This window comes from Vibrio sp. VB16 (assembly GCF_015594925.2).
Lineage (GTDB): Bacteria > Pseudomonadota > Gammaproteobacteria > Enterobacterales > Vibrionaceae > Vibrio.
Genome location: NZ_CP087590.1, coordinates 2,475,979 through 2,533,649, shown reverse-complemented (window position 1 = coordinate 2,533,649; position 57,671 = coordinate 2,475,979). Strand labels below are relative to the sequence as shown.

Annotated in this window: 53 protein-coding genes, 5 tRNA genes and 1 riboswitch (2 of these 59 only partly in view); of the genes, 29 read left to right on the top strand and 29 right to left on the bottom strand. The window is 42.5% G+C overall.

Annotated features, from left to right (window positions below; translation table 11 throughout):
* Together IUZ65_RS11440 and IUZ65_RS11435 are read left to right on the top strand one after the other, a co-directional pair.
* Window positions 1-954: the 3' portion of a TRAP transporter substrate-binding protein gene (locus tag IUZ65_RS11440; protein WP_195703848.1), read on the top strand. The gene continues 96 nt to the left of window position 1, outside the view; 954 of the gene's 1,050 nt are visible here — the last part of the coding sequence; its start codon lies off the left edge, out of view; it ends in the stop codon at window positions 952-954.
* A gap of 388 nt (window positions 955-1,342) precedes the next feature.
* Entirely contained in the window at window positions 1,343-1,741 is a 399-nt protein-coding gene (locus IUZ65_RS11435) for a DUF3568 domain-containing protein (RefSeq protein WP_195703847.1), read from the top strand.
* A gap of 67 nt (window positions 1,742-1,808) precedes the next feature.
* On the opposite strand, the gene IUZ65_RS11430 is transcribed toward IUZ65_RS11435, so the two are convergent.
* Entirely contained in the window at window positions 1,809-2,702 is an 894-nt protein-coding gene (locus IUZ65_RS11430; RefSeq protein WP_195703846.1) for a LysR family transcriptional regulator, read from the bottom strand.
* A gap of 91 nt (window positions 2,703-2,793) precedes the next feature.
* On the opposite strand from IUZ65_RS11430, the gene IUZ65_RS11425 reads away from it, so the two are divergent.
* Window positions 2,794-3,714 (top strand): NAD(P)H-binding protein, encoded by a 921-nt coding sequence (locus tag IUZ65_RS11425; RefSeq protein WP_195703845.1) that lies wholly within the window; start codon window positions 2,794-2,796, stop codon window positions 3,712-3,714.
* Between the two features lie 55 nt (window positions 3,715-3,769).
* On the opposite strand, the gene IUZ65_RS11420 is transcribed toward IUZ65_RS11425, so the two are convergent.
* The 3 genes from IUZ65_RS11420 to IUZ65_RS11410 form a co-directional block, all read right to left on the bottom strand.
* A tRNA-Ser gene (locus IUZ65_RS11420) sits at window positions 3,770-3,860 on the bottom strand.
* A 143-nt stretch (window positions 3,861-4,003) separates the two neighbouring features.
* On the bottom strand, window positions 4,004-5,803 hold the full coding sequence (locus tag IUZ65_RS11415) for a DUF3413 domain-containing protein (RefSeq protein ID WP_195703844.1): 1,800 nt from the start codon (window positions 5,801-5,803) through the stop codon (window positions 4,004-4,006).
* A gap of 19 nt (window positions 5,804-5,822) precedes the next feature.
* Window positions 5,823-6,050 (bottom strand): YejL family protein, encoded by a 228-nt coding sequence (locus IUZ65_RS11410; protein WP_195703843.1) that lies wholly within the window; start codon window positions 6,048-6,050, stop codon window positions 5,823-5,825.
* An 84-nt stretch (window positions 6,051-6,134) separates the two neighbouring features.
* Between IUZ65_RS11410 and yejK the strand changes: the two genes are divergently transcribed.
* Together yejK and asd are read left to right on the top strand one after the other, a co-directional pair.
* Window positions 6,135-7,142, top strand: coding sequence for a nucleoid-associated protein YejK (gene yejK / locus IUZ65_RS11405; protein ID WP_195703842.1), 1,008 nt, complete (start codon window positions 6,135-6,137; stop codon window positions 7,140-7,142).
* Between the two features lie 326 nt (window positions 7,143-7,468).
* Window positions 7,469-8,581, top strand: a complete 1,113-nt coding sequence (gene asd, locus IUZ65_RS11400; protein WP_195705094.1) for an aspartate-semialdehyde dehydrogenase — start codon at window positions 7,469-7,471, stop codon at window positions 8,579-8,581.
* A 100-nt stretch (window positions 8,582-8,681) separates the two neighbouring features.
* Here asd and IUZ65_RS11395 read toward each other — a convergent pair whose 3' ends face one another.
* The gene (locus IUZ65_RS11395; RefSeq protein WP_195703841.1) at window positions 8,682-9,533 is read right to left on the bottom strand and encodes an ion transporter; all 852 of its coding nucleotides are present in this window, start codon (window positions 9,531-9,533) and stop codon (window positions 8,682-8,684) included.
* Window positions 9,534-10,112: 579 nt separating this feature from the next.
* On the opposite strand from IUZ65_RS11395, the gene adhE reads away from it, so the two are divergent.
* Window positions 10,113-12,797, top strand: a complete 2,685-nt coding sequence (gene adhE, locus IUZ65_RS11390) for a bifunctional acetaldehyde-CoA/alcohol dehydrogenase (RefSeq protein WP_195703840.1) — start codon at window positions 10,113-10,115, stop codon at window positions 12,795-12,797.
* A 245-nt stretch (window positions 12,798-13,042) separates the two neighbouring features.
* Here adhE and IUZ65_RS11385 read toward each other — a convergent pair whose 3' ends face one another.
* The 4 genes from IUZ65_RS11385 to znuC all read right to left on the bottom strand — a co-directional run bounded on the left by IUZ65_RS11385 (window position 13,043) and on the right by znuC (window position 16,097).
* Window positions 13,043-13,726 (bottom strand): SDR family oxidoreductase, encoded by a 684-nt coding sequence (locus tag IUZ65_RS11385; protein WP_195703839.1) that lies wholly within the window; start codon window positions 13,724-13,726, stop codon window positions 13,043-13,045.
* Window positions 13,727-13,932: 206 nt separating this feature from the next.
* Entirely contained in the window at window positions 13,933-14,448 is a 516-nt protein-coding gene (locus tag IUZ65_RS11380; protein WP_195703838.1) for a VC2046/SO_2500 family protein, read from the bottom strand.
* An 88-nt stretch (window positions 14,449-14,536) separates the two neighbouring features.
* Window positions 14,537-15,322, bottom strand: coding sequence for a zinc ABC transporter permease subunit ZnuB (gene znuB / locus IUZ65_RS11375; RefSeq protein WP_195703837.1), 786 nt, complete (start codon window positions 15,320-15,322; stop codon window positions 14,537-14,539).
* Complete coding sequence (gene znuC / locus IUZ65_RS11370) at window positions 15,315-16,097, bottom strand: zinc ABC transporter ATP-binding protein ZnuC (RefSeq protein WP_195703836.1); 783 nt, start codon at window positions 16,095-16,097, stop codon at window positions 15,315-15,317. The genes znuB and znuC overlap by 8 nt, the downstream gene beginning before the upstream one ends.
* 91 nt (window positions 16,098-16,188) lie before the next feature.
* Here znuC and IUZ65_RS11365 point away from each other — a divergent pair, with 91 nt between their 5' ends.
* The 4 genes from IUZ65_RS11365 (at window position 16,189) to IUZ65_RS11350 (ending at window position 19,989) form a co-directional block, all read left to right on the top strand.
* On the top strand, window positions 16,189-17,058 hold the full coding sequence (locus IUZ65_RS11365) for a zinc ABC transporter substrate-binding protein (RefSeq protein ID WP_443083739.1): 870 nt from the start codon (window positions 16,189-16,191) through the stop codon (window positions 17,056-17,058).
* Between the two features lie 197 nt (window positions 17,059-17,255).
* Window positions 17,256-17,483 carry a FeoA family protein gene (locus IUZ65_RS11360; protein ID WP_195703834.1) on the top strand — a complete coding sequence of 76 codons (228 nt, stop codon included), beginning with the start codon at window positions 17,256-17,258 and terminating at the stop codon, window positions 17,481-17,483.
* Entirely contained in the window at window positions 17,483-19,762 is a 2,280-nt protein-coding gene (gene feoB, locus IUZ65_RS11355; RefSeq protein WP_195703833.1) for a Fe(2+) transporter permease subunit FeoB, read from the top strand. Before IUZ65_RS11360 ends, feoB begins: the two co-directional genes overlap by 1 nt.
* Window positions 19,759-19,989 carry a FeoC-like transcriptional regulator gene (locus IUZ65_RS11350; protein ID WP_195703832.1) on the top strand — a complete coding sequence of 77 codons (231 nt, stop codon included), beginning with the start codon at window positions 19,759-19,761 and terminating at the stop codon, window positions 19,987-19,989. Before feoB ends, IUZ65_RS11350 begins: the two co-directional genes overlap by 4 nt.
* Window positions 19,990-20,028: 39 nt before the next feature.
* Here IUZ65_RS11350 and IUZ65_RS11345 read toward each other — a convergent pair whose 3' ends face one another.
* Window positions 20,029-20,457: an HIT domain-containing protein gene (locus IUZ65_RS11345; protein ID WP_195703831.1), complete on the bottom strand. Its 429-nt coding sequence runs from the start codon at window positions 20,455-20,457 to the stop codon at window positions 20,029-20,031.
* Window positions 20,458-20,593: 136 nt separating this feature from the next.
* Window positions 20,594-22,327, bottom strand: coding sequence for an arginine--tRNA ligase (gene argS / locus IUZ65_RS11340; RefSeq protein ID WP_195703830.1), 1,734 nt, complete (start codon window positions 22,325-22,327; stop codon window positions 20,594-20,596).
* Window positions 22,328-22,544: 217 nt separating this feature from the next.
* On the opposite strand from argS, the gene IUZ65_RS11335 reads away from it, so the two are divergent.
* A complete protein-coding gene (locus IUZ65_RS11335) occupies window positions 22,545-23,138 on the top strand; it encodes a VOC family protein (RefSeq protein WP_195703829.1) in 594 nt (197 codons plus the stop codon).
* A gap of 135 nt (window positions 23,139-23,273) precedes the next feature.
* Here IUZ65_RS11335 and gloA read toward each other — a convergent pair whose 3' ends face one another.
* From gloA to IUZ65_RS11290, 9 genes are all read right to left on the bottom strand, one after another.
* Window positions 23,274-23,690 carry a lactoylglutathione lyase gene (gene gloA / locus IUZ65_RS11330; protein ID WP_195703828.1) on the bottom strand — a complete coding sequence of 139 codons (417 nt, stop codon included), beginning with the start codon at window positions 23,688-23,690 and terminating at the stop codon, window positions 23,274-23,276.
* A gap of 75 nt (window positions 23,691-23,765) precedes the next feature.
* The gene (gene nth / locus IUZ65_RS11325) at window positions 23,766-24,401 is read right to left on the bottom strand and encodes an endonuclease III (RefSeq protein WP_195703827.1); all 636 of its coding nucleotides are present in this window, start codon (window positions 24,399-24,401) and stop codon (window positions 23,766-23,768) included.
* Window positions 24,402-24,420: 19 nt separating this feature from the next.
* On the bottom strand, window positions 24,421-25,110 hold the full coding sequence (locus IUZ65_RS11320; RefSeq protein ID WP_195703826.1) for an electron transport complex subunit E: 690 nt from the start codon (window positions 25,108-25,110) through the stop codon (window positions 24,421-24,423).
* A complete protein-coding gene (gene rsxG / locus IUZ65_RS11315; RefSeq protein ID WP_195703825.1) occupies window positions 25,103-25,738 on the bottom strand; it encodes an electron transport complex subunit RsxG in 636 nt (211 codons plus the stop codon). Before rsxG ends, IUZ65_RS11320 begins: the two co-directional genes overlap by 8 nt.
* An 8-nt stretch (window positions 25,739-25,746) precedes the next feature.
* On the bottom strand, window positions 25,747-26,793 hold the full coding sequence (gene rsxD / locus IUZ65_RS11310) for an electron transport complex subunit RsxD (RefSeq protein WP_195703824.1): 1,047 nt from the start codon (window positions 26,791-26,793) through the stop codon (window positions 25,747-25,749).
* Window positions 26,793-28,910 (bottom strand): electron transport complex subunit RsxC, encoded by a 2,118-nt coding sequence (gene rsxC, locus IUZ65_RS11305; protein ID WP_195705093.1) that lies wholly within the window; start codon window positions 28,908-28,910, stop codon window positions 26,793-26,795. The genes rsxD and rsxC overlap by 1 nt, the downstream gene beginning before the upstream one ends.
* Before the next feature lie 5 nt (window positions 28,911-28,915).
* Entirely contained in the window at window positions 28,916-29,494 is a 579-nt protein-coding gene (gene rsxB / locus IUZ65_RS11300; protein WP_195703823.1) for an electron transport complex subunit RsxB, read from the bottom strand.
* A complete protein-coding gene (rsxA, locus tag IUZ65_RS11295) occupies window positions 29,494-30,075 on the bottom strand; it encodes an electron transport complex subunit RsxA (RefSeq protein WP_195703822.1) in 582 nt (193 codons plus the stop codon). The genes rsxB and rsxA overlap by 1 nt, the downstream gene beginning before the upstream one ends.
* 236 nt (window positions 30,076-30,311) lie before the next feature.
* Window positions 30,312-30,387, bottom strand: a tRNA-Asn gene (locus tag IUZ65_RS11290).
* A 659-nt stretch (window positions 30,388-31,046) separates the two neighbouring features.
* On the opposite strand from IUZ65_RS11290, the gene uvrB reads away from it, so the two are divergent.
* The 3 genes from uvrB (at window position 31,047) to IUZ65_RS11275 (ending at window position 35,273) form a co-directional block, all read left to right on the top strand.
* Window positions 31,047-33,077: an excinuclease ABC subunit UvrB gene (uvrB, locus tag IUZ65_RS11285; RefSeq protein ID WP_195703821.1), complete on the top strand. Its 2,031-nt coding sequence runs from the start codon at window positions 31,047-31,049 to the stop codon at window positions 33,075-33,077.
* 298 nt (window positions 33,078-33,375) lie between these two features.
* Window positions 33,376-34,824 (top strand): quorum-sensing sigma-54 dependent transcriptional regulator LuxO, encoded by a 1,449-nt coding sequence (luxO, locus tag IUZ65_RS11280; protein WP_195703820.1) that lies wholly within the window; start codon window positions 33,376-33,378, stop codon window positions 34,822-34,824.
* A gap of 104 nt (window positions 34,825-34,928) precedes the next feature.
* The gene (locus tag IUZ65_RS11275) at window positions 34,929-35,273 is read left to right on the top strand and encodes an Hpt domain-containing protein (RefSeq protein WP_195703819.1); all 345 of its coding nucleotides are present in this window, start codon (window positions 34,929-34,931) and stop codon (window positions 35,271-35,273) included.
* Between the two features lie 128 nt (window positions 35,274-35,401).
* Here IUZ65_RS11275 and yvcK read toward each other — a convergent pair whose 3' ends face one another.
* A complete protein-coding gene (gene yvcK / locus IUZ65_RS11270; protein ID WP_195703818.1) occupies window positions 35,402-36,289 on the bottom strand; it encodes a uridine diphosphate-N-acetylglucosamine-binding protein YvcK in 888 nt (295 codons plus the stop codon).
* Between the two features lie 170 nt (window positions 36,290-36,459).
* A riboswitch (molybdenum cofactor riboswitch) is annotated at window positions 36,460-36,614 on the top strand.
* Between yvcK and moaA the strand changes: the two genes are divergently transcribed.
* The 10 genes from moaA (at window position 36,603) to oppF (ending at window position 45,437) form a co-directional block, all read left to right on the top strand.
* A complete protein-coding gene (gene moaA / locus IUZ65_RS11265; RefSeq protein ID WP_195703817.1) occupies window positions 36,603-37,592 on the top strand; it encodes a GTP 3',8-cyclase MoaA in 990 nt (329 codons plus the stop codon). Its footprint overlaps the riboswitch before it by 12 nt.
* Before the next feature lie 22 nt (window positions 37,593-37,614).
* Complete coding sequence (gene moaB, locus IUZ65_RS11260) at window positions 37,615-38,127, top strand: molybdenum cofactor biosynthesis protein B (protein ID WP_195703816.1); 513 nt, start codon at window positions 37,615-37,617, stop codon at window positions 38,125-38,127.
* 6 nt (window positions 38,128-38,133) lie between these two features.
* Window positions 38,134-38,613 carry a cyclic pyranopterin monophosphate synthase MoaC gene (moaC, locus tag IUZ65_RS11255; protein WP_195703815.1) on the top strand — a complete coding sequence of 160 codons (480 nt, stop codon included), beginning with the start codon at window positions 38,134-38,136 and terminating at the stop codon, window positions 38,611-38,613.
* Complete coding sequence (moaD, locus tag IUZ65_RS11250) at window positions 38,610-38,855, top strand: molybdopterin synthase sulfur carrier subunit (RefSeq protein ID WP_195703814.1); 246 nt, start codon at window positions 38,610-38,612, stop codon at window positions 38,853-38,855. The genes moaC and moaD overlap by 4 nt, the downstream gene beginning before the upstream one ends.
* A gap of 1 nt (window position 38,856) precedes the next feature.
* Complete coding sequence (gene moaE / locus IUZ65_RS11245) at window positions 38,857-39,315, top strand: molybdopterin synthase catalytic subunit MoaE (protein WP_195703813.1); 459 nt, start codon at window positions 38,857-38,859, stop codon at window positions 39,313-39,315.
* 546 nt (window positions 39,316-39,861) lie between these two features.
* Complete coding sequence (locus IUZ65_RS11240; RefSeq protein WP_195703812.1) at window positions 39,862-41,490, top strand: ABC transporter substrate-binding protein; 1,629 nt, start codon at window positions 39,862-39,864, stop codon at window positions 41,488-41,490.
* Between the two features lie 108 nt (window positions 41,491-41,598).
* Window positions 41,599-42,519 (top strand): oligopeptide ABC transporter permease OppB, encoded by a 921-nt coding sequence (gene oppB, locus IUZ65_RS11235; RefSeq protein ID WP_195703811.1) that lies wholly within the window; start codon window positions 41,599-41,601, stop codon window positions 42,517-42,519.
* A 15-nt stretch (window positions 42,520-42,534) separates the two neighbouring features.
* Window positions 42,535-43,437, top strand: coding sequence for an oligopeptide ABC transporter permease OppC (oppC, locus tag IUZ65_RS11230; RefSeq protein ID WP_195703810.1), 903 nt, complete (start codon window positions 42,535-42,537; stop codon window positions 43,435-43,437).
* A 30-nt stretch (window positions 43,438-43,467) separates the two neighbouring features.
* Window positions 43,468-44,439 carry an ABC transporter ATP-binding protein gene (locus IUZ65_RS11225; RefSeq protein ID WP_195703809.1) on the top strand — a complete coding sequence of 324 codons (972 nt, stop codon included), beginning with the start codon at window positions 43,468-43,470 and terminating at the stop codon, window positions 44,437-44,439.
* An 8-nt stretch (window positions 44,440-44,447) separates the two neighbouring features.
* Window positions 44,448-45,437, top strand: a complete 990-nt coding sequence (oppF, locus tag IUZ65_RS11220; protein ID WP_195705092.1) for a murein tripeptide/oligopeptide ABC transporter ATP binding protein OppF — start codon at window positions 44,448-44,450, stop codon at window positions 45,435-45,437.
* A gap of 316 nt (window positions 45,438-45,753) precedes the next feature.
* Here oppF and IUZ65_RS11215 read toward each other — a convergent pair whose 3' ends face one another.
* The 4 genes from IUZ65_RS11215 to IUZ65_RS11200 form a co-directional block, all read right to left on the bottom strand.
* Entirely contained in the window at window positions 45,754-47,232 is a 1,479-nt protein-coding gene (locus IUZ65_RS11215; RefSeq protein WP_195703808.1) for a peptide MFS transporter, read from the bottom strand.
* Between the two features lie 333 nt (window positions 47,233-47,565).
* Window positions 47,566-47,650, bottom strand: a tRNA-Tyr gene (locus IUZ65_RS11210).
* A 110-nt stretch (window positions 47,651-47,760) separates the two neighbouring features.
* Window positions 47,761-47,845 (bottom strand) — tRNA-Tyr (locus tag IUZ65_RS11205).
* A gap of 142 nt (window positions 47,846-47,987) precedes the next feature.
* A tRNA-Tyr gene (locus tag IUZ65_RS11200) sits at window positions 47,988-48,072 on the bottom strand.
* 353 nt (window positions 48,073-48,425) lie between these two features.
* Between IUZ65_RS11200 and IUZ65_RS11195 the strand changes: the two genes are divergently transcribed.
* Together IUZ65_RS11195 and vexH are read left to right on the top strand one after the other, a co-directional pair.
* Window positions 48,426-49,517 carry an efflux RND transporter periplasmic adaptor subunit gene (locus tag IUZ65_RS11195; protein ID WP_195703807.1) on the top strand — a complete coding sequence of 364 codons (1,092 nt, stop codon included), beginning with the start codon at window positions 48,426-48,428 and terminating at the stop codon, window positions 49,515-49,517.
* Window positions 49,517-52,630, top strand: coding sequence for a vibriobactin export RND transporter permease subunit VexH (gene vexH, locus IUZ65_RS11190; RefSeq protein WP_195703806.1), 3,114 nt, complete (start codon window positions 49,517-49,519; stop codon window positions 52,628-52,630). The genes IUZ65_RS11195 and vexH overlap by 1 nt, the downstream gene beginning before the upstream one ends.
* A gap of 72 nt (window positions 52,631-52,702) precedes the next feature.
* Here vexH and IUZ65_RS11185 read toward each other — a convergent pair whose 3' ends face one another.
* Entirely contained in the window at window positions 52,703-53,272 is a 570-nt protein-coding gene (locus tag IUZ65_RS11185) for an outer membrane beta-barrel protein (protein ID WP_195703805.1), read from the bottom strand.
* 166 nt (window positions 53,273-53,438) lie between these two features.
* Between IUZ65_RS11185 and IUZ65_RS11180 the strand changes: the two genes are divergently transcribed.
* On the top strand, window positions 53,439-53,897 hold the full coding sequence (locus IUZ65_RS11180; protein ID WP_195703804.1) for an Lrp/AsnC family transcriptional regulator: 459 nt from the start codon (window positions 53,439-53,441) through the stop codon (window positions 53,895-53,897).
* An 85-nt stretch (window positions 53,898-53,982) separates the two neighbouring features.
* Here IUZ65_RS11180 and IUZ65_RS11175 read toward each other — a convergent pair whose 3' ends face one another.
* Window positions 53,983-55,275 carry an L-cysteine desulfidase family protein gene (locus IUZ65_RS11175; RefSeq protein ID WP_195703803.1) on the bottom strand — a complete coding sequence of 431 codons (1,293 nt, stop codon included), beginning with the start codon at window positions 55,273-55,275 and terminating at the stop codon, window positions 53,983-53,985.
* A 232-nt stretch (window positions 55,276-55,507) separates the two neighbouring features.
* Window positions 55,508-56,368 (bottom strand): acyl-CoA thioesterase II, encoded by an 861-nt coding sequence (gene tesB, locus IUZ65_RS11170; RefSeq protein ID WP_195703802.1) that lies wholly within the window; start codon window positions 56,366-56,368, stop codon window positions 55,508-55,510.
* Between the two features lie 101 nt (window positions 56,369-56,469).
* Between tesB and IUZ65_RS11165 the strand changes: the two genes are divergently transcribed.
* Window positions 56,470-56,901: a YbaY family lipoprotein gene (locus IUZ65_RS11165; RefSeq protein ID WP_195703801.1), complete on the top strand. Its 432-nt coding sequence runs from the start codon at window positions 56,470-56,472 to the stop codon at window positions 56,899-56,901.
* Between the two features lie 141 nt (window positions 56,902-57,042).
* Here the strand turns inward: IUZ65_RS11165 and IUZ65_RS11160 are convergent, their stop codons facing one another.
* Complete coding sequence (locus tag IUZ65_RS11160; RefSeq protein ID WP_195703800.1) at window positions 57,043-57,345, bottom strand: MGMT family protein; 303 nt, start codon at window positions 57,343-57,345, stop codon at window positions 57,043-57,045.
* Between the two features lie 39 nt (window positions 57,346-57,384).
* Here IUZ65_RS11160 and IUZ65_RS11155 point away from each other — a divergent pair, with 39 nt between their 5' ends.
* On the top strand, window positions 57,385-57,671 hold the 5' portion of the coding sequence (locus IUZ65_RS11155) for an HAD family hydrolase (protein WP_195703799.1). Its footprint extends 307 nt past the window's final position; only the first 287 of its 594 coding nucleotides appear in the window; its start codon is at window positions 57,385-57,387; its stop codon lies beyond the right edge, outside the window.

The following is a 57,671-nucleotide window of genomic DNA, read 5'->3' as shown; positions in this document are numbered from 1 at the left end:
GATAATAAAGCTGACATGATGGAAAACCCTGCTCACGCGTTTACTGGTGTCTTTAAAAACATCGTAGAAACCGCATCTAATGGTGAGATAACGGTTCAGGTATATCCTAGCAACCAATTAGGCTCTTCTAAAGAACATATACAGATGGTGCGAGATGGTCAATTGCAAGCCACGTTATCATCGGTAGGCGCTGTAGCAGGATATTATCCACGCATTGGTGTGTTAGATATTCCATTTGCGTTTGACAATAATGCATCAACCTATGATGTTTTAGACGGCAAATTTGGCCAAGTATTAGCGGATGATATTAGCGCAGAACTCGGGGACGTAAAAGTACTCGGTTTTCCAGATACAGGCGGTTTCTTTTCAATAACTAACTCTAAACGTCCTATCGAAACACTTGAAGATTTTAACGGCTTGCGTATCCGTACAATGACACTGCCAACGCACCAGACGATTGTAAAATCGCTTGGTGCAGAAGCTTACCCGTTAGCGTGGGGTGAAGTGTATTCTGCATTACAAACTGGCGTAATTGATGGCCAAATGAACCCTGTACCAACCGTATCATTTGCGAAGTTTAATGAAGTTCAAAGTAACCTGACGTTAACTAACCACCTATTTGCCCCATATACGTTTATGATGAACAAAAGCTTTTATGACAGCTTGAACGCGGAAGAGAAGAAAATCATCCGTGATGCAACACAAATAGCCATGAGTGCTAACCGCGGTCTGTCTCGCTTAATTGAAGCGTCTTCAGATAGAGGTTTGACTGGTCTTAAGAAAGTGATGAAAGTTAATGCTCTATCACCAGCTGAGCGCAATAAAATGCGTGAAGCGACCCAACCTAAAGTTAAAGCGTTAATAAAGGAGTCTTTGGGTAACGAAGGTGTTGAATTGATGGACCTATTCCTTACAGAAGTCGATAAGGCTAACAAGTCTAGTTACTTGAAGTAAGACGTCCCTATAGAAGAGGCCTGTTGTTTAGGCCTCTTCTTCTATTCATCTATTTGTCTGTTTATCTCCTTCCTTTTTTATTGCACTTGCCGTCATGCTGTCGGCCTAATCCGTGGTTAAGCCATTTATTCTCTACCACCTTACTTCCTTGAGTTAATTCACATGACGCTGTTTAGATGGTGAATAGTCATGCTTTTCTGCCGCAATATGGCATATTTTATCTTGGTGTAGAATGAATTGGTTGAGGAAACGTCATTGACTTATTCATCGTAGACCTTGTAAAAATGGATGTTAGTTTGCCGAAATACCAAATTACAACTAAGTTATACAGAGACAGAACGATGCGGTGGATGGTTTCGTTCAAACTGTAAATATTTAAGGAGAGCATGTGAAAAAAGTTATATTTATGTTGTTAGCTTCACTTTCGATATCTGGTTGTGCAGGTCTTGGAGTGGCAACTGTTGGGGCGGTTATGTATTACAAAAGTCAGAACCATGAAGTCGCCTCCGTGGATATCGATGCACCAGCTAAAAATGTCTACCAAACCGCGCTTGAGATTGCGGCAAATAACAAGAATGTGGAGATTACTAGTCAAGATGACGCTTTATATTTGATGGACCTGAACCAAAATGGCAAGAGCGCAAGTATCAAGGTTTCGACCATTAATTCTACATTTTCAAAGCTCACAATCACCTCTGATATTACAATGGAAAACGAAATAACACCTTTGTCTGCCATATTAAAAATATGTGAAGACTTGAACGTAAAGTGTGCATTAAGTAAGTAGATTTATATATGCGTAATCAGATGATTGGATCCATTTAAGACCGAAGTAAAGGTACAGATCAGCAATGCTATTTCAATGCGTTCGTAAGTGTCTTTGCTAAATAGTCCATCATGACTCTTATTTTCTGATTGTGCTGTACGTCTCTATGACATACCAAATAAACGGGTAACTTTGGCAACTCAATGCCTATCTCAATTTTTTGTAATGAAAGCTTGGTTGCAAGCTCGCAATGTGTCACGACGATACCCCCATCATTTCGCGCCAATTCAATCTGAATAGGCATGAAATCGCAGCGAAGTTTAAAGTCCTCGTTCTTTAAGTTCCATCCCAACAATTGGCTACCTTGTTCTATTTGAGTGTCTCTGTCGTAACCAAGTATTCGATGTTCTAAGAGTGCCTCTGGGGAATGTGGTGTCCCAACATTTTCTAAGTAGCCGCGACTTGCATAAAACCCAAGTGGTATATCAAAGAGGTGTCTAGCGACAAGATCTATCTGAGTCGGTCGAAACATTCGTATCGCAACATCTGCATCTCTTTTATCTATGTTTGAAGCTTGGTTAGTCACCTCTATCTCAACGCTTATATCGGGATATTGGTTTAGAAACGTCGGGAGAATATTAGGAAGGTAATAATTCGCCAGCAGTTCGTTAGCGGAGAGCCTGAGCCTACCTGACAATGCAGTGGTGTGCCCACCAACAAGTCGCTGAAGCCGAAATGCCGAGCTCTGCATTAGCTTTGCTTCTTCTAGCAGTATCAGCCCGAACTCAGTTAACGTAATTCCTTGTGTACTTCGATTAAATAAAGCTTGTCCAAGCTGTTTTTCTAGATCCACTAACTGCCTGCTAAGTGTGGGTTGAGAAATAGCAAGCGTTGAAGCGGCTTTGCTAACCGTTCCAGATTCAGCTGCAGTAACAAAATAGTGCCAGCTTTGCCAGTTAACCATTACTGTCTGATTATTCATTTTTGCATATCCATTCGTCATTTTTGGTGATTCTTAAGTCTTAATATGAATAGTAAAGTATCAACACGGTGTAAATCAATGAGTAACGAATATGAAAACAGCTTTGATATTAGGAATTACAGGAAAATTTGGTAGAGAGATGGCCATGGCGCTGACAAATAAAGGTTGGAATGTTAAAGCGATAGTAAGAGGTAGAAAGCACTTGACGGAGCAACACTTAAACTACCAAATTGTCGAAGGAAGTTATCAAGATAAGGCTCTGTTAGAGTCCGAATCTGAAGGTGTTGACCTAATTGTTTATGCGATTAATTTACCGTATCCAGATTGGCATCGGTTAGCGCTTAGCATGTTGGAGCCCGTTGTTCAGTTAGCAGAACGTAAAAAGTACCATGTATTATTTCCAGGTAATGTGTATAGCTATGAACCGAGTTTAACGCCTATAACTGAAGATGCACCGATGGTCGGTGTGACACCGAAAGGTGAAATTAGGAAAGAGATGGAATTGAGGTTGTTGGCAGCAGCAAATAATGGTGCAAAGGTGACAATTATTAGGGCAGGGGATTTCATTAGTGAAGGCGAGGGTGGGGAGTGGCTAAAAATGATGCTTAAAAAAAGAGGCAATGAACGCTTTGTAATGCGTCAACCTCATTCTTCGACGCACCGTCATTTTTGGAGTTATTTACCTGATTTATGTACCAATGCGGTGAGTGCGGTGGAACAACAGAGTCTCCAATATGAGTTATGGCACGACTCTGGGTTGGTGTTGACAGGTAAAGACTGGCAGCATGCGTTCAAGGTTATTGGATACAAACTCGACCTCTCTGATTTCCCTTGGTGGAGTTTGTCTATTCTGGCCTTTTTCGTCCCTCTAATAAGAGAGGTCAAAGAAATGAAATATTTATGGGAGAAAGAGCTAATACTGGATGGAGGTAAGTTAAGGAGACAACTGGGAACCGAATTCAAGCATTCGACGCTTGAAATGATAGTGGCACAATTGGTTAGAAAGTCATAATTATAAGTACTGTTTAAAACGAAAAAACCCACTGCAAGCAGTGGGTTTTAAAATGTGGCGGAGAGATAGAGATTTGAACTCTAGAAGGGCTACAAACCCTTGCCGGTTTTCAAGACCGGTGCTTTCGACCACTCAGCCATCTCTCCGTGTGGAACGCATAATATAGGGGTTAGAATTACTTGTAAACCCCTGATATGACTGTTTGATGTTTTTTTGTGCAATCAGTGCGACATCTGTCTCTGGACGAGTAATAGATGGCTTGATTACCTCTTTAATTACATCGTGATAATTATTGTTCGGACTCGTAAAAACGTTTTAGTTCTGATAGGCCGAGCATCAATATTGATAGCTTAGTCTTCGAGTCTTTTTCTCGTTTATAGTTGTCATCGTACACTTTGTAGTTTCCATATTTGTCTACTACGGTTGTGTAATCGTCCGTAATCAATGCGATATCAATACCATCACCAGCCAATATCCATTTCCGTGACGACTTATTTAGTAGGCTTTTACCACTGCTATAGTCTTGCGGGTTTGAAGAAACACCAAACAGATCCTGTAAGAGCGTGGTTGAAATGTCAAAATGACTCGTTTTATGAGCGTGCAGTTGAGCGGGTTTGTTTGGCCAGTGTATCACGAGCGGTACATTCAACTGGTAGCGGCTGTAATTTGAGTCGGCTCCCCAACTATTGGATTTTGTTTCATTAAACTCAATTCCGTGGTTGGAGGTGATAATTACAATTGTGTTATCCGCCAAATCCTGTTCGGTAAGGGTGGTAAACACTTTTTCTAATTGCGAATCTAAGTCTGTACTGGCTTGAGAGTAGGAGGCCTTGAGTTTATCGGTTGGAGAACCCGTTGCCGTTTTGTTCTCATAAGACTCGTAATCGCTTATCGTAGAAAGTTCAATATAGCTAAACCATGGCGATTTTGCGTTGGCTTCAAGCCAAGTTGACCAATTTGAAATGGTTGTCTCGTCTTTACCATCTTCCGATAGATCAAATGCAGATTTGGTCGCGTTCAGTATTGTGGATTTAGACTCATTGTTGTCTAACTGCTCACTACCGAAAAATCCAAATTGATAGTTTCGCTTCGCCATTTCTTCTATAACTAGTGGCGGTAGATCTTGCGAAACAAGGCTCTTCTTATAGTTACCCGGAATCCCATAAAAGAGCCCAAAGAGACTGCCAGAGTCGTTATTCGAGCTGTAATGATCGGTAAAACGAATATTTTCGTTAGCATAGCGTTCAAGGTTTGGCATGGCTTCATCGGTAACGAAATCAGCCCTTAGGCTTTCAACCATGACAATGGCAACGTTGTAGTTTTTTGCCTTACTATTGTATTTCAATGGCTCAAGAGGATATCTAACCAATGGCGTTAGTTTTTCATCTTCCTCTAGGCGCTTATTATATTCTGCGGTGTCTATCAGCCCGTGTTTCTGCATAAAAGTTCTCGCTGTCATTGGATAAGAGAGCGGGAAGTTGGCTTTTTGGGCAGTAATGGGCTTATAGAACGAAATGTCAGCCCAGATATACATTAAGTGGCTGGAGATAAAGCAGACAAAAAATAGAACGGTAATTGAGCGTCCTACCCGTTTATTGGTCAGTTTTCTCTGTTTACGCCAGATCCATTCTGACTGGGCCAGCTGCAATAAAAAGATGACCGGTAACACGATAAACAACTGCTGAAGTTCGGTCGCAATGTTACTTTGATCTTTTTCAAGTAGTAATTCCCAAACAACAGGATTTAGATGCAAATGAATTTGCTGGTATGCCTGCGTATCTAATAGGAGAAGTGTTAACCCGACCGTTGCAAAACACACCGCTACAAAACGGTACAGTTTCCTAGAAGGAATGACAAAAGAAAGTGGAAAGAGTATGAGTAGATAGAGGGCGAAAATTAGAAAGCTAAAATGCCCAATCCATGACCCCACCAAATATAATTGGCCAAGGATGGTTTCGGGCCAAGGTGATTGGCTAATGTAACGCGTGCCTATCAACATAGCGGCAACTATGTTGAAAAAGGCAAACCAATGCCCCCAACTTACTAGTCGAGAGACTCGGTCACCGTATGTATTTCCGCTATCTACCATTTAATTTCTTTCTTATATATTAGTGAGTTTTGCTTTCTTCCATAGAGGAAAGAAGTGCTTGTGCAAATTTTTCTGCTATTGCTTTGCGTTGCGTTGCAGGCACATTGGTGTTCAAGACGTTGGTAGCAATATTGCCAGCAATCATAAGTGAAAGCTCTGAACTCGCACCGTGCTTGTCTAATACGGCTGCTATTTCAGTGAGAATGACTTCAATCTGGTCATCGCTATATTTTGATGTAATCGGCATAGTAACTCTAATAATGATAGTGAAAGCGGCTTATGATAACCTACTCTTCATCACAACTGAAATCGAAACCATAATTTATTCGCTATGAGCCTAAATATATCTAATGTCATCTTACATCAATTAACTAAAAATGATCAGGATGAACTAACCGTCAACTACCGGACGGAATCCCTTGAAAATAATCGTTTTTCCGAAGATCTCGTGTCAGAGCTTCACCGTGTTTTTAATGCAAAAGCAGGCAAAGGTTTTGCCGCCTTTCAATCTGACAGCAACTTTAAGAACTGGTTGCAAGAACTTCGCCAAGGAGAGAGAAGTTTTTACGATTTTTCTCAAAATTGTGCGCTGAGATTAAAAGAAGAACTGTCAAAGTATCCATTTGCAGACGAAGGTATTTTGGTCCTGGCCGAATATCAGTCACTTGCAACTGACTATATGTTCATCGCATTATTGCCATCGCATCAGAGCTTAAAGGTAACAGAAGGGCTTGATATCAGTGCTACGGACTACCTTGATATTAGCAAGATGGATATCGTGGCACGAATAGACTTATCTACGTATGAGACAGATTCTGAGTCAAACCGATATCTTTCTTATATAAAAGGAAGGGTCGGCAGAAAAATCGCCGATTTCTTTTTGGATTTCCTTCAAGCTGAAGTGGGTTTAGATACGAAACATCAGAACTTGGTATTGATGCAGGCGGTTGACGATTATTGTACCGATGCGCAGCTTGATAAAGAAGAAACCACAAGCTACAAGAAACAAGTATTTGATTATTGTAACGAACAGGTCAAGGCTAATGAAGAGTTAGAAGTTAAAGAACTATCTGGCGAGTTACCGACAAGTACCGATGGGACAAGCTTTTTGGATTACACCGAGGAGCGTGGCTATGAATTGGAAGAAAAATTCCCTGTAGATAGAAGCACCGTGAGAAAACTGACCAAGTATGTTGGTGCCGGCGGTGGTTTGAGTATTAATTTCGACAGTATGTTGTTAGGTGAACGGGTTTTTTATGATCCTGAAACGGATACGTTAACCATCAAAGGCACGCCTCCAAATCTAAAAGACCAATTGACGCGAAAGAACAATAGCTGATCAGTTATTGGAAGTAAGTTATTGGAAGTAAAAAGAGGGCGTAAGCCCTTTTTTTATACGTACGATTTGCTAATTGACGGTTAAATTGGCGCTAAAAACACATTTTATAGCGAATCCCCCACGCTCGTATTATATAAGACATGGCATTTTGGCCGCGTAGCGACAAGCCTAACGAGAGTAATTATCAAATGCCTTTCTAGTAAACGATTGAAAATAGCCGATTGATTAGATTTTTTTGAGTTTCACATAAAAAAACTTGTTTTTTTATCAATAAATCATTAATTATGGAAGGAGATATATTGAATTCACACGGAGTGTAGAAAATGATGAGAGTAGGTCTAGTTGGCTGGCGTGGTATGGTCGGCTCTGTTTTAATGCAGCGTATGGTAGAAGAAAAAGATTTCGACCATATCGAACCCGTTTTTTATAGTACGTCTCAGATTGGTATTCCAGCACCTCAGCTTGGAAAAGAGACAGGGATGTTACAAGATGCTTTTGATATTGAGAGTTTAAAACAGCTCGATGCCATTATTACCTGTCAAGGTGGTGGTTATACAGAAAAAGTGTATCCAGCATTACGCCAAGCTGGTTGGAAAGGGTATTGGATAGATGCGGCGTCGACGCTTCGCATGAAAGACGATGCAATTATTACGCTTGACCCAGTAAATCTAGCACAGATTCAACAAGGCATCGTGAGTGGAACCAATACCTTTGTGGGTGGCAACTGTACCGTTAGCTTGATGCTGATGGGACTGGGCGGCCTATATGAAAAAGGCATGATAGAGTGGATGAGTGCAATGACGTATCAAGCGGCTTCTGGCGCTGGTGCGAAAAACATGCGTGAACTTATTTCTCAAATGGGCACCATTAGTGAATCTGTTAGTACAGAGCTCGCTGATCCATCTAGCTCGATCTTAGATATCGACAGAAAAGTGGCAGAAACAATCCGTTCATCCTCTTTCCCGACAGATCAGTTTGGTGTTCCTCTAGCAGGTTCACTTATCCCTTGGATTGATGTAAAACGCGATAATGGTCAGAGTAAAGAAGAATGGAAAGCGACAGTCGAGACGAATAAGATTCTTGGACTTGATCAGAGCCCTGTTCCTATAGATGGAACCTGTGTCAGAATCGGTTCAATGCGTTGTCACTCTCAAGCCTTGACCATCAAACTCAAGCAAGACGTACCAATGGACGAGATAGAAGACATTATCGCGTCTCATAATGAATGGGTTAAAGTCATTCCTAATGATCGCGACATTACCTCACAAGAGCTGAGCCCTGCGAAAGTAACCGGCACACTTTCTGTCCCTGTGGGTCGCTTACGTAAAATGACGATGGGTAATGATTTCCTGAATGCATTTACAGTTGGTGACCAACTGTTGTGGGGGGCGGCTGAACCGCTTCGTAGAACATTGAGAATAATTCTTGAATCAAAATAGGAGATGATTCGTCATTGAATTGTTTTTAATCAAGCTTTTTCATTGAAGTAAATATAGAACATATAAAAGGCGCATTACTTTTTAAGTTGCGCCTTTTTTTTTACTCATCATCTGCAGGCACTACTCGATTGTCCGGATCCGCAAGCTCACTGCCACAATGTTTACAAAACATAGAGTCAGGATCGTGTCCGCTTTTCATACAGTTAGGACATTTGACCAAACTTTTGTGCGAATTCATTTCTTGACTCAATTCGGCGGTAATAATACCCGTAGGAACGGCCAAAATAGAGTAACCCAATAACATCGTTATGGCCGCAACCGCTTTGCCCAACCCAGTTTGAGGTACCAAATCACCGTAACCAACGGTGGTAATGGTCACAATGGCCCAATAGATACTTTGAGGGATGCTGGTGAATCCGTGTTCCGGTCCTTCAATCACATAGAGCAAAGCACCAAAAATGGTGACTAATATGGCGACGGCGCTAAAGAATATAAATATCTTCCGGCGCGACATGAGTAGAGACCTAAGTAATATGTTGGAGTCTTGTAGGTATCTTACAAGTTTTAATATTCGGAAAATCCTTAAAACTCTTATCAATCGAATCACGGTCATGAAAGACGCAGAAGGGAAGATGATCGTCAAATAGGTAGGGAGGATAGCGAGTACGTCGATGATGCCATAAAAGCTTTTGGCATAAGCGGTAGGTTTTGGTGAACACCAGAGTCGAATTAAGTACTCAATAGTGAAGAGGCCAGTGAACCCATACTCTAAGAAATGAAACGTGTCTGACCACTCTCTGCTGATAGAAGAGACAGAATCGAGTAGTAGCACCAATAAAGAGAGCAAAATAGCGACAATGACGCATATGTCGAAAACCTTTCCTGCGGTGGTATGGGTACCAAATATAATGACATACGTTTTATGCTTAAGCGTTTTATTCCCTTGGTCCATTTTGCACTTTTATCCTAGTTTTGGGTTGTGTTCAATTTGAGCGATAACACCGTCTAGTATAGGGAGGTTCTTCTGTAGAAAGAAGCGAGGGACGTAATCACCTATAACAATTGGTGAATATTTTGTTAAAAAGCGCACATTTTTGAGAAATATGGCCATGTTAAGTGGTGTTGTCAAAAACAAGCTATATACTGCTTAGTAGCACGTCGTTCTTGTGGTTAAGTTGGTTATTTGTAAGTAAAGTGAAAGTTTTTTACGAAATCTGTTATTTAAGAAACACTTACATGCCTTAGGTTATATTTTTTTTGAACATTAAATTTTTTTATTTTTATTTTTAAAAACAAAGTGATAGACTCGATTGTAGAAGTTAGTTACCCCTAATGAGGTAATTAGTTTTTCAGAACTGATCTGAGTCAATTAATTTCAAGCTGTGAAATATTATACTCAGTACTGAAAGCAATTTACTAAGTTTGTAGTGTTCTTTCACTTTACCTCAAATGGTGAATGAACGATTCAAAGCAAGAGCTCAACAGCCTTAATAAAGAGTTTTTAATATTTTTTAATTTATGGAGATTAATTATGCCTGTAACAAATTTGGCTGAACTAGATGCTTTAGTAGCACGAGTTAAAATCGCACAAGAAGAATTTTCTACCTTCTCTCAAGAGCAAGTAGATAAAATTTTCCGCGCGGCTTCTCTTGCTGCTAACCAAGCTCGTATACCTCTTGCACAACAAGCGGTTGCCGAGTCTGGCATGGGTATCATTGAAGACAAGGTTATCAAAAACCACTTTGCTTCTGAGTTTATCTATAACAAGTATAAAGATGAGAAAACGTGTGGTGTATTAGACGAAGACGTCAGCATGGGAACCATGACTATTGCAGAACCAGTCGGTATTATCTGTGGTATCGTTCCAACAACTAACCCAACGTCAACAGCGATTTTTAAATCTTTAATCTCGTTAAAAACACGTAATGGTATCATCTTCTCGCCACACCCACGCGCAAAAAACTCGACTAACGATGCAGCAAAAATTGTATTAGATGCAGCAGTAGCAGCGGGTGCGCCAAAAGATATCATTGGTTGGATTGACCAACCATCTGTAGAGCTTTCAAACGCGCTTATGAAGCATGACGGTATCGCTCTTATCCTTGCAACTGGTGGTCCAGGCATGGTTAAAGCCGCTTACTCTTCTGGTAAGCCAGCTATCGGTGTTGGTGCAGGTAACGTTCCAGTTGTTATCGATGACACTGCAGATGTTAAACGTGCAGTCGCTTCTATTCTTATGTCTAAAACGTTCGATAACGGTGTTGTTTGTGCTTCTGAGCAAGCCGTCATCGTTATGGATGAAGTATATGACGAAGTTAAAGCGCGTTTCGCTTCTCACAAAGGTCACGTATTAAGCAAACCTGACGCAGATAAAGTACGTAAAGTACTGCTTATCGACGGCGGACTTAATGCTAAAATTGTAGGACAACCTGCGACAGCAATCGCTGAAATGGCGGGTATCAAAGTTCCTGCGGATACTAAGATTCTTGTTGGTGAAGGCCTTGGTGAAGTCTCTTATGACGACGAGTTCGCTCATGAAAAACTCTCTCCAACGTTAGGTATGTTCCGCGCGTCTTCATTTGAAAACGCGGTAGCTCAAGCGGTTACAATGGTAGAGATTGGTGGCATCGGCCACACTTCTGGTCTTTACACTGACCAAGATGTAAACGCGGATCGTATTCGTTACTTCGGTGACAAACTTAAAACAGCTCGTATTCTTATAAACATCCCAACTACTCATGGTGGTATCGGTGATCTTTATAACTTTAATGTTGCACCTTCTCTTACGCTTGGTTGTGGTTCATGGGGTGGTAACTCTATCTCTGAAAACGTGGGTCCTAAACACCTAATCAACAAAAAAACTGTTGCTAAGAGAGCTGAAAACATGTTGTGGCATAAACTTCCAAGATCAATCTACTTCCGTCGTGGTAGCCTTCCAATCGCACTTGGCGACCTAGAAGGTAAGAAACGTGCGTTCCTTGTAACGGACCGTTTCCTATTCAACAACGGCTACGCTGATGAAATCGTAAACCTACTTAAAGCACAAGGTATGGAAGTTCAAACTTTCTTCGACGTAGAAGCAGATCCAACGCTATCTGTTGTTGAAAAAGGTGCCGCTCAAATGCAAAGCTACCAGCCTGACGTTATTCTCGCTCTTGGTGGTGGTTCACCGATGGATGCTGCGAAGATCATGTGGGTTATGTATGAGCACCCAGATACAGCATTTGAAGAACTAGCAATGCGCTTTATGGATATCCGTAAACGTATCTATAAGTTCCCTAAAATGGGCAAAAAAGCAGAACTTGTTTGTATTACCACTACTTCAGGTACTGGTTCAGAAGTGACTCCGTTTGCCGTTGTTACTGACGACAAAACAGGTGCTAAGTATCCTCTAGCGGATTATGAGCTAACACCTCAGATGGCTATCGTTGATGCAAACCTTGTAATGAACATGCCTAAGTCTCTAACTGCATTTGGTGGTTACGATGCCGTAACTCACGCACTAGAAGCTTACGTTTCAGTACTTGCGAACGAATACTCAGATGGTCAAGCTCTTCAAGCGCTTAAGATGCTTAAAGAATACCTACCTTCAAGCTATGCGAACGGTGCAAATGACCCAATCGCTCGTGAGAAAGTACACAATGCAGCAACAATCGCGGGTATCGCGTTTGCTAACGCATTCCTAGGTGTTTGTCACTCAATGGCGCACAAGATTGGTAATGCGTTCCATTTGCCACACGGTCTTGCTAACGCACTACTTATCTCGAACACCGTTCGTTATAACGCAAATGACAACCCAACTAAGCAAACTGCATTCTCACAATACGACCGCCCACAAGCGCGTCGTCGTTATGCAGAGGTTGCTGACCACTTGGGTCTATCTCAAGCTGGCGACCGTACCGCTCAAAAAATCGAGCGTCTACTTACTTGGTTAGAAGAACTTAAGGTTGATTTAGATATTCCTTTATCAATCAAAGCGGCGGGCGTTTCTGAGGCTGATTTTGTAGCACAAGTTGATGCGATTTCTATCGACGCGTTCGATGACCAGTGTACTGGTGCGAATCCTCGTTACCCGCTAATTTCTGAGCTTAAAGAAGTACTATTGACTTCTTTCCATGGTCAGCCGTACGTTGAAGGTGAAACCTTCGAAGGTACAACGGTTATCAAGAAGAAAGATGATCAAAAGCCAGCCGCTATAATAGCGAAGAAAAAGTAAGTCTTGTTGAGTTAGAGAGTTTTCGCTAGCACGTAATTCTCTCAATATAGAGACAAAAACCCATTGATTATCTCAATGGGTTTCCTAAGTTCTGAACATAAAAAAACCCATTGATTATCTCAATGGGTTTTTTTATGTTCAGAACTTAGGAAACCCGATGTTTCGCTCCGAAAGTAAGACTAATTCCACTAAATAACGTATCAGATGAAATGTAGTCGATGGAGCCGACAGCAAGGCCATTGCTATCACGCCTCGGCTGCCATTACCCGGCCATTAAAATACTCGTTGGAGACAATATATTCTGCACTCCGAATGAGCTCGTCTTGAATGACGGCCCAGTGTTCTATCTCGTCGCTGTTTGAGGTATGAGAACATCCGGGTATGACACAGCCTACGCGAATATTAAAAGGGGCTAACTCCTTTGCCCAACTTTTTGTAAAGCCAGAAACCATACACGTCGCACTGTCTTGTCCAATGTTAGATTGTCTAAGTGGAAAGGTAATCATGTTGATGATTAAGTTCTTTTTCTTGTTGAGTTGCATATGTTCTGCACCCGCTTGACCAAAACAGAAGATAGGGGAGGCGAGTGACGTTAATTGCTCTGAAAATTTTTTTGTACTAATTCCGTTAGTCAATGTGGGTAAAGGTAAGCTTGGCCAGTAGTTAATCAATACATCAATTGAGAGTTGAAGTTCCTGCTTTATGGTCTCGAAGAGCGCTTGAATACTGCTTTCAGAATAGTCTTCAACAGGGTAGGTAAGGACGGTGGTCGACTTCTCTTTACAGCGAAAATGTATCTCATCCAGTTTCTGGGCGTCGGTATCGATCGCAATTACTTTTGCACCAGATGCTGAAAAATGAACCGCTAGTGTGCTACCAAGCGGTGTGCCTGCAGACGTGATAAGAATAACTGAACCATTAATATCCATTGTTTCCCTCTAATACTGCGCGGCAAATTCAAGGTGTTATGGATTTAATAGTGGTTAATAATTAACAAACAAGTTGTGAATAGCATCATGAAATGCAAATTCTCGTGCGACTAAATGTTCAGGGTTAGGCTTATCTCACACTGAACGACCCTATTTGTGAAACGTAATTTGATGATAGGTGGTGTTGCACTTACTAATAAATGTTATTACACAGAGTGGTTTATCTGGCTTCTCATCTGGTTAATAACAAGTTTTTGATAGAGGTGATCGTTGAGGGTCGGTGCTGGGGTGCTATTAAGCGCTCTTTTCGTGTGGAAAGACAGGTTTCGATAAACATCTTCACCTAAGTCGTGTGTGTGCTCAGTCAAATAAGCTAACGAATCGGGGTTCAACCCGCTTTGCAATCTGGCGCTTTGTAATCCACCTTGGTGAAATTGCTCAGATATTCTGGCCCCTTTGAGATAGCTTTCTTGATTCGAACGCAGCTCAGCACTGATAGGAACCTGCAGTTTGTCTCTTAACTCTGATTCTGAATTGGACGTTAGGTCGACAGGAGTAATAGATACCGTTTCGCGAATATCTTCGGAAAACATCGCGACTAACAGAGCGAAGTCGGCTCGGCGATGCTGTTTAACGGCGGCACAGATATTGTCACCCACTTGCAGTTCATTGATAACTGCTAGGGTGACCGGTTCTGATGTGTCCGTTGTGGTTAACTGCATGCTAGCTCCTCGCTCGATGCCAATGTATCGGCATATGAGTGAGAAGCTTTAGTCTAAATCTTGATGATTTTATGGAATGTTTTTGGAATTATTCAGCTGACTTCTTAAATTGAGACAGCATAAACAGCACTGCAGCAGAAACCACGACAGAAGGGCCGGCCGGCGTATCGTAATGCCACGAAAGCGCGATACCTAGCAACACAGAAACGCAACCAATTAAGGATGACAAGAAAACCATTTGCTCTGGTGTACTAGAGAACTTCCTTGCGGTAGCAGAAGGAATGATAAGCAGGGACGTAATAATCAATGCGCCAACAAACTTCATCCCTACGGCGATGACAGTGCCGATAAGTAGCATCAATATAAGTCGCATAAGATCGACATTGGTACCCTCAACAGCGGCAAGCTCTTCACTTACTGTTGTCGACAACAATGGCTGCCAAAAATAGTAAAGAATAACTGAGATGACGATGACGCCAAGGTAGATAAAATAGATGTCCGACGGGGAAACCGAAAGCAGGTCGCCAAACAGGTAACTCATTAGGTCTATTCGTACATCATCTAGAAAACTAATAGAGACCAAACCTAAAGATAAAGCACTGTGCGCAAGGATACCAAGTAAGGTATCTGTCCCAACGAGTTGGCGCTTTTGTAAGGTGACTAAAATGAGAGCTATGGCTAGGCAGCAAACAAGAAGTGCAAGGTAGATATTGATATCTAAAAGTACACCAAGCGCTAAGCCAAGCAGTGATGCATGGGCTAACGTATCCCCAAAATACGCCATACGACGCCACACAACAAAAGACCCTAATGGTCCGGCTATGATGGCGATACCCAATCCAGCGAAAATAGCGGGAAGCAAAAACTCAATCATGACGGTGAGCTACCTCATGGTTTTCAGAACAACAATCACCTTTCTCTTTTGGATAGCCGGACAAATCGTGGTGTCCGCTATGAGAGTGATGATAAAAAGCGAGGGACTCATCGTTTGGCCTGCCAAATAAGGCGACATAAGATGGGTGGGTACTGATTGTTTCGGGTTCACCAGAGCAACAAACATGGTGGTTGATACAGATAACTTTATCTGTTTTGGCCATAACCAAATGTAGGTCATGCGAGATCATCAGTACTGCACATTGAAAACGGTGTCGTATGGTTTCTATCAGGTTGTATAACTCAATTTGTCCTTGAACATCGACACCTTGTGCGGGTTCATCTAAAACCAGAAGTTCAGGCCTCAATAACAGCGCTCTCGCAAGAAGAACCCGTTGGTTTTCGCCTCCAGATAACCGATGCATGTCGTTTCTAGCTAAATGTTCTGCGCCGACTAGTTTGAGTGCGGTAATCCTTTCTTGCTTGCTATATTTTCCGGCTAACTTAAGAAACCGGTCAACGTGTAGCGGTAAAGTGTCATTCAATTTGAGTTTTTGAGGGACGTAACCAATAGTGAGTTTTTTCTTCTTTTCTATCTGACCTTTGTAAGGCTTTACCAATCCAAGAAGCGCTTTAATTAACGTCGATTTTCCGGCGCCATTCGGCCCGATAATGGTGGTTATTTCGTTGGTGTTTATCTCTAAACTAATGTTGTCTAACACATCACGGTCATCAAACTGAACACTAATATTTTTCATCCTGACAAGCGAGGTCATGAATAAATCTCATTTACAAAGCGACTTGTTATAATATAACATTCGGGCTGAAATTTAAACTAGATTACGTAGCGTATAAATGAATAAAATCATCAAGTCCTCTCTATTTTTGCTAACAATGTTATCTCCGTTGAGTTATGCGACAACGGTTATTACAAGCATTAAGCCGTTTCAACTAATCGCAATAGAGATCACTCAAGGTATTACAGAACCAAAATCGTTAATCAGTTCGACAGCATCTCCGCACGATTATGCGATGAAACCCTCTGATCTAAAGACGGTAAAACGCGCTGATCTCGTTATCTGGTTTGGGCCCGAGTTAGAACCGTTTTTAGAGAAAGTGTTGTTAGGGTCAGAGAACTCGCTTCAGTTATCTGAAAGTGATATCGCGATTGATGAGCATGACGATTCTGACGAAGCATCACATGAAGGACATGACCATGGACGTGTTGATCCACATATCTGGCTTGGTCCAACACTCGTCAAGCAAATAGCGAGTGTAATTACGTTGAAGCTGTCGGAAATAGATCAGGAAAACGCCGTTCAGTATCAAGCTAATTTCGCTCAATTCGTTTCCAATTTGGATAAGAGTATCACCAAGATAACCGCCGATCTTGCTCCGTATAAAAACAAAGGTTACTACGTATTTCATGACGCCTATGGATACTTCGAATCCTATTTTCAACTGAATAAAATTGGGTACTTTACGCTTTCTCCAGACAGAAAACCCGGAGCAAAAACCTTGATCCAGATCCGTAGTGCACTGAAAAACGGTGCCGCATCTTGCGTGTTCTCCGAACCCCAATTTAAGCCAGCCACTGTGGAGTCTGTCATACGTGGAAGCGATGTATTTGTTGGCGTGCTCGACCCATTAGCCACCGATTTTGAACCAACGAGTGGTGCCTATTTTAGATTTATTGAAGGGTTAGCAAGCGCTTACAAAGAGTGCTTGTCATATTAATATTTGCTCTTTTCTCAAAAATAATCGACGGTACTAAGTGGGACAACGTGTTCGCGGATGGTTGGCATTCAGAGGCTTATCTGAATGATAATTATTTTTAATAAGGAAGTTGATATAGAACAATTTAAATGATGCGCTTACTTGATACTATACCTTAATAGAAATTATTATCATTTGAGCATATTTAAGGGCCAACCATGAAACTATCAGAATTGAAAGATGGTGAAAGCGCAAAAATTAGGGCGTTTTCAAATCTGACATTAGAGTTACGAAAAAAACTGATGGTGATGGGCGTGCTTCCGAACACTGAGGTGAAAGTGATTCGCCGCGCACCAATGGGTGACCCTATTCAGGTTCGAGTTAGAGGAATGTCTCTAGCAGTACGTAAAAATATTGCTTCAGAAATTGATGTCGAGGCAATCTAATGCAAACTGAATATAAAATTCTCACTGTAGGGAATCCAAACAGCGGTAAAACAACGCTATTTAATGCTTTAACCGGTGCGAAGCAACAGGTAGGAAACTGGCCTGGTGTCACCGTCGAGAAGAAAACGGGATTTCTATATCATTCGGGCAACAAATTTAGCCTAACGGACCTACCCGGTATCTACGCTCTAGATAGTGGAAATGACGCGAATAGCATTGATGAGTCCATCGCTTCACGATCTGTATTAACGCATCCAGCCGATCTTATAATTAACGTTGTAGATGCGAGTTGCTTAGAAAGAAGTTTGTATACAACGCTGCAGTTAAGAGAGCTCGGCCGACCAATGATAGTCGTGCTGAATAAGATGGATACGCTTTCCAGAGAGCGACAGGTTCTTGATGTTAAAGCACTTGAAAAGACCCTTGGTTGTCCAGTATTAACTCTTTCTGCCAACGACCAACAGCAAGTTAATAAATTTAAAGTAAAACTCCATAAAATTCTACTTCAAGGTGTGGCGCTTTCTGTCCATAACCTCGACTACGGTAATGACCTAGAACAGGCTATCGGGACTTTAGCGTTAATTTGGAATGAAGAGACCGTGTCCAGTCGTGCGCTTGCAATACGAGCGCTAGAGAACGACGCATTGATACTAAATAGTCTCACTGAAGAAGATAGAGCCAAGGTTCGTCAAACGATATTGAGTGTCGAGATTGATATCGACCTTCAAGTCGCTGATACCAAATACTCTTTTATACACAATGAACTGAAACATATCCGCAAGTCCGAAGGGAAATTGAGCCGTAGCTTTACAGAAAAAGCGGATCTGTTTATTTTAAACAAGTGGGTTGGGGTACCCTTTTTCTTTGTTGTTATGTATTTGATGTTTATGTTCTCTATCAACATTGGTAGTGCATTTATCGACTTTTTTGATATCAGCGTCGGTGCACTTCTGGTCGATGGTGGACACTACCTATTAGACGCCCATCTTCCTATTTGGCTTGTTACTTTGATTGCTGACGGTGTGGGAGGTGGTATTCAAACGGTGGCGACATTTATCCCTGTGATAGCCGCCTTGTACCTGTTCTTAGCGGTTCTTGAAAGCTCGGGTTATATGGCACGAGCGGCGTTTGTTTTAGATAAAGTCATGCAAAAAATCGGCTTGCCAGGTAAAGCGTTTGTACCGCTAGTACTCGGATTTGGCTGTAACGTACCGTCGATTATGGCCACTCGAACATTGGATCAAGAACGTGAGCGTAAACTGGCCGCATCAATGGCGCCATTTATGTCCTGTGGTGCACGCTTGCCTGTATACGCTCTTTTTGCTGCGGCTTTCTTTCCAGGCAGTGGTCAAAACGTCGTATTCGCTCTCTATATTTTGGGGATACTTGCTGCGGTTGCGACTGGGATGCTATTAAAGAAAACGCTCTACCCTGGCTCAAGTGATGCGTTGATCATGGAAATGCCCGATTATGAAATTCCAACCGTGCAAAATGTACTCATAAAAACCTGGCAGAAATTGAAGCGTTTTGTGTTGGGTGCCGGTAAGACGATTGTTGTCGTGGTGACGATATTGAGCTTCTTCAATTCGTTGGGCACAGATGGTTCATTTGGCAATGAAGACAGTGATAAATCAGTATTATCTAAAGCCGCTCAAGTCATCACTCCAGTTTTTGGACCTATTGGTGTAAGCGACGATAACTGGCCTGCAACGGTAGGTATTATTACCGGGATATTCGCTAAGGAAGCCGTCGTTGGCACCTTGAATAGTCTGTATTCTTCTCCGGATAATGGCGAGGGTGCAGAGTTTGATCTGGCCGCTAGTATTGAAGAAGCGGTAATGACAATTCCAGAAAACTTGATGGGATTGAGTTTCAGTGATCCGATGGGTATAGAGGTTGGTGACCTTACCGATATAGCGACGGTTGCGGAAGAGCAAGAAGTAGATACGAGCATTTTTGGTAATCTTAAATCCAATTTTGTTACAGGACACGCTGCATTTTCTTACCTAATTTTCATACTGCTTTATACACCTTGTGTTGCCGCAATGGGCGCGTACATGAAAGAGTTTGGTCGCAAGTATGCTGCATTTATTGCAAGCTGGACCATGTTGCTTGCCTATACTGGAGCTGCACTTTATTACAACGTTATGCACTTCAACGCGCAACCAGTAACGAGTGCCTCATGGATTGTCGGTGTTCTTGTTGTTTGGATTGGAACCTACTTCTTACTTAAGAAAGAAGGGCAGAAACAGATGACCTTAACCGAGGCATTGGTTTGATTCTTTCTGACCTCAAAGCATACATTTTTGAACAGGGTAGTGTTACGCGCACTGAATTAGCTAAGAAATTCGCCCTGAGTGAAGACGGTGTCGATGCGATGCTGGAGGTATGGGTGACAAAAGGTTCACTATCGCGGATAGTGGATCTGGATAAGAGAGATAACGTCAGGCAAATACGGTATAGGGCAGTTCATAGCAACGATATTCAAATGACCGTTATCTCGTAGTCATAATTTTTTATATTTTCACTTATAAACACAAAGAGCCTACTGTTTCTGAAACACACGGCTCTTTAGTAACTCACCCGTTACTTTCTTAATTAATGCGCTCTGTTCATCATTCGTTCGATACCTACCTGCAGTATTTCCCCAGATTGGCCGCGGCCATGCGATATCAGATATAAAACGAGCAACATGGTGAATATGCAGTTGAGGGACCATATTGCCTAATGCGCCCAGATTTAGCTTATCGGGTAAAAAAAGCGCTTCTAACATCCTCGAGATAATTTGGCTTTCAATCAAAAACTGATGCTGCTGATCCATTGATAACTGATGTAATTCTTTTACGCCATCGACCTTCGGTACCAGAATTATCCACGGTACACTGTCGTCTTTATTAAGAAGAATGGTACATAAAGGGAACTCACCAATCTTAGATGTGTCTTGTTCTAATTGAGGATGTAATGCAAAAGCCATCACGAAGATCTCTGTTGTGTCATGATGTCTATTTATAACATGTAATGAGAATGGTAATAAGCAATAAGCGGTTAATTTGCAGCAAGATATATAAAAGAAAGCCCCGTATTATACGGGGCTTTTCCTAGTGTAAAGATTACATACGTTCTAGCGTATCTATACCAAGTAGTGATAAGCCTTGCTTGATTGTTTTCGCGGTTAATGCCGCTAACTTCAGACGACTGTGTTTAATGGATTCGTTTTCTGCAACCAGAATAGGACAGGCTTCATAGAAGCTAGAGAATAGACCCGCCAATTCAAACAAATAACTACACATGATATGGGGTTGACCCTCACGTGCAACAGATTGAACTGCTTCTTCAAATTGAAGTAGTTTCGCGATAATGGCCTTCTCTTTCTCTTCAGTAATCACTATGTCACCAGTGATGCCATCCATTGAGATGCCCGCTTTTGCAAAGATAGATGCGACACGAGTATACGCATACTGCATGTATGGCGCGGTATTGCCTTCGAAAGCCAACATGTTATCCCAGTCAAAGATATAGTCGGTTGTGCGATGCTTTGATAGGTCAGCGTATTTTACTGCAGCCATTGAAACGGTAGCAGCAATGGCTTCTTTTTCAGCTTCGCCTAATTCAGGGTTTTTACTCTCAATAAGCTTTTGCGCTCTAACTTGTGCTTCGTCTAGTAAGTCAGCTAGGCGAACCGTACCGCCAGCACGCGTTTTAAATGGGCGACCATCTTTACCAAGCATCATGCCAAAAGCGTGATGCTCTAGCGTGACTTCTTCAGGTACATAACCCGCTTTACGAACGATTGTCCAAGCTTGCATTAGATGTTGATGCTGACGGGAATCGATGAAGTATAATACGCGGTCTGCTTTTAGCGTTTCGTAACGGTATTTCGCACAGGCAATGTCAGTAGTCGTGTAAAGGAAACCACCATCACGCTTCTGGATGATAACACCCATCGGTTCGCCATCTTTATTCTTGTATTCGTCCAGAATAACAACCTGAGCGCCGTCGTTTTCTACGGCGAGACCTTTTTCTTGTAGATCAGCAACAATACCCGGCAGCATGTCGTTGTACATGCTTTCACCCATCACATCATCACGGGTAAGGGAAACACTCAAACGGTCATAATTATGTTGGTTCTGAATCATCGTGACATCGACAAGTTTTTTCCACATCTCAGCGCAGTATTGATCCCCGCCTTGAAGTTTTACGACATAGCTACGAGCGATCTTGGCAAATTCCTCGTCTTCATCGTACAGCTTTTTTGACTCACGGTAAAAAGTTTCAAGGTCAGATAGCTCCATTGATACTTCACCAGATTCTTTTTGAATACGCTCTAGGTTAGCGATAAGCATACCGAACTGAGTACCCCAATCACCAATATGGTTAGCACGCACGACGTTATGGCCAAGAAATTCAAGGGTACGAACAACTGCATCACCAATGATAGTTGAACGTAGGTGCCCTACGTGCATTTCTTTTGCTACGTTTGGCGCGGAATAGTCCGCGACGATAGTCTTTTGTTCTTCTACTGCAACGCCTAAACGGTCATCAGCGAGTGCTAACTCAGCTTGGCTTGCAAGGAATGCTTCACTTAGAAAAATATTGATGAAACCAGGACCAGCAATTTCTGTTTTGCTAGCGATGCCATCAAGATCGAGTACGTCCAATACTTTTTGAGCAAATTCTCTTGGGTTAATGCCTAATTTTTTTGCAACGCCCATTACGCCATTTGCTTGGTAGTCACCAAATTGTGCTTTTGCAGATTGGCGTACAGCAGCAGGGCTGCCTTCAGGTGCGCCAGCGGCTACAAGAGCCAGAGATACTTTGTCATTAATAAGTGCTTGGATATTCACACGAGATTCCTTCAATTCTTAGAATTGTATTGCTATGCGTTTTCGGCGTTCTTGCGTGAGCCAACATAGGACGCATACGGCATATTTGTTTATAAAAATGAGGGTAATAATAGCAAGTTAACCCCTTGGCTAACAGATAAAGAAAAACAAATTGTTATACTTTTTTTCGTTGTTATTGATAATATCGGGAACAAATTGACAAATAGAGTAACCCACTATGACTAACCGGTTGTTTGAATGCGAGTTAACACCTGTGCAAATGCTAAAAAACGTGTCACAGTTTTCAGATAAAATCACCAAATTGATGCAAGACATTGGGCTTGATTTGACAATGTATCAAGCCGATCACATTGCTCTCCGTATCAATGATTACCAGTTAACAGAGCAAGCTCATGAAGCGTGGTTAGAATTTGGTCGGGTGATTTCTTCTGTGCATATCAATGGTCGACCGATTATTGTGTTGGAACTCGAACACCCTATTTCAGTACAAGACTGGAAGGTAGAATGCTTAGAATTACCTTATCCAGCAAAAGGTAAGCTCTATCCAGAGCAAGGATGGGAGCACATAGAGTTTGTTATTCCATCTGAAGCAATGACGGCAGACGAGTACTTAGAAGAGCTAAAGTTGCGCATTCCTAAATTGAACGATACGTGGGGTAAAATGGCGCAGCTAGGAATAACGACTAAGATTTCTAGCCCTAAAGGAGAGGGTGAGCGCTTAGCTAATCCGACCGTTGCGTTTAAAAGGGATGGAGTATGTATAAAACTGCACCCACACACATTGAAACGTGTCGTTTTATCGGACGCCTGAATCCATTCGGTTAGTATTGGTGGGGTGCTTTGCCATTGGATAATACAGTGGCAATAGTTAAAGAATAAGGCGATTAATTGACTCTAGATGTGAACTGACGGTTCGTTCAGAGCGAGAGTCAATTAAAATTCAAGGTTACCCTTCAAGGCCTTCGCTTGCTTCTTTATTCTGAATTAATTCAATCATATAGTTGTCTGGGTCTTTAACAAAGGCGATTTGTGTCGTACCACCTTTAACGGGGCCCGGCTCACGCGTAACGTTGCCACCCGCGTTTTTAATTGCATCGCAAGTCGTATAGATGTCATCCACACCGATAGCGATATGACCAAAGGCATTGCCCATTTCGTATTCTGACGTACCCCAATTGTAGGTAAGTTCAATAACCGACCCCTGAGACTCATCGCCAAAACCGACAAATGCTAGGGTATATTTATATTCTGAATTCTCATTTTTTCTAAGTAACTTCATGCCCATAACGTTGGTATAGAATTCGATAGAACGGTCTAAATTACCGACTCGTAACATTGTGTGTAACACGCGACCATTTGACATTGTACTTCTCCCTGTTTTTATATTTAGCAGCCAGCTATGCTGAGGCTATTAATCGATATTTTAACTCGTTTATCATTACAATTCTGTTTTCGAAGCGTACTCACACAGATCTTCTATGATACAGCTGCCACAGCGTGGTTTTCTGGCGATGCACGTATAACGTCCATGTAAGATAAGCCAGTGGTGAACATCGAGTTTAAATTCTTTTGGAATGACCTTTAAAAGCTTTTGCTCTACGTTATCAACGGTTTTGCCCATGGCAAGCTTTGTTCGATTGGAAACCCGATAGATATGCGTATCAACAGCAATTGTCGGCCAACCAAATGCAGTGTTTAAAACGACATTGGCCGTCTTTCTACCCACACCAGGTAGCGCTTCTAAAGATTCTCTATTCTCTGGTACTACGCTGTTGTGTTCTTCAAGTAAAATGCGGCAGGTCTTAATGACATTCTCCGCCTTAGAATTAAATAACCCAATGGTCTTGATGTACTCTTTTACACCTTCAACACCTAAATCCAGGATGGCTTTCGGCGTGTTAGCGACCGGATAAAGCTTGTTCGTCGCTTTATTAACACTAACATCTGTCGCTTGAGCAGAGAGCAATACCGCAATCAGTAGTTCAAAAGGTGAATTCCAGTTTAATTCTGTTTGAGGGTTAGGGTTGTTGTCTCGTAGTCTTTCAAGAATTACAATCCGTTTTGCATTGTTCATCGTTTTCCCCAAATTCAGGTTAGTTAGTGACTCTAACCCGTTCAATAACAGGTTTTTTTACTTTTGGTTTTCGAGCAGCGATGTGTGAATCAATCACGTTTTTGAAGGCGATAATGAATCCAACACCGATAAATGCACCCGGTGGCAACATCGCTAATAAGAAGTTACTTTCAACGTGAAATATTTCAATTCGTAGCGAGGTTGCCCAACTGCCAAGTAACACATCTGCCCCATCAAATAAGGTACCATTCCCTATTACTTCGCGTATCGTGCCTAGTAAAACAAGTACGGATGTCATGCCAAACCCCATCCATAAACCATCTAGAGCGGCAGGTAGTGGTTCGTTTTTTGCCGCGTAAGCTTCAGCGCGACCGATAATTATACAGTTGGTCACTATGAGAGGGATGAAGATACCAAGTGATAAGTACAAGCCGTAGGCATAAGCATTCATGAGCAGTTGCACACAGGTCACCAGTGCCGCAATGATCATAACAAAAACAGGAAGACGCACCTCTTTTGCTACGTAATCACGTACTAGCGACACGATTAAATTGGAGCCAATAAGAACAAGAGTAGTAGCGATGCCCAATCCTAATGCGTTCGTTACCGTAGATGAGACGGCAAGCAAGGGGCAAAGGCCCAAAAGCTGAACCAAAACTGGATTGTTTTTCCATAAACCATTTTGCAGCAGTATTTTATGTTCACCCATTGTCTTCTCCACAATTTAGCGGTTGAGAATGTAAAGCGTCGTGGTTTTCATTGTAGAAGATGACGCCTCGTTTTACTGCTTTTACGACGGCTCTAGGGGTAATGGTTGCGCCAGTGAATTGATCAAACTGACCACCATCTTTCTTTACTTTCCAACTATCAAGGTTATCTTGTGTGACCTGTTTACCTATGAAACCGTCGATCCAATTGGATATTCTCGTGTCAATTTTGTCACCTAACCCCGGTGTCTCTCTATGAGCAAGTACGCGTGTACCCGTTACTACACCCTGAGAATCAATGCCGACAATTAGCTTTATTTTCCCGTTATAGCCATCAGGTGCAATAACCTCTATTGCAACAGCACTTGGCCGTCCATTTTTTGTTGCGATGTAAGCGGGCAATGGATCGTCGCTACCGAGTTGCACCGACTGTACCAAAGTACAAGCCGAATAGAGTTCATTGTCATGCATCTGATGCGGTATCACTTCGTTAAGTATCGATTTTAGTTGGTCTCGCTCTTGCTGCAAGATGGTATCTTCAGTCAAGTAATGAGTAATCGCTACGAGACCTGTACAAGCGCAAGCAAAGATAGCTAATGTCGCGCCGTTTTTTTTAATCGCGGTTAACATATTTTTCCTTAGTGCCCATAGGTTCTTGGTTTTGTATAACGGTCAATAAAAGGAACCATCATGTTCGCAATAAGCACGGCGAAAGCAACGCCGTCCGGATACCCGCCCCAAGTTCTGATAACAAAGACTAAAGTTCCGATGAAAAACCCAAATAACAACCTTCCTTTGACGGTCGTTGAAGCGGTAACGGGATCCGTTGCAATGAAAAATGCGCCAAGCATTGTCGCGCCAGAAAAAAGATGCAGAAGGGGACTTGCTACCGTATTTGGGGAAAAGAGATAACTAACACTACTGATAAAAATAAGACCTAGCAAGAATCCCGCAGGGATATACCACTGAATGATTCGTTGCTTTACAAGTGCAATTCCACCTAAAAGATAGGCCATGTTTACCCATTCCCATCCGGTTCCTGCAATGATGGAAAACGGAGGCAGAGACATAATTTCATTGGCAGGCATCGATGACCTTACTGCCGTTTTAAAAGCATCAAGCGGCGTAGCCATTGTTATGCCATCTATACCTGCTCGGACCTGTTGTAGAGAAAAACCATCGTCGTTAAAGCCAGTAAAGATCAACTTCCATGAATCGTACAAGCTAATATCGGAAGGGTTTAAAGAATCAGGCGCTATCCAGCTTGTCATTTGCAAAGGAAATGAGATAAGTAGTACGACGTAGGCAATCATGGCTGGGTTAAAAGGATTTTGCCCAAGGCCACCGTACAGTTGTTTAGCAACGACAATGGCAAAAAACAACCCAATGACCATCATCCACCATGGTGAGAGGGGAGGAATGGCAACAGCTAATAGCCAAGCGGTAACAATAAAACTGTAGTCACGTAATGCGCTAAACGGAGAACGTTTACGAAACAGCATGACGGCGCTTTCTAATAAAAAGGCGACAACGAATGCAATCAATAATTGAATTAACGTTCCCCAACCGAAGAAATAGGTTTGAGCTAATAAGCCGGGTATGGCAGCAATCGCAACCCACTTCATGAGGTCTTGCGTGCTCTTACTGCGATGGGTGTGGGGCGAGCTGGCAATAAAAAAGGCCACTACTCTTTCTCCTTAACGTTTTGTACGGCAGCCTGCGCGGCTTTTTTTGCTTTAGCGCGAGCAATGGCAGCGGCAACGGCGGCCTTTTTCTTGTCCTCAACAGGGGCAGTCTCACTCTCTGCTGGTGACGTTGTAGTTTCGTTACCTTTTTCGGCTTCAGTTTGTGCTACTTTTTTTGCTTTAGCGCGAGCAATGGCAGCGGCAACGGCGGCCTTTTTCTTGTCCTCAACAGGGGCAGTCTCACTCTCTGTTGGTGACGTTGTGGTTTCGTTACTTTCTGCCGCTTCAGCTTGTGCTAATTTTTTTGCTTTAGCGCGTGCAATGGCGGCGGCAACCGCAGGGTTTTTATTGACAGTGTCTTCGGATGGGCGGCTCTCGGCAGGTGGCTGAGCCGATAGGGTAGCGTCTTTTTCTGCTTTTCGTTCTCTGGCAAGGCGTTTACGCTCCTCGCGTAAGCTGACCATTTCTGAGTTATCTGGTGTCTCACTGCTAGATTTCAACGCTTCGGCTTGTTTTGCTTTTGCCCGTGCTATTGCAGCGGCGACAGCCGGTTTAACTTCAGAGCTACTTTTCAAGGTTGATTGTTGTGCCTTAACACGAGCAATAGCAGCGGCAACAGCATCACCATCGTTATTATCCGACTTTTCCATTTCCTTACGGCGATTTTTAGCGGCTTCTTTAAAGCGATTATCCCGTTGTTCTTTGTCTCTCTCAAGCCTTGCTTTACGTTCTTCAAATCGTAATTTGGCTCTTTCAGCCGATTCGGTTTCTTCTTTATGGAGGCGAACTTCAGCCTTTGCCTGGCGATAATAATGAACCAGCGGTATTTCACTTGGACAGACATAGGCGCACGCACCACACTCTATACAATCAGACAGGTTTAACTCTTCACACTTATCAAAATCTTTATCTTTTGAATACCAAAAAAGTTGTTGTGGTAATAGAGACGCCGGGCAAACTTCAGCACACTGCCCGCATCGTATACAAGCTATTTCACTTTTTTCGGGTGCGATCTCTTTTTTTGTTGGTGCCAAAATACAGTTGGTTGTTTTGGTTATAGGTACCGCCGCAGAAGGCACAGTAAAGCCCATCATAGGGCCACCCATTATTAGTCGAGGTGATTTTTTATCTTCTGTATAACCATATTCGTCTAATAAAGCCTGGACGGGAGTACCTAACCGCACCCATATATTTTGAGGTTGGGCGAACGTGTTACCCGTTAATGTTACTATTCGTTCAATTAGCGGTTCTCCATCGATCACCGCCTTTTTGATAGCATGAATGGTCCCGACATTTTGCACCAGCACACCAATATCCGCGGGGATCCCTTTTTTAGGAACCTCTTTATTAGTCAACAATTTTATTAGCTGTTTTTCACCGCCAGAAGGATATTTAGTTGGAATTCCGCGTATAACCAAATTTCTGTTTAGCGCGGCAAGTTCTAGCGCTTTTATAGCTTCGGGCTTATTGTCCTCGACGGCAATAATAATCAAATCTGGCTTCAGAATGTGCTCAAGCACCTGAATACCTTCAATAATCTCAGTCGCATTTTCTCGCATCAACATATCATCTGCGGTGATGTAGGGTTCACACTCTGCAGCATTAATAATAAGAATTTCGGTTTTAGCTACACCAGATTGAATCTTATGACCAGTAGGGAAACCTGCACCACCTAACCCCGCAACGCCAGACTGTCGGATAACGTTTATAAGTTGTTCAGGTGTTTCTGATGTAAAGTTGGCTAATGGGCTTTTTGGGATCCATCTATCTTCGCCATCGGGTTTTAATATAAAACAGTTTTCTGTCAAACCAGAAGGATGGGCAGTTTGTCTTGGCTCAATCGAAATAATTTCACCCGATGTAGGTGCATGCACAGGCAACATAAAGCTATCGGTAAACTTAGTCAGTTGTTGACCCTTTAACACTTTATCGCCCACTTTTACTGCGAGATCTCCGGGGCGACCAATATGCTGTTTGATGGGTAATATAAATTCGTGTGTTAAACGCGCTTTATTAACAGGCGTCTGAGTAGATTGAGTTTTGTTTTCTGGTGGGTGAATGCCACCAGGAAAGTCCCAGATATCACCATGACGAATTCTTTCAACTAATGGCACCATATCTTTCATTTAACTCGCGCTTCTGGTTGATCTGTTATATCTACGGCTGGAATGGTATCTAATTTCCATTTCCAGTTAGCCATGGTGGTTTCAATCGGTATCATTTCTATGCAGTCGGTTGGGCATGGAGCCACACATAAGTCGCATCCAGTACATTCGCTTTCTATTACCGTATGCAAGGCTTTAGTTCCTCCCACAATAGCGTCCACGGGGCAGGCCTGTATGCATTTTGTGCATCCAATACACATGTCTTCGTGTATATACGCGACGGTTTTAATAGGTTCGATATCATCTTGGTTTTCTGTCTCTGGTTCGACACCCATCAATTCGGCTATTTTTTCGATAGCCGCTTGTCCACCTGGCGTACACTTGCTGATACTGTCGCCGTTGGCAACGGCTTCTGCGTAAGGCCTACAACCCGGATAACCGCACTGCCCACATTGGGTTTGCGGTAAAATAGCGTCTATTTGTTCAACAATGGGGTCGCTTTCGACCTTAAAGCGAACAGAGGCGAAACCTAAAAAAGCACCAAATATACCCGCGAGGGCAGCGATAGCGAGAATAGCAATGAATATTGATACCATTACAGCTTCACCAATCCAGTAAAGCCCATAAATGCCAGAGACATTAACCCTGCGGTTATCATGGCGATAGATGCACCTTGAAATGGAGAAGGTACATCGGCGGCGGCAATTCGTTCGCGCATTGAGGCGAATAAAACTAAGACTAAGGAAAATCCGACTGCTGCACCGAAGCCGTAAATAATGGACTCAATAAAATTATGATTCTCATTAATGTTTAGCAAGGCGACGCCTAACACCGCGCAGTTTGTAGTGATGAGGGGCAAAAATATCCCGAGTAATCGATATAGCGTTGGGCTGGTTTTGTGAACAATCATCTCAGTAAATTGCACAACAAACGCAATCACCAGTATAAAGCTCATTGTCCGTAGGTATTCTATTCCTAACGGAGCCAAGATATAGGTTTCAACCAAGTAAGCGCATACGGACGCAAGTGTCAGTACGAATGTGGTTGCTAAGCCCATACCAATAGCGGTTTCCAGCTTTTTGGAAACCCCCATAAAGGGACATAAGCCCAGAAATTTAACCAGCACAAAGTTGTTAACCAGCACAGTGCCGACTAGTAACAGTAAATAGTCAGTCATGATAATTCATATTAGGAAATCCTTAATGTTATATTATCTCGTTTTGAGGCGCTAATAACAACCGAGAATCCTTAGGGTTTTTCAACATTAGTGTTGTTTTTAAGCACCATACACGGTTTTTTTGATCTCGAATTTGTAATTAGGCCTGAAAATGCCTGTTGAATGTTCATGTAGAACGTGTTTTGAATCGTTATTTTAAACGAAAAAAGCCACGTCTAAGACGTGGCTTTAAAATGTGGCTCCCCCTGCAAGACTTGAACTTGCGACATACGGATTAACAGTCCGCCGTTCTACCAACTGAACTAAGGGGGAATCGATTTGAGTTGCGAATCTTAGCGATATGGACGAAAAGTGTCAACACAGAAGTCGAATCTTTTAATAAAAAAAAATTCGCAATTACTATTGATTTTTTCAGACTGCCCATCGATAAAAGCGCCGACTTACTTATCCACCAAAATTGTGGATAAGTGTGTGAGTTAAACTTGAGTAAAAACTCACTGAATTTATTTAGAGTAAAAATACTATATGATAAAAGTGTAATTTGTTGAAATAAAAGACTTTATGTTATTTTCCGCCAATCCGTGTAATTTAGTCATCTTGTGCATAAGTTGAGTTTCGACCAAAAAATCAGCGTATTTGCACTAAACTGGGGAAAACAAGTGGATTAAAAATAATTGAAATTGAGGGTTGTATCTAGAGAGGGGCGGAGACTCTATCAAATTTTAGAAATAGGTTCTACTGTTTATGTAGTTTTACGTCACATTATTTATCTAATTATATTTTTCTCCAAACGACCAAACTGAACTCGGATTAAACCGAGCGTCAATTGATGGCTCGGTGACAAAAGTTATCTTTGCATCAGTAGATTGGATATCATGCGAAGCAATTTATTTTAGAATTCGTTATCATGCTTAACGCTGTCTTCACATGTAGAACATCGCATATTAATCATAAAGAATAAGAACATAATTATGAGCAAAGAATACAACCTAGTTTCCGATTACAAACCGTCTGGGGATCAACCTACCGCAATAGTAAAGCTATTGGATGGTCTGGAGAATGGGCTTGCACATCAAACATTGTTAGGTGTCACTGGCTCTGGAAAAACGTTTACGTTGGCGAATGTCATCGCACAATCAAAGCGACCAACCATAATCCTTGCGCCTAATAAAACACTTGCCGCGCAGCTTTATGGGGAAATGAAAGCTTTTTTCCCTAATAACGCCGTAGAGTACTTTGTTTCTTATTATGACTACTATCAGCCTGAGGCTTATGTACCAACGACAGATACCTTTATTGAAAAAGATTCTTCAATAAATTCACACATAGAACAAATGAGGCTATCCGCGACCAAAGCACTCCTAGAGCGAAAGGATGCCATAATCATTGCCTCTGTATCTGCGATTTATGGTTTAGGTGACCCCGATTCGTATCTAAAAATGATGCTACATGTAAGACGCGGAGACCATTTAAACCAACGCGATGTTATACGGCGACTAGCCGAACTTCAATACACTCGAAATGACGTATCCTTTGAACGTGGACAGTTTAGGGTTCGAGGTGAAGTGATAGATGTCTTCCCTGCAGAATCCGATCAAGAAGCGGTACGAATAGAGATGTTCGATGAAGAGATAGAATGTATAAGCCTGTTTGACCCGCTAACAGGTGCAATTAACCAGAGAGACTTGCCTAGATTTACTGTCTATCCAAAAACGCACTATGTTACTCCTAGAGAAAAAATACTAGAGTCAATTGAACATATAAAGGTAGAACTAAAGAGTCGAAAGGCCTATTTACTTGAGAATAATAAATTATTAGAAGAGCAACGAATCTCCCAAAGAACGCAGTTTGATTTGGAGATGATGAACGAACTCGGATTCTGTTCAGGTATTGAAAACTACTCTAGATACCTCAGTGGTCGAGAAGAAGGCGAGCCGCCACCGACGCTTTTTGATTATCTACCTAGTGATGGACTGTTGGTTATCGACGAGTCTCACGTGACCGTTTCTCAAATTGGCGCAATGTTTAAAGGGGATCGGTCACGAAAAGAGACCTTGGTTGAGTTTGGCTTTCGTCTTCCTTCAGCGCTAGATAATAGGCCACTTAAGTTTGATGAGTTTGAAGCATTGGCTCCGCAGACCATATTTGTATCCGCGACACCGGGTAATTATGAGCTCGAAAAATCAGGAAGCGATATCGCGGATCAAGTCGTGCGTCCCACTGGGCTTTTAGACCCAGTTATTGAAGTGCGTCCAGTGACAACGCAGGTTGATGATTTATTGTCTGAGATCCGTTTAAGGTCAGTAAAAAGTGAGCGAGTCTTAGTGACGACACTGACGAAGAGAATGGCGGAAGATCTGACAGAATATCTTCATGATCACGGTGTAAAGGTTCGGTACCTGCATTCTGATATCGATACCGTTGAACGGGTGGAAATTATTCGTGATTTGAGATTAGGCGAATTTGATGTTCTGGTAGGAATTAACCTATTAAGAGAAGGGTTGGATATGCCAGAGGTATCTCTTGTCGCCATTCTTGACGCAGACAAGGAAGGATTCTTAAGGTCAGAAAGATCGCTCATTCAGACGATAGGCCGTGCCGCAAGGAACCTAGAAGGAAGAGCCATTTTATATGGTAACTCCATTACCAAATCAATGAAAAAGGCAATGGATGAAACCAACCGTCGTAGGGGGAAACAGCAAGAACACAATGAAAAAAATGGCATCGTACCTCAGGCTTTGAAAAAGAGTATCAAAGACATTATGGAGATCGGCGACATCGCTAAAACCCGTAATCAAAGAGTCTCGAAACAAGTCCCTTTATCGAAAGTTGCTGAGCCATCACAAAATTATCAAGCATTTACACCACAACAATTAGAGAAAGAGATTATCAAATTGGAAGCGGCCATGTACCAACATGCTCAAGATTTGGAATTTGAATTAGCGGCAGAAAAGAGAGATAGAATAGATAAGCTAAGAAAACAGTTTATTGTAAACAGCTAGTTAAAAGAAATTGCAGGCAAAAAAATAGCCAACTGGAATATGTCCGGTTGGCTTCATTTTGTGGAAAACATGTCCACTAACAACGTCAGTTGGCTAGGTGACCCGTTAGGGTCGTAGTTATAAAAGCATTTATTGTGCCAATTTATTAACACAGAGATATAAAGGCTTATCTTGAATGTATCCGCACTATAGATGTGTATATTTGCATTTTGCAAAGCAAAATGCGATTCTTTCCTAAATTGCAATCAATTTTCTTTTGATTCGCTCAAATCAAACAGTATCTTTTAAAGGCTTGGATATGAAAAAACCGGATCTTGGTATGACAGCTAAGTATTTGCTTATGGTCGAAGATACCGCTTCAGTTGCGGCTTTATATCGTTCTTTTTTAACGCCTCTCGGTATCGATGTGGAAATTGTTGGTACGGGTAAAGAGGCGCTGGAATCATTGACCATCCGGATTCCGGATCTCATCCTCTTAGATTTGCGCCTTCCCGATATGACAGGTATGGATGTGCTTCACTCAGTAAAAGCATTATACCCAGAAGTCCCTATCATCTTTATGACGGCACACGGTTCGATTGATACTGCCGTAGACGCAATGCGATATGGTGCTCAGGACTTCTTAATCAAACCTTGTGAAGCGGATAGGCTCAGGGTTACGGTAAATAATGCCATACGTCGAGCTAGTAAAATCAAGGGTGGCGAAGGCGAGCGAGGAGCAAGCGTTAGTAGCTTGAATAACTATCAAGGCTTTATCGGTAGTAGTCACAATATGCTTTCGGTATACAAGACGATCGACTCCGCAGCAACAAGCAAAGCGAGTATCTTTATTACTGGTGAAAGCGGCACAGGTAAAGAGGTCTGTGCTGAAGCGATACACGCTGCGAGCCGTCGAAGAGACAAACCATTCATAGCAATTAATTGTGCCGCTATCCCGAAAGACCTAATCGAAAGTGAATTGTTTGGTCACGTTAAGGGCGCTTTCACGGGGGCTGCGACTGAACGACACGGCGCTGCAGAACTTGCTGACGGTGGGACATTGTTTTTGGATGAGCTTTGTGAAATGGATTTGGATCTGCAAACCAAACTATTGCGTTTTATTCAAACCGGTACGTTTCAAAAAGTCGGTTCCTCTAAAATGAAGAGTATTGATGTACGTTTCGTTTGTGCAACCAATAGGGACCCTTGGAAAGAGGTACAGCATGGACGTTTTAGAGAGGACCTTTATTACCGTTTGTATGTTATTCCGTTGCATTTGCCTCCATTAAGAGACCGAGGAGAGGATGTTGTCGAGATAGCCTATTCGCTTTTGGGCTATATGTCATTGGAAGAGGAAAAATCGTTTACTCGTTTTGCGCAAGATGTAATAGATAGATTCATTTCCTATGAATGGCCTGGAAATGTGCGTCAGCTACAAAATGTAATACGCAATGCTGTTGTATTAAATAATGGGAAGGAAATCACATTAAGCATGCTTCCTCCCCCAATTAACCAAATGAGCACAAAAATTGCTTTAATAAACAATAGAGAAGGATTATTGCAAGATAGATTTGGTTCAAACACCATCGGTTCTACCCATGAGGGTCTCAAACCGTTGTCTGCTGATGACATCACGCCTTTGTGGCAGGTTGAGAGAAATGTGATAGAGCAAGCCATCCAAGCCTGCGAGGGGAACATCCCCCAAGCAGCAAATGCATTAGAAGTCAGTCCATCGACTATTTACAGGAAAAAACAGTCATGGTTATAGAAAATAACGATGATGTGAACACGAAAAACATGAGCATGGAATCGACGTAGCTAATCGCTAGTTTTTTACATGCAACGAAGGAAATGTTAGGAGATCCTTAAACGGTGACGACTTATTTAAACTCCAACAAAATTGAAGACCTGTGTAACGAAATTGGCCAAGAAAATTTGCCTGTATTGTTGAACATATTTTTGGGTGAGTTAAACAGCTATCACGTTTCGCTGACGGAAAATGGTGATAACTTAGAGCGCTTGTTAAGTGACATTAGCCATGCATTAAAAAGTAGTGCCGCCAGTTTCGGTGCTGATGATTTGTGTAGAAAAGCGCTGCATATCGACGCCAAAGCCAAAGCGGGCGAGAAGGTTTCCACTGTCGAAAATCGCAATTCTCTACTGGATAGCATTGAAGCTACTATCCGTGCATATGGGGCCCTATACCAAGCAAAGTGAATTTGTGTTTAATATAGGACATAACGCCACAGGCCGCTCAAGACATCCTCGCACTTTCATGAGTGAGGATGACATTATTGTCAATGAGCCGGAGTGGCAGTGGAAACGTTTTTTAATTTAGCGTTGCACTATTTAAGTTGCTCGACAATTGCTTTGGACAGCTTGTTTCTATCGTGTCGCCAAGCCCTATTCGGCGATGCAAGATCGACAGTGACGCAACGCCACTCGTCCTCTAGATCTTGATGTGTCACGTCACCTAATACAATATCTATTTTTCTGCCTCGGCAAGCCCTTTGGCACCACTCTAGTTTTTGACGTAAAGTCATTCGTCCGGCAGGACCATATTCAGGTGATAGGTTTTCAATATAGATCAATGTCGCGTTGGTGTTTTTTAATATGGCATGCCCCAGTTCAGAAAGTAACAGAGGTGGCATAATGCTAGTAAGGAAACTACCCGGTCCAAGTATGATGCAATCGGCATGGTTAATGGCCGCAATGGCTTCACTCGTGGCAGGTACTTCTGGTTCTAAGTCCAGTCGGAGAAGGTCGGTTTCCATCTCGTCCACGCTGGTTTCACCATGAACCCAATTACCATCAACAGATAATGCTTTTAGATCAGAAGGGTGTTCGGACATAGGGATAATGTTGACATCGACTTTCAGCATGTTACGTATCAGCTGTATTGCCTCCAGAGGCCTGACGGATAAGTTATCTAATGAGGCCAACATCAGGTTGCCCAAATTATGACCATTTAATTCCCCAGAACCTTTAAATCTATACTCAAACATCATCGATTCAACAGATGGTTCAGTAATCAGCTGATTGATGCAGTTTCTCGTGTCACCCCAAGCAATACCGCCCTGACAATAACGGATGCGACCAGTAGAACCGCCGTTGTCGGTCGTCGTAACAATCCCGGTGGCATTGTTGCCAAACTTATTTAAAGCGGCCAGAACTCGTCCCAAGCCATGCCCGCCACCTATCGCAACGATTTTTTTGTTTTTATATATTTTCATTTAATACTTAACTTATTTTAATATTATGCAATAACTTGCCGTCATTTTTAATAATAAACACCTTAAGCTATTTAAAGTGTGCTTATTGATGGATTTTTCACGATTGCCTATGGAATTATACCCCGTAATTAAGTATTTTATCGAATAGCAGTTAATCTGATTTCAGTGATTAGCAGCCATAACTCCGAGCCTTTACCGCTAAGTTTGATTTTTGGCAAATGTTGAAATTCTATATGCGTTAGAGGCCAGTGACACAATGTTACAAGGGTTTGCTTAGAAATGAGTAAGCCTCCCGTATTTGGAAAGGTGTTCCGTGGCGATACAATTCGAAGATAAATTTAAACGCAAGTTTTATTACTTGCGTCTCTCTGTTACAGATGTCTGTAACTTCAAATGCACATACTGTCTTCCTGATGGCTATAAGCCTTCGGGGCGTAAAAATTCGTCTTTTTTATCCATACCGGAAGTGAAACGTATCGTTGGTGCGTTCGCTAGTTGTGGTACCTCTAAGGTACGCATAACCGGTGGTGAGCCGACTTTACGTAAAGATTTCAATGATATCGTACAAACCATTGCCACTACTGATGGAATTAACAAGGTGGCAATGACAACCAACGGGTATCGTATGGAATCTCAGGTTGCCGATTGGCGTGAGGCAGGATTAACCCACATTAACGTGAGTCTGGATAGCTTAGACCCTCGAATGTTTTACCAAATCACGGGAGAGAATAAATTTTCCAACGTGATGTCCGGTATAGATAGAGCTTTCGAGGTCGGATACGAGCAGGTCAAAGTCAACGTTGTCTTAATGAAAGATCTTAATAGCGGTGAATTACCTGCTTTTCTTAATTGGATTAAAGATCGACCTATACAGCTAAGATTTATAGAGTTGATGCAAACCGGAGAGATGGATTCATTCTTCGACAAATACCATAAATCAGGTGTGAGCATCCAGAATAAACTCATCGCAGAAGGTTGGATTCCAAAGGTAGCAGAAGCGAATGATGGGCCTGCAAAAGTATATATTCACCCTGATTACAGAGGTGAAATAGGCTTGATTATGCCTTATGAAAAGCATTTTTGTGAGAGTTGTAACCGATTAAGAGTTTCCGCGATGGGCAAATTACACCTTTGCTTGTTTGGTGAGCAAGGCGTTGAGCTCAGAGACCTTCTTCAAGAAGACACGCAAGCGGATGCATTAATCGACCGTATTCAAGCTCAACTCCAAACTAAATCAGTCAGCCACTTTCTACAAGATGGTAATACTGGAATGACGCCACATCTCGCCTCCATTGGCGGCTAAAAAATTAAATATAGGTGAAATTATGGGACACGCTGTAAGTGAATTTAAGCCAGCAAATATTGCAGTATTAACCGTTTCTGATACTCGTACAGAAGAAAATGACACGTCTGGGCAGTACTTTGTCAATCAACTAAAAGAAGCGGGACACCATCTAGCGGATAAAAAAATTGTCATCGATGACAAATATAAAATCCGCGCGATAGTTTCACAATGGATAGCAGATGAAGGAATTCATGTCATCATGATTACTGGCGGTACGGGATTTACTTCAAGAGACAGTACGCCAGAAGCTCTTGTGCCACTATTTGACAAGCAGGTTGAAGGGTTTGGTGAACTATTTCGCCAGGTTTCTTATGAAGAGATTGGTACCTCAACCATTCAATCACGTGCCATTGCAGGTTTTGCAAATCATACGATCGTATTCGCGACACCTGGTTCAACTGGCGCATGTAGAACGGCGTGGACAAAGATTATCAAGCAACAATTAGATGCGAGTCATCGCCCTTGTAACTTTATGCCTCATTTGTCGGTGTAGCCTTGTATGGAACAGTTTACTCATATTAACGCCTCTGGCGAAGCCAACATGGTTGACGTATCTGCGAAAGCAGAAACAGTAAGAGAAGCAAGAGCGGAAGCCTTTGTTCATATGGCACCAGAAACATTGAACTTGATTGTTTCTGGTAGTCACCATAAAGGTGATGTGTTCGCCACAGCTCGAATTGCTGGAATACAAGCGGCCAAAAGAACATGGGATTTGATTCCACTTTGTCACCCTTTACTGCTGACTAAGGTAGAAGTTCAACTTGAAGCTATTGAAGAAGATAGTGTCGTTCGAATTGAATCTCTGTGTAAACTCTCGGGTAAAACGGGTGTGGAGATGGAAGCACTAACAGCAGCATCGGTTGCGGCATTGACTATCTATGACATGTGCAAGGCCGTACAAAAAGATATGGTGATTAGTCAGGTTAGACTACTTGAAAAAAGTGGTGGAAAATCGGGACACTTTAAGGCGGAAAAATGATCAAAGTACTTTTTTTTGCTCAAACTAGAGAGCTACTAGACCTTGATGGACTCGATATCGAGTCTAACTATACAACCGCTGAAGAGCTGCGCGCTTATTTATGCGAAAAAGGCGATAAGTGGTCTCTAGCTTTGGCTCCGGGGAAACTACTCGTTGCTATCAATCAGACCATCTCCCCGCTTGATAGTATGATAAAAGATGGCGATGAAGTGGCTTTCTTTCCACCCGTCACAGGTGGGTAATATGACGTATTCCGTTTCTGTAATGCGTGAAGACTTCTCTGTGGCAGAAGAATACGATTTGTTAGCACAGGGGTCATCTGCCGGTGCTGTCGCCATGTTTTCCGGCAAAGTAAGAGACATGAATTTGGGCAGTAATGTTACGGGGCTTACGCTAGAGCATTACCCTGGCATGACTGAAAAAGCACTTTCTGATATCTGTCAGCAAGCACTAGAGCGTTGGCCGCTGCAAAAAGTGCGTGTGATACATCGGATTGGTGATCTCGATATTGGTGATCAAATTGTCTTTGTTGGGGTAACAAGCGCCCATCGTGGTGCCTCTTTTGAAGCATGCGAATTTGTAATGGACTTTCTTAAAACCAAAGCGCCATTTTGGAAAAAAGAAAGGACAACAGAAGCATGTCGTTGGATTGACTCTCGGGCGTCGGATCATAAAGCCGCTTCTCGTTGGACTGAAAAATGATCAGATAATCTATAACCCAATGACGATGACTAGCCAAGCTATACTGCTTGGCTTTTTTACATCCTAAGGTTTTACACTTATGAATAAAGGTGTAAAACTTTCGTTCCAATGCGTTGAATTGACATTGTGTTCAGATATTCACCTATATGGTTACTACTATCCCCCATACTAGAGATAGATAATGAATAATAAGTCATGCAGCTTAACCTTATAGAGTGTAAGCTCATGTTAATTAAGATTTAGGTTGTGGTTTGTTATGGGTAAAGTGAATTTATATTAACTAAACTCTGATTTTTCACCCATTTATGGTGAATCCTTTTTGATAGAGTGCTTTTTAGGCAAACAATCTAAAACATTGACCTAGTCGAAATAATAAAGCGCTAGTTAGGCCGTTTTATGGAAAATTGAACGAATGATTGGTAGTGTGTTCAGCAATCTTTTTGGGTTTTAGAGCGTTTTTGTTAGAAACGTTCTGAATGGTCTATCGTTCGGACACCTATAAAAAAGACGTCATGGATGCTAATAAAAAAATTTGGAGTTAAATGCATGTTCAAAAATAAAATCACACAAACCCTTTTACTGGGCGCAAGCTTAACCGTTGCTGCTACCTCTTTTACAACTCTTGCAGCAAATGTTCCTGCAGGTACTAAACTTGCTAAAGTGCAAGAATTAGTGCGCGGTAACGGTACAGAAGTAGCGTCAATTGACCCTCATAAGACGCAAGGTGTACCTGAATCTCACGTAATTCGTGAGCTTTTAGAAGGTCTCGTAAACCAAGACGCTAATGGTAATACTATTCCCGGTGTGGCGGAGTCTTGGGAAACAAAAGATAATAAAACATTTATTTTCCATCTACGTAAAGATGCGAAGTGGTCCAATGGTGACCCAGTAACAGCTCATGACTTTGAGTACAGCTTTAAAAGAGCGGTTGATCCGGCGACAGCCTCGCCATATTCATGGTACTTAGAAATGACGACCATGAAAAATTCAGCCGATATCATTGCAGGAAAAGCGGATAAAGAAACGCTTGGCGTGAAAGCGATTGATGATTATACGTTCCAAGTTGATCTAGAAACAGCAGTTCCATATTTTGTAGTAATGATGGGACATACAACCGTTAAGCCAGTACACCAAGCTACAGTAGAAAAATTTGGTGATAAGTGGACTAAACCAGAAAACTTTGTTGGTAATGGTGCATTTGTTGTTAACAAATGGGTTGTCAATGAACGTATGGAAATGGTGCCTAACAAATTTTATTGGGACAATGACAAAACAGTATTGACCAAGGTAACGTTTTTACCAATTGAAAATCAAGTCGCAGACATGAACCGTTTCTTAGCAGGTGAAATTGATTTCACTTACGAGATTCCGAATGAACACTTTAAACGACTGAAAAAAGACCATGCTGAAGAGCTTTCAATTAAAGGTGACTTGTGTACGTATTACTATATCTTTAATACAAACAAAGCACCATTCGATGACCTTCGCGTACGCAAAGCCCTTTCGTATACTATAGATCGTGGCATCATTAGTGGTGCACTGCTAGGTCAAGGTCAGAAACCAGCTTATTTCTTAACACCAGAAATCACTGCTAATTTCGACCCTGTGACACCAGCATACGGCAAATTGACTCAAAAAGAGCGTATTGCTGAAGCTAAACAACTTCTTGATGAAGCGGGTTACGGCGAAGGAAATCCTCTTTCATTTACTCTATTGTATAACACCTCAGAAAATCATAAAAAGATTGCTGCGGCTGTCCAATCTATGTGGAAAAAGAGCTTAGGCGTTAACGTAATGCTTGAGAACCAAGAATGGAAAACCTACTTAGATAGTAAAGACCAAGGTAACTTTGAAGTGGCTCGCGCAGGTTGGTGTGGAGATTACAACGAAGCGACAACATTCTTGACGTTGATGGAAAGTGGCAATACGACAGGCGGAATTCACTATTTAAGTGATGAGTATGATGCGTTGATTCAAAGAGCACTTAATTCAACTTCTGATGAAGAACGAGCTAAAATCTACTTAGAAGCTGAAGCACAATTGACAAAAGATATGCCTATCGCACCAATCTATCAATACGTGAAAGCTCGTCTAGTTAATCCTAAATTGGGTGGTTATCCAATCGGTAACGTAGAAGACAAAATTTACTCAAAAGATTTATACATCAAAGAGTAAATTCATCTAAATAATAATAATAACTTTAGGCACTGCATGTGAAGTTCACATGCAGCGTCTTTTTGTTTATCAAGATATACACTGTCACAGACTGAAAAGAGTGAGTTTATGTTTAAATTCATCGCGAAAAGAGTATTAGAAGCGATACCAACGATGTTGGTATTGATAACAATTTCTTTTTTCCTTATGCGCTTTGCTCCCGGAAATCCGTTTTCATCAGAGCGTCCATTACCTCCAGAGGTAATGGCAAACATTAATGCTAAATATGGCTTAGATAAGCCAGTCCATGAGCAATATTTGACGTACTTGACCAACATTATTCAGGGCGATTTTGGACCTTCATTTAAATACAAAGATTTTACGGTAAATGAGCTCGTTGCGAGCGCGTTACCCGTGTCTGCTAAAATTGGTTTTACCGCCTTTATTTTTACTCTCTTTATGGGGGTAGGGGTCGGAACCTTAGCTGCACTCCGGCAAAATACGTGGGTAGATTACACGATTATGTCGACGGCTATGATCGGGGTGGTGATGCCCTCCTTTGTGTTGGCACCTGCATTAATTTACCTATTTTCTATTAACTTAGGTTGGTTTCCCGCAGGTGGTTGGTTAGATGGCTCCTTTCAATACATGTTATTGCCTGTTATTGGTATGTCTTTATTGTATGTGGCGACATTTGCTCGTATTACCCGTGGTAGCATGATAGAGACACTGAATAGTAACTTTATCCGTACTGCACGAGCTAAGGGTCTTAGTTACCCCTATATTGTCTTAAAGCACGCGCTTAAGCCGGCAATGTTACCCGTTGTTTCTTATATGGGGCCTGCTTTTGTCGGTATTATTACTGGTTCAGTTGTTATCGAAACCATATTTGGTCTACCAGGTATCGGAAAATTGTTCGTTAACGCGGCATTTAATCGAGATTATTCGCTAGTAATGGGAGTCACCATTTTGATTGGTTTCCTCTTCATTCTATTCAACACCGTTGTTGATATTTTATTAGCGGCTATTGATCCAAAAATTCGTTATTAATTGGGTACAGATATTATGTTAACGAAAAAAGAAAACCTAGATGCGATCGAAAAGTTCTCAGAGAACTTAGAAATTGAAGGCCGCAGCTTATGGCAAGATGCACGAATCCGATTTATGCGCAATAAAGCCGCGATGGTGAGCCTTGCAATATTAACGGTTATGATTCTGGCGGTCATTTTTCTGCCGATGATTGCCGAGTTTGCCTATGACGATACAGATTGGTATTCCTTGCATGCTGCTCCCTCTGCGGAGCATATATTTGGTACCGACAGTTTAGGCCGTGACCTCTATGTTCGTACTCTTGTAGGCGGACGTATCTCGCTAATGGTGGGTGTGTTAGGTGCGTTTGTCGCCGTGTTAATTGGCACTCTTTATGGCGCCACTTCAGGCTATATTGGCGGAAGAACTGACCGTGTCATGATGCGTATTCTGGAAATATTATACGCGGTTCCATTTATGTTCCTCGTGATTGTTCTTGTGACCTTTTTTGGCCGAAATATTGTATTAATATTTGTCGCTATTGGTGCGATTGCATGGCTGGACATGGCGCGTATTGTACGTGGACAAACCCTTAGTTTGCGAAACAAAGAGTTTATCGAAGCGGCGCATGTGAGTGGCGTGAGTAACTGGAAGATCATTACTCGCCATATTATTCCAAACGTACTTGGTATTGTCGCGGTATATTCTACTCTACTTATCCCAAGCATGATCTTAACGGAATCGTTCTTGTCTTTCCTAGGGCTTGGCGTTCAGGAGCCGATGACGAGTTGGGGAGCGTTGCTACAAGAAGGGTCACAGACGATGGAAGTGGCTATTTGGCAGTTGGTTTTCCCTGCAATATTTATGGTGGTAACACTGTTTTGCTTTAACTATGTTGGTGACGGTCTTCGTGACGCGTTGGATCCTAAAGACAGATAAGCCCTAGGCTTAAATATACTGGAAAGATAAATGAGTTTATTAGATGTCAAAGACCTGCGTGTCGAATTTACCACACAAGATGGTACCGTAACCGCAGTTAACGATTTAAATTTCTCGCTAGAACAAGGTGAGACATTGGGTATTGTGGGAGAGTCTGGTTCGGGTAAATCTCAAACCGTATTCGCCATTATGGGGCTACTTGCCAAAAACGGTATCATTAAAGGCAGCGCTAAGTTCGAAGGCAGAGAAATTTTAAATCTACCTGAAGTTGAACTTAACAAAGTCCGTGCTGAGCAGATCGCGATGATCTTCCAAGACCCAATGACTTCACTTAACCCTTATATGAAAGTTAGCAGTCAGCTAATGGAAGTATTAATGCTACACAAAGGCATGGGAAAGGCAGAAGCATTTGAAGAATCCGTACGTATGCTTGAAGCCGTGAAAATTCCTGAAGCTCGTAAGCGTATAACGATGTATCCCCATGAGTTTTCTGGCGGTATGCGTCAACGTGTGATGATAGCGATGGCACTACTTTGTCGCCCTAAGTTGCTGATTGCCGATGAGCCGACAACGGCACTCGATGTTACCGTACAAGCACAGATCATGGATCTGCTTAATGATCTCAAAAAAGAGTTCAATACGGCTATTATCATGATTACTCATGACTTGGGTGTTGTCGCGGGTTCTTGTGAGAAAGTGTTGGTGATGTACGCCGGGCGTACGATGGAATATGGGTCGGTTGATGAAATATATTATGAGCCGAGTCACCCTTACACGGAGGGTTTACTAAGGGCCATTCCGCGTTTAGATACGGAAGGTGATGTGCTACCAACTATTCCCGGAAATCCACCAAACTTACTTCATTTGCCGACGGGTTGCCCTTATCAAGAGCGTTGTCACCGTGTGACAGATCGTTGTAAGCAAGAAGCACCTATTTTGATGCCATTTGGTGATGACCGTCAGCGTGCTTGTTTTTCTAATTGGGAGACATGGACCAAATGAGTGATCAAATGAATACAGAAAAAGAGCTACTTTTAGATGTAAGTAACCTGAAAGTTCACTTTAGCATTGCTTCAAAATCAGCATGGCCGTGGTCAAAACCCGCCAACCTTAAAGCGGTCGACGGCGTAGATGTTCGTCTGTTTAAGGGAGAGACTCTTGGAGTAGTCGGTGAGTCAGGGTGCGGAAAATCGACATTTGCTCGTGCTATTGTTGGTTTGGTAGAGGCGACTGAAGGCGAAGTGATGTGGCTAGGTCAGGACTTGCTTAAGATGCAAGCCGTCGAGCGTCGAAACACCCGTAAAGACATTCAGATGATCTTTCAGGACCCGCTTGCATCATTGAACCCTCGCATGAACATTGGCGATATTATCGCAGAGCCGTTGCAAACTTTTTATCCTAAGTTATCTAAGCAAGAGGTTAAGCTTCAAGTCAAAGAGATGATGGATAAGGTAGGTTTGTTACCCAACTTGATCAACCGATATCCACATGAATTTTCTGGTGGACAGTGTCAGCGGATAGGCATTGCCCGTGCACTTATCCTTAATCCTAAAATGATTATCTGTGATGAACCCGTATCAGCGCTGGATGTTTCAATTCAAGCGCAAGTGGTGAATTTACTCAAAGAGCTGCAAGATGAACTAGGTTTGAGTTTGGTCTTTATCGCGCACGATTTGTCGGTAGTGAAGCACATTTCGGATCGCGTGTTGGTGATGTATTTAGGCAATGCTGTTGAGCTTGCTGAAGGGAAAGAACTGTTTGCAACACCAAAGCACCCTTACACGAAAGCATTGATGTCCGCAGTACCAATTCCTGATCCGAAAATTGAACGTGCAAAAGTAATTCAAATACTGGAAGGGGATCTACCGTCGCCTATTAATCCACCGTCAGGCTGTGTATTCCGCACGCGTTGCCCAATTGCAACAGAGGCATGTGCAAAGCAAAAACCTGAGCTTAAAGGGACAGACAAGCACGCTGTGTCGTGTATCCATGTCGACTAACGAGTTGATTTTTATTTAGCCTGTGACAGGCTCAAGCGCAGTGTCTTTATGAGCTGCGTTTTTTTTGTATCTAATCTTTAGCGAACTCTCGTCATTTTCATAAAAATGTAATGCTGTTCGGTTAGTGCTAAATACTTCGTCATTCCCGTGAAAACGGGAATCTTGGTGATATTAGATCCCCATTTTCATGGGGATGACGTCGGTTTTCATGGGAATCTGGATGGTGTAAGGTCCCCACTTTCGTGGGGATGAGGGTGATTTTTCTGAGGATGGTAGGTTTGAATAGCCTTATTAAAACAAGAAAGTCGAGTTTCTGTTAATTTTCTTTAGAAAGCTCTAGGTTCTGAGCGTCTTGTTCCTTCGCGCTGTTTAGCATCTTACGGATGATGTAAGAGGCGATAAGAGCCACTGCCACCATAACGACAGCAAGAACCGTTAACGTACTAAAGTAGCTACCGTAGACGTCTTTAACAATCTCTTGTGTGATCACTTGGCCTTTCTCTAACGCAATAGACGTCGAGAACACAGCACCAACAATACCACTGAGTGCGATAGCAACTGAAAATAAACTTACCGAAAAGTTTTCAATATGCTTTGGCGCCACTGAAAGGATGAAAGCAACAACTAGGCTGCCTACAATCACCTCGGCAAATGCTTGGAAGAAGTGGATAGCTAAGAAGATTTCAGGACGAATAATAACATCCGCGCCAATACTTAATACTGCGGCCGCCAAGATACCAAACGCGATTGCCGTCAAGATAAAGGCAATCGCGATCTTCGTTGCCGTAGACAAAGCGATACCACGTTTTTCTAAACTAGAAAAAGTATATGCGATTACCGGTCCAGCAACCATACACCATAATGGGTTCATCGCCATTGAGGCTTCTGGTGCAATAGGGATAATGCCAAACAGATCACCGCGCATTGTGTTGATGGTTACCATTGTCATGGATGTCATCATCTGACCATAGTAAACGAAAAAAGCGGTCGTTAAGGCCGTGATAATGAGGATAGTCCCCATTTTTAGTGCATCAGATCGGCCCGCTTTAAACATCAACGAAATGAAGTACAAAATAGCCGCCGCACCGATTGCGTAAACGATATTCTGGCCAATATCCATGTTTGAGAACATGAAAAATACCAACCCTATCATTGCAATTGATGTGCTCGCGAACGCCACCCAGTTTTTTGCGCTAACGGGTTGTTGGTCGATATCCGCAGCAGCATTAACCAATGGCTTTCTAAAGATAACCAACACGAAGAATGCGAGTGCAGCGAGTATGCCAGACGCTAAGAAACTACCATGGAAACCAATAGCAAGCACTAACATGGGGAAGGTGTACTGACCGATCAAGGCACCAACATTATTGATGGAATAGTTGACTGGATAGCCATTTTCAAAACTTTCTTGCGATGCGAATGTACGTTTAAAGAGACTAGGGTAAGAAGGAGACATTAATCCGCGCGCATAACTCGCTAAGGCGATACCGACCAGTGCTAATGGTACGTTCTGAGCAGAAGCGCCGAGAACCAACAATATGTAGCCAGAAGCGAAGACAAAATAACTGATGGTAAGTGAACGATAAGCCCCCAGAAACTTATCGGCGATAAAGCCACCAACGATAGCAAAAAGAGGACCAATAGCAGAAAAAGCTCCAACAACCATCATTGTATCCGCTTCGCTATACCCCAAATCTTCTAGGAAGAAACGAGTTAAAATGACCATCACACCGTAAAAAGATAAGCCAAACATCATTTGGCAGAACATCATCGACTTATTAAGTCTATTCCACATATTATTATCCTATGTTAATTAAAAAAACTAGTTTATATACGCGGTAATTTTATCATTTTGTAGAGTAATACATTGTTAATAATGGTTGATATTAATTACACGTATTGATTAGTAAATCTAATCCGATAGTGTGACGTAAGTTATGACAAAGTAAGGAAAAATCAATATTACTGAACGTTTTACGCTTTCAATACGTCGATGTAATGGGAAGGATGTGACGGAAGTTGAGAAATGCAGAGACATAAAAAGAATGAGTTACATTTATCCGAATCCGGCTACGTATTTTGAGTGTAAACGAAAAAGACCAGCTACAAGAGCTGGTCTTTTAAGATATGGTGGAGGGGGACGGATTCGAACCATCGAAGGCGGAGCCGGCAGATTTACAGTCTGCTCCCTTTGGCCACTCGGGAACCCCTCCAAGGGTATTTAAGATTTAATATATTACTATCAAATCTACGGTTACTCCCAAACGTAACCTTTAAAAAATATTTATATAACTCGTCTAGACAACTATAAAAACTTAAAATATGGTGGAGGGGGACGGATTCGAACCATCGAAGGCGGAGCCGGCAGATTTACAGTCTGCTCCCTTTGGCCACTCGGGAACCCCTCCAGGGTATTTTAGATTAAGATATTACTATCAAATCTACGGTTACTCCCAACTGTAACCTTAAAACGGTAACGCTAAACAGATAAGTTATAAAATTAATGACTTACCTAAACAGATGCAAATAATCAATATGCACCTACAAATATGGTGGAGGGGGACGGATTCGAACCATCGAAGGCGGAGCCGGCAGATTTACAGTCTGCTCCCTTTGGCCACTCGGGAACCCCTCCAGGGTGTTCAGTAACTAGATTCGATTTTCCTAGTCACTTGGTTAGTCCCAATTCTAACCCAGTATTTAACACTTCTTATCATTGGTGAAACCAAGTAAGCCGATGTCAAATAGTGCCTCTAAGCGAGGAGCTGCATAATAGCAAAATCGCTAAAGCTGTAAAGTATTTTATTGGGTTTTTTGTTCGATTGATGTCTTTTTCAACAATGAAGTTAGAAAGTGAACATTTTTCGGCTTTGAACGTATAGATATCTGTGTGCTGACAGATTCTTTGCCCTTCTTTACATAAGTTTACGTCCGTTAGGGCAAGAAGTTGGTAAACTTAAACCCTACGACTTTTTAGAGCCAAAAAAAATGGATAAAAATAATTTAGCGATTCTACTTGTATCTTCAATTCTGTTACTGAATTCGCCGAGCTATGCAGCAGGCCAAGGGAAATCAGCTGGTGCTCGAAAGGCGCAAAGTGTTTTAGTGGTAACAGAAACCGTCGCGACTCACGATATATCTCAAAGTTTGACCTTGGTTGGTAAGCTAGAAGCAGAACAGTCTGTCATCATCTCTCCAGAGGTTTCTGGCAAGGTCAATGCCATTAAGGTATCTGCAAATCAAAAAGTCAAAAAAGGCGATCTTTTAGTCCAGCTTAATGATGATAAGGCGAAGGCATCGATATCCGAAGCCAATGCTTACTTACGAAATGAAAAACGAAAATTGGCCGAGTTTGAACGATTAGCCAAAAAAGGCGCGATTACTCAGACTGAGATTGACGCTCAGAAAGCCAGTGTAGATATCGCGAATGCTCGTTTAGATGCCGCCAATGCCCAGCTAAAAGATTTAAATATTACGGCACCTTTCGATGGAACCGTGGGCTTTATTGATTTTAGTCGGGGAAAAATGGTGAACACAGGGGCCGAGCTGCTCACCTTAGACAACCTTTCAAGTATGAGACTCGATTTGCAGATCCCAGAACGGTTCCTATCGATGCTCTCTACCGGCATGCAAGTGCAAGCAAGCAGCAATGCATGGTCTGCAACGACATTTGAAGGGGAAGTGATTGGAATCGATACTCGCATCAATAGCGAAACGCTAAACCTAAGAGCTCGTATTCGGTTTGATAACGCAGAAAACAAACTTAAACCCGGTATGCTCATGGCGACCCAAGTACACTTTCCGGCTATCGAAGCCCCAATTATTCCTGTTCAAGCACTGCAATACTCAGGCACTAAACGGTACGTGTATGTGATCGATGGAGACAACAAAGCCACAAAGACTGAGGTGTTTTTAGGTGCCCGTGTTGAAAACCAAGTGGTCATTGAGAAAGGGCTCGCGATCGGTGAAAAGATAGTGGTGCAAGGTATCGTGAATATGAGAGATGGTCTTACCGTTCGTGAGCAAGGCGAAAAACCAGAGACCATCGCGAATAAAAAAGCCGACAAGGAACGTGAATAATGTGGTTATCGGATGTATCGGTTAAACGGCCGGTTGCTGCTGTTGTTTTAAGCTTGTTACTTGTGGTGTTCGGTTTGGTCTCGTTCGACCGACTCGCCGTGCGCGAAATGCCAGATATAGAAAGCCCAGTGGTTTCTGTTAGTACGCGTTACGAAGGTGCTTCTGCCACTATCATAGAAAGCCAGATCACCGGGGTAATCGAGGATCAACTGACGGGCATCAGTGGAATTGACGAAATCACCTCGACCACACGTAATGGTTCCTCTCGGATCAAAATCACTTTTGAGCTCGGTTACGATTTAAACACCGGTGTTAGTGATGTACGAGATGCGGTCGCAAGAGCACAACGTGGGTTGCCGGATGAAGCAGATGACCCTCTGGTGTATAAAAATAATGGCAGTGGAGAGGCGTCTGTCTATATCAATTTGAGCTCATCTGAGATGGATAGAACTCAGTTGACGGACTACATAGAAAGGGTACTCATTGATCGGTTTAGCTTAATTACCGGTGTCAGCTCTGTTGATATCTCTGGTGGGCTGTACAAAGTGATGTACGTGAAGCTAAAACCAGCCCTCATGGCGGGACGAGGTGTGACCGCCTCCGATATTACAGCGGCACTGCGCGAGGAAAACTTAGAAAGTCCCGGTGGTGAAGTAAGAAATGATGCCGTTGTCATGTCGGTGAGAACGGCGAGAAGCTATAACGAAGCGAGTGATTTTGAATACTTGGTGGTTAAGCGAGCGAGCGATGGCACACCTATCTACCTTCAAGATGTCGCCGATGTCTTTATTGGTGCCGAAAATGAAAACTCCACGTTTAAGAGCGACGGTGTCGTCAACGTGAGTATGGGTATCGTGCCTCAGTCGGACGCTAATCCGTTGGAGGTGGCCCAACTGGTTCACGCTGAAGTTGATGATATTCAAAAGTTTCTACCCGAAGGTACCCGTTTAGCGATAGATTACGACTCGACGGTGTTTATCGACAGATCTATCTCAGAAGTTTACAACACGTTATTTATCACTGGTGGCTTGGTTATCCTTGTTCTGTATATCTTTATCGGGCAAGCTCGTGCAACTTTGATCCCCGCAATAACCGTTCCCGTATCGTTAATATCCGCCTTCATTTCGGCCTATTTCTTTGGTTTTTCAATTAATCTCATCACCTTGATGGCTTTAATTCTGTCCATTGGTTTGGTGGTGGATGATGCCATTGTGGTGGTGGAGAATATCTTCCACCATATTGAAAACGGTGAGAGCCCCCTTGTTGCCGCTTATAAAGGCACAAGAGAAGTAGGTTTTGCTGTCGTAGCGACTACCTTGGTTTTGGTGATGGTGTTTTTACCTATCTCCTTTATGGATGGCATGGTGGGCTTATTATTTACCGAGTTTTCTGTTCTGCTTTCGATGTCGGTGATCTCATCGTCTCTGATCGCCTTGACGCTCACGCCAGTTTTGGGCAGCAAAATTCTAAAAGCGAATGTAAAGCCAAACGCTTTTAATCGCGTGATAGAGAATCTGTTTTCTAAGCTGGAACGAGGCTATAAATTTCTGCTGAGTAAAGCCATGCGGGTCAGGCTCATCGCGCCTGTGATAATACTGGGTTGCATTGGTGGTAGTTATTACCTGATGGACAACATCCCACAACAGCTGGCCCCACAAGAAGATCGCGGCGTGTTGTTTGCCTTTGTTCGGGGTGCGGACGCAACCAGTTATAACCGTATGTCTGCCAATATGGATCTGGTGGAAGAAAAGTTAATACCGTTGCTGGGCGAGGGTCTATTAAAATCATTTAGTATCCAAACTCCAGCATTTGGTGGTAACGCAGGGGACCAAACTGGTTTTGTCATTATGATCCTAGAAGATTGGAATGACAGGAGCCTTTCGGCAAGTGAAGCCCTTGGCGTGATTCGAAAAGCGCTTACTGGCATACCTGACGCAAGGGTATTCCCCTTTACTCCGGGTTTCCGAGGTGGTTCTAGTGAGCCGGTTCAATATGTATTGGGTGGGTCTGATTACGTTGAACTTCAACAGTGGGCAGAGTTGTTAAAAAATACCGCTGAAGATAGTCCAATAATGGAAGGGTCAGAGATCAACTATTCAGAAAAAACCCCTGAACTGGTTATCACGGTTGATAAACCTAGAGCGGCTGAACTCGGCATAAAGGTCTCCGATATTTCCGATACCTTAGAGATAATGCTTGGTGGTAAAAGTGAGACCACATTTGTGGATAGGGGGGAAGAGTATGATGTTTACCTACGTGGTGATGAGAACAGCTTCAATAATGCCACCGACCTAAGTCAGATCTATATGCGAACGACGTCGGGCGAGTTAGTGACCTTAGATGCCGTGACCAAAATCGAAGAGGTCGCATCGGCGATACGTCTGTCTCATTACAACAAGAAGAAAGCGATTACGGTGACTGCCAATATTAGTGAAGGTTATACCCTCGGTGAAGCCCTCGATTTCTTAGATGATAAAGCGATTGAACTGCTGCCGGGTGATATCTCTATCGACTATTCCGGTGAATCAAAAGAATACAAAGAGAATCAGGCGAGCGTGCTGGTTGTTTTTGCACTAGCATTGCTTGTTGCCTACTTAGTGCTGGCTGCTCAATTTGAAAGCTTCATTAACCCTCTGGTCGTTATGTTTACGGTTCCTATGGGAGTATTTGGCGGCTTTTTAGGGTTGTTTATTATGCAACAAGGGCTGAATATCTACAGTCAAATAGGCATGATAATGTTGATCGGCATGGTTACCAAAAACGGTATTCTGATTGTCGAGTTCACCAATCAGCTTCGAGATCGAGGCATCGAATTTGAAAAAGCAATAATCGATGCTTCGGCGCGCCGTTTACGACCAATATTAATGACTGCGTTTACGACCTTAGCCGGCGCGATACCGTTGATCAGTTCTACTGGCGCGGGTTATGAAAGCCGAATAGCGGTGGGTACTGTTATCTTCTTCGGTATGGCGTTTGCTACATTGGTCACTCTGTTCGTTATTCCGGCTATGTACCGATTGATATCGATTTCAACGCAATCTCCGGGACACGTGGAAGAGGTACTAAACAAAGAACTTTCACTAGAAATAACAAGTCGAAAGAACCACGGATAGGACCACTATCTAGAGTGTAGGTCGGTTAGGTTCCTAGTAGGCTTTACTAGGAACTTAACCATTGCGAAGAAACTATAGTCCCTTGCCGATGGTTAACAAAAATCCATCGTAGTCTGCATCAACCATTAGTCCTGATGTTGCATAGCCATATAAATACTCACCACGTACCCAGAAATCAGAACCAATATCCCACTCAAATCCGGCTCCAATATCAAATACGCCACCAGCTTCAGACGTGGAGTAATCACCATTTGGTAGGCTTCGTGCATCTTGGTAAGCGGATATAGCCGAGGTCTTTACGTAGAGCTTGATAGGCGAGTCGCCCAACTTGTCGCTGATTAGGATAGCCGATACCCCAAGTTGAAAAACATCCATCTTTATCGTTTTTGCTTTGTTTTGGTTCTCGGAATAACGGAGAAATCCATCAAAGATGAGGTTGTCGTTATAGTATTTTCCTCCTCCAATAGTAAATGATGGGTTTTTATATACGGTATTACTCTCCGCCCATGAAGGAGAAAACCCTACGTCACCTATGCCCAAATAGACATAGTCTTTATTCGTCGGTGTTTGCTGCGCCAGCACAGGAAGTGAAACGAATGTGATTAATAGTGGTGTCAGCACAAATTGACGTAACGGTTTCATGGGTAACCTTTTTTGTGAATAAAACAGAGATAAGAAGTTTAATTGTGAATGAGAGAAAAAGTAAGTCAAAAAGTAGAGCAATTTTTGTAGAGGTGGACAATAAAAGTTATAATTATTCTAGGTATTGAGGTTTATGTAAAAATTTTTTCTAAAAAATGAGGATTTCATGGAACTGGATAAGACAGACAGAAAGCTATTGTCTATGTTGCAAGTAGACAGCACCTTATCACTTAATGCGTTAGCCGAAGCGGTTAACCTAACAACAACGCCTTGTTGGAAAAGGTTGAAAAAACTGGAAGACAATGGGGTGATAAGTAAGCGGGTTGCCCTGTTAAACCCAGAAAAGCTGGGGCTTTTATTTACCGCCTTTGTTCTTATCAAAACCAGTAATCATTCACATGAATGGTATAGCCATTTTGTCGAGACGGTGACCCCTTTTCCTGAGGTGATGGAGTTTTATCGCATGGCCGGAGAGTATGACTACATGATGAAGGTGCAGGTGGAAGATATGAAGTGTTTCGACCTATTTTATAAAAAGATGGTCAACAGCGTCGAAGGCATATCCAATGTGACGTCCACCTTTGCAATGGAACCATTAAAGTACACAACGGCGTTACCACTCTAATCAAATACCTTTAATGATTAACAATTGCAAATAAGTGCTCGCCCGTTGTTAGGTGAGCACATCTACTGGTACGAATTGAGAATGACTACTTGTTGACCATAATATCTAGGATCTGCACATCGGTTTGTTTCATAGAGCCATTAACGAGTGCGGACAGATTGCGAATAGTGTCATCAACATCGTCTGCGACAATACCTTCATTTTGAGTGACTCGAACACCATCAATCGCCATTAGAGCCGCTTTTACCGCTGCGCCAGCAGAAGAAGAAACCTTCATCGCGCAACCGGGTTTTGCACCATCGCAAATCATGCCAGAGATATCACCAATCATGTTGGAGATAGCGTAACTAATCTGCTTGAAATCGCCGCCTAGCAACCACGTCATGCCTGAGACAGAACCCATTCCGGCGGTGGTAGTTGAGCATAATGCTGAGAGCTTGTCTTGGTGGCTTTTGATATAGATAGCCATAAGGCTAGCCAGCATCAGAGCTCTAATACTCGCTTCTCTATCTGCTTTAAGAAACTGAGCCGTGACAAGTACCGGCATGGTTGCCGCTATCCCTTGGTTCCCTGAACCTGAGTTACTCATGGCAGGTAACATCGCACCATCCATTCTTGCGTCTGCAGCGGAAGAAGTACGGGTTAACACCTCGGTTAATAAGCCGCCAGACAACAACCCTCTATCAACGTTACGTTGAAAGGTTGCCCCTATTTGCAGCCCGTAATCGTTAGAAAGTCCTTCTACAGAAAGCTTATCGTTGAGTTGTCCTGCTGCTTCTATAAATTCAATGTCGCTTAGGGGCGCATGGATCGCGTAATCAAAGATGTCTTTAGCGTTGGCATCTTGGAAAGGATTGATGAGTCCTTGATGAGACTGCTCATGATCGATGTTTAATGCTGGAACATAGATAGCAATCCCGTTCTCTTCAATGGATACCACGTTAGTGTGTCCATCCGCGATGGTCACTGATACGGTTTTTTCTCCATCAAACACACTGACTTTTGAATAAAGGACATTGGTTACATCGGCCACACCAACGTGTACGCAACCGTTATCAATCAATGCTTTTGCTTTATCGACATCAACCGGAGTGATATTTTTAAGCACTTCAAGTCCCGCATTCGGGTCTCCTGCAAAAGCGCCGACAGCGGCGGCAATGGATAGACCAACCATACCAGTTCCCGGAACGCCTACGCCCATGCCATTTTTCATAAGATTAGGAGAGACAAACGCTGAGATGTTTTGAGGTTGACCAGAGAGTTTCTCCATTGCGATAGAAGCGGCTAGTGCAATGGCAACAGGCTCTGTGCAACCAAGAGCCGGAACAACTTCTTTTTTGACTGTCTCTGTAAACTGATTCCAAAGGTGTCTTTTCATCTGATTCTCACTCACTAATTGGCTTGTTGTTTTTATAGAGTAAGAATAAGCTTTTTTTCGGGGAATTATTTTGCTTTATTGCTTCAAAAGTAGTCACAAGAGAGGACTATTTTCTCCTTTTATAGGTAAATGGATAAATAAATAGTGATGGGCGCTCGGTTGAGGGAAAAGAGCACTCGCGAGCATCGTCGCGAATGCTTGTGTTTATTAATGTATTTATCTTCAATTCAAATTATTTGGTAAATCTCATGACACCTTCTTGAATCGCGGATGCGACTAGATGACCTTCTTGATTGTATATTTCACCGCGAACGAGTCCACGGGCGTTACTTGCTGTCGGGCTTTCAATAGAGAAAAGCAGCCACTCGTCCATCTTAAAAGGTCGATGGAACCACATGGAATGGTCAATCGTCGCCACCTGAAAGTTGGGTGTCATCAATGTAGTTTTGTGAGGGTGCATGGCAGTTACAAGAAAGCCCCAATCGGAAGCATACGCAAGAAGGTACTGATGAATGAGTTGATTATCTGGTACACTGCCGTTGGCCTTTATCCATAGATACTGTTTGGGTTCGGCTTTAACAGGCTTTAGGGGATTAATCACCGTCACGGGGCGAACCTCGATAGGCTTTTCCCCACAGAAAATTTGCTTGATTTTTTCTGGTAGAAAATCGGCAATCTGATTGGCAAGCTCTGTTTCTGACACGAAATTTTCTGGACCGGGAATATCAGGCATGCTGTTTTGGTGGTCGAATCCCTCTGCATCGCCATGATAAGAAGCGGTTAGATAAAAAATCGGGCGGCCATTCTGTATCGCCTTTACACGTCTTGTGCTTAAGCTCTTTCCGTCCCGTAGATTTTCCACGTCATAGATAATCGGTTTTTCGGGATTGCCAGGCAAAAGAAAATAGCTGTGAAAAGAGTGCACCTTTCGATCATTAGGCACCGTATACCGTGCAGCCGATAAAGCCTGACCGATGACCTGTCCCCCGTATACCTGCGGTAAGCCTAAGTTTTCGCTTTGGCCTCTGAATAATTCATTTTCTAATTGTTCTAACTGCAAAAGTTCTAACAGCTCGTTGAGAGGCTTACTCATATCATCTCCGTCATTGTTTTGTTAATTGTATGCCATTAACTGGATTTTATTTTAGGTTATTCTTATGCTTGCTAGCAAGTAGCTAACTCTAAAGAGGCTTTATGAAAAAGACACTAATTTTGGTTTTATCAATGGTAATGGGTTTTGCGTTGTTAGGTTGTGAATCAACTAAACAAGCGCCGGAACAAAAAGAAGTCATGATGGAATCAATCAAAGGCAATATCAGCTACCGACAAAGAGTGGCATTACCACCGAATGCAGTGGTGACCGTTACATTGGAAGATATATCCTTAATGGATGTCGCAGCAAAAAAAATGGCTCAGCAAACTTTTACCACCGATGGAACCCAGGTTCCATTTGATTTTGAATTGAGTTATGACGCGAATGAGATTGAAGCCAAGCATAGGTATAGCGTTCGAGCAACGATACATGTGAATGATACCTTGCGATTCACTACGGATACCGCATACCAAGTCATTACCGATGAGTCTCAAACAAAACAGGTAGACTTAAATTTGGTTGCGGTTCGTTAGCCCGCATAATGCACAATATGTTAACCGCTGCCATCATTCCTATTTTCGTGTAATGCGATTGGGTTAGTGCTAAATACTTCGGCATTTCCGTGAAAACGGGAATCTTGGTGATATTAGATCCCCATTACCATGGGGATGACGCTATAGTCGCCACTTATACGTTTTAAGGCTAACCCTTCCCATTTCACTCACTTGCACACCATCTTTTTCAAGCTGTTCTTTCTGCCTTGCAAAACTGTCACCTTTTAATGATATTTTACCTGCACTGTTGATCACTCTAAACCAGGGCAGCGTTGAGTCTTTCGGTAGGTTTGAAAGTGCTTTACCAACATGTCGAGCGTAACCGGGGTAACCCGCCATTTTTGCAATTTCACCATAGGTCGAGACCTTCCCTGATGGAATTTGGTGAATGACAACAAAGATTTGTGCTAGAAATTGATCCATACTGATACAGTTTTATCTTATACAGTGAATAGGTGTCCTATGTTTGAAGTCATTCTATTTGATTTGGGAAGAGTTGTCGTTGGCTTAGGTGATTCGCCGGTACCTAAGTGTTGGTTGAAAGCTGAAAATTCGATGTCAATCGAAGCATGGTTTACCTCCAAATTTGGTCAAAAATTCGAAAAAGGGCAGATATCCGCTGTCGAGTTTACGACCCAGTTTAAACAGCAATTCGAATTAGAGCAGAGCATCGAAGAGATCATGGAGGCTTTTACCGCGTGGCCAACGGGCATCTTTCCAACTATGCCGCAGACGCTTACTGAATTACG

Coding starts and splice junctions, on each gene's coding strand:
- luxO (WP_195703820.1), top strand. CDS start 33,376: ATGAAAAAACCGGATCTTGGTATGACAGCTAAGTATTTGCTTATGGTC.
- IUZ65_RS11215 (WP_195703808.1), bottom strand. CDS start 47,232: ATGTGGAATAGACTTAATAAGTCGATGATGTTCTGCCAAATGATGTTT.
- yvcK (WP_195703818.1), bottom strand. CDS start 36,289: ATGAAAATATATAAAAACAAAAAAATCGTTGCGATAGGTGGCGGGCAT.
- oppC (WP_195703810.1), top strand. CDS start 42,535: ATGTTAACGAAAAAAGAAAACCTAGATGCGATCGAAAAGTTCTCAGAG.
- IUZ65_RS11360 (WP_195703834.1), top strand. CDS start 17,256: ATGAAACTATCAGAATTGAAAGATGGTGAAAGCGCAAAAATTAGGGCG.
- moaB (WP_195703816.1), top strand. CDS start 37,615: ATGGGACACGCTGTAAGTGAATTTAAGCCAGCAAATATTGCAGTATTA.
- gloA (WP_195703828.1), bottom strand. CDS start 23,690: ATGTCAAATGGTCGCGTGTTACACACAATGTTACGAGTCGGTAATTTA.
- IUZ65_RS11345 (WP_195703831.1), bottom strand. CDS start 20,457: ATGGCTTTTGCATTACATCCTCAATTAGAACAAGACACATCTAAGATT.
- IUZ65_RS11320 (WP_195703826.1), bottom strand. CDS start 25,110: ATGGGTGAACATAAAATACTGCTGCAAAATGGTTTATGGAAAAACAAT.
- adhE (WP_195703840.1), top strand. CDS start 10,113: ATGCCTGTAACAAATTTGGCTGAACTAGATGCTTTAGTAGCACGAGTT.
- IUZ65_RS11395 (WP_195703841.1), bottom strand. CDS start 9,533: ATGGACCAAGGGAATAAAACGCTTAAGCATAAAACGTATGTCATTATA.
- rsxB (WP_195703823.1), bottom strand. CDS start 29,494: ATGGTATCAATATTCATTGCTATTCTCGCTATCGCTGCCCTCGCGGGT.
- IUZ65_RS11380 (WP_195703838.1), bottom strand. CDS start 14,448: ATGCAGTTAACCACAACGGACACATCAGAACCGGTCACCCTAGCAGTT.
- vexH (WP_195703806.1), top strand. CDS start 49,517: ATGTGGTTATCGGATGTATCGGTTAAACGGCCGGTTGCTGCTGTTGTT.
- IUZ65_RS11185 (WP_195703805.1), bottom strand. CDS start 53,272: ATGAAACCGTTACGTCAATTTGTGCTGACACCACTATTAATCACATTC.
- IUZ65_RS11385 (WP_195703839.1), bottom strand. CDS start 13,726: ATGGATATTAATGGTTCAGTTATTCTTATCACGTCTGCAGGCACACCG.
- yejK (WP_195703842.1), top strand. CDS start 6,135: ATGAGCCTAAATATATCTAATGTCATCTTACATCAATTAACTAAAAAT.
- rsxG (WP_195703825.1), bottom strand. CDS start 25,738: ATGTTAACCGCGATTAAAAAAAACGGCGCGACATTAGCTATCTTTGCT.
- nth (WP_195703827.1), bottom strand. CDS start 24,401: ATGAACAATGCAAAACGGATTGTAATTCTTGAAAGACTACGAGACAAC.
- moaD (WP_195703814.1), top strand. CDS start 38,610: ATGATCAAAGTACTTTTTTTTGCTCAAACTAGAGAGCTACTAGACCTT.
- IUZ65_RS11415 (WP_195703844.1), bottom strand. CDS start 5,803: ATGGTAGATAGCGGAAATACATACGGTGACCGAGTCTCTCGACTAGTA.
- uvrB (WP_195703821.1), top strand. CDS start 31,047: ATGAGCAAAGAATACAACCTAGTTTCCGATTACAAACCGTCTGGGGAT.
- IUZ65_RS11165 (WP_195703801.1), top strand. CDS start 56,470: ATGAAAAAGACACTAATTTTGGTTTTATCAATGGTAATGGGTTTTGCG.
- tesB (WP_195703802.1), bottom strand. CDS start 56,368: ATGAGTAAGCCTCTCAACGAGCTGTTAGAACTTTTGCAGTTAGAACAA.
- IUZ65_RS11410 (WP_195703843.1), bottom strand. CDS start 6,050: ATGCCGATTACATCAAAATATAGCGATGACCAGATTGAAGTCATTCTC.
- IUZ65_RS11195 (WP_195703807.1), top strand. CDS start 48,426: ATGGATAAAAATAATTTAGCGATTCTACTTGTATCTTCAATTCTGTTA.
- IUZ65_RS11160 (WP_195703800.1), bottom strand. CDS start 57,345: ATGGATCAATTTCTAGCACAAATCTTTGTTGTCATTCACCAAATTCCA.
- moaC (WP_195703815.1), top strand. CDS start 38,134: ATGGAACAGTTTACTCATATTAACGCCTCTGGCGAAGCCAACATGGTT.
- rsxA (WP_195703822.1), bottom strand. CDS start 30,075: ATGACTGACTATTTACTGTTACTAGTCGGCACTGTGCTGGTTAACAAC.
- oppF (WP_195705092.1), top strand. CDS start 44,448: ATGAATACAGAAAAAGAGCTACTTTTAGATGTAAGTAACCTGAAAGTT.
- rsxC (WP_195705093.1), bottom strand. CDS start 28,910: ATGGTGCCATTAGTTGAAAGAATTCGTCATGGTGATATCTGGGACTTT.
- oppB (WP_195703811.1), top strand. CDS start 41,599: ATGTTTAAATTCATCGCGAAAAGAGTATTAGAAGCGATACCAACGATG.
- IUZ65_RS11175 (WP_195703803.1), bottom strand. CDS start 55,275: ATGAAAAGACACCTTTGGAATCAGTTTACAGAGACAGTCAAAAAAGAA.
- znuC (WP_195703836.1), bottom strand. CDS start 16,097: ATGACCTCGCTTGTCAGGATGAAAAATATTAGTGTTCAGTTTGATGAC.
- IUZ65_RS11430 (WP_195703846.1), bottom strand. CDS start 2,702: ATGAATAATCAGACAGTAATGGTTAACTGGCAAAGCTGGCACTATTTT.
- IUZ65_RS11335 (WP_195703829.1), top strand. CDS start 22,545: ATGACTAACCGGTTGTTTGAATGCGAGTTAACACCTGTGCAAATGCTA.
- IUZ65_RS11425 (WP_195703845.1), top strand. CDS start 2,794: ATGAAAACAGCTTTGATATTAGGAATTACAGGAAAATTTGGTAGAGAG.
- feoB (WP_195703833.1), top strand. CDS start 17,483: ATGCAAACTGAATATAAAATTCTCACTGTAGGGAATCCAAACAGCGGT.
- IUZ65_RS11240 (WP_195703812.1), top strand. CDS start 39,862: ATGTTCAAAAATAAAATCACACAAACCCTTTTACTGGGCGCAAGCTTA.
- asd (WP_195705094.1), top strand. CDS start 7,469: ATGAGAGTAGGTCTAGTTGGCTGGCGTGGTATGGTCGGCTCTGTTTTA.
- znuB (WP_195703837.1), bottom strand. CDS start 15,322: ATGATTGAGTTTTTGCTTCCCGCTATTTTCGCTGGATTGGGTATCGCC.
- IUZ65_RS11225 (WP_195703809.1), top strand. CDS start 43,468: ATGAGTTTATTAGATGTCAAAGACCTGCGTGTCGAATTTACCACACAA.
- IUZ65_RS11180 (WP_195703804.1), top strand. CDS start 53,439: ATGGAACTGGATAAGACAGACAGAAAGCTATTGTCTATGTTGCAAGTA.
- moaE (WP_195703813.1), top strand. CDS start 38,857: ATGACGTATTCCGTTTCTGTAATGCGTGAAGACTTCTCTGTGGCAGAA.